At 37.3% G+C, this 57,658-nt stretch carries 46 protein-coding genes, 1 pseudogene, 1 CRISPR repeat array, 1 riboswitch and 1 other annotated feature; of the genes and pseudogenes, 44 read left to right on the top strand and 3 right to left on the bottom strand.

The features are described from left to right. The 6 genes from tnpB to TP70_RS10405 form a co-directional block, all read left to right on the top strand. A partial coding sequence (gene tnpB, locus TP70_RS10430) for an IS200/IS605 family element RNA-guided endonuclease TnpB (protein WP_044361503.1) occupies positions 1–976 on the top strand: 976 nt, incomplete at its 5' end. 265 nt (positions 977–1,241) lie between these two features. Continuing rightward, positions 1,242–2,135: a CRISPR direct-repeat array (repeat unit 36 nt; unit sequence GTTTTAGTACTCTGTAATTTTAGGTATGAATGATAC). A gap of 303 nt (positions 2,136–2,438) precedes the next feature. Next, positions 2,439–2,630 carry a hypothetical protein gene (locus TP70_RS10425; protein WP_044361502.1) on the top strand — a complete coding sequence of 64 codons (192 nt, stop codon included), beginning with the start codon at positions 2,439–2,441 and terminating at the stop codon, positions 2,628–2,630. A 198-nt stretch (positions 2,631–2,828) separates the two neighbouring features. After that, the gene (gene cas9, locus TP70_RS10420; protein ID WP_044361501.1) at positions 2,829–6,020 is read left to right on the top strand and encodes a type II CRISPR RNA-guided endonuclease Cas9; all 3,192 of its coding nucleotides are present in this window, start codon (positions 2,829–2,831) and stop codon (positions 6,018–6,020) included. Beyond that, positions 6,020–6,928, top strand: a complete 909-nt coding sequence (gene cas1, locus TP70_RS10415; protein ID WP_240626970.1) for a type II CRISPR-associated endonuclease Cas1 — start codon at positions 6,020–6,022, stop codon at positions 6,926–6,928. Before cas9 ends, cas1 begins: the two co-directional genes overlap by 1 nt. Positions 6,929–6,932: 4 nt before the next feature. Next, on the top strand, positions 6,933–7,241 hold the full coding sequence (gene cas2, locus TP70_RS10410) for a CRISPR-associated endonuclease Cas2 (protein WP_044361499.1): 309 nt from the start codon (positions 6,933–6,935) through the stop codon (positions 7,239–7,241). Positions 7,242–7,249: 8 nt separating this feature from the next. Beyond that, a complete protein-coding gene (locus TP70_RS10405; RefSeq protein WP_044361498.1) occupies positions 7,250–8,251 on the top strand; it encodes a hypothetical protein in 1,002 nt (333 codons plus the stop codon). 48 nt (positions 8,252–8,299) lie between these two features. Here TP70_RS10405 and TP70_RS10400 read toward each other — a convergent pair whose 3' ends face one another. After that, on the bottom strand, positions 8,300–8,803 hold the full coding sequence (locus tag TP70_RS10400) for a universal stress protein (protein ID WP_044361496.1): 504 nt from the start codon (positions 8,801–8,803) through the stop codon (positions 8,300–8,302). A gap of 116 nt (positions 8,804–8,919) precedes the next feature. Between TP70_RS10400 and ald the strand changes: the two genes are divergently transcribed. Beyond that, complete coding sequence (ald, locus tag TP70_RS10395) at positions 8,920–10,035, top strand: alanine dehydrogenase (protein ID WP_044361494.1); 1,116 nt, start codon at positions 8,920–8,922, stop codon at positions 10,033–10,035. 50 nt (positions 10,036–10,085) lie between these two features. On the opposite strand, the gene TP70_RS10390 is transcribed toward ald, so the two are convergent. Then, on the bottom strand, positions 10,086–11,141 hold the full coding sequence (locus tag TP70_RS10390; protein ID WP_044361492.1) for a M24 family metallopeptidase: 1,056 nt from the start codon (positions 11,139–11,141) through the stop codon (positions 10,086–10,088). 130 nt (positions 11,142–11,271) lie between these two features. On the opposite strand from TP70_RS10390, the gene TP70_RS10385 reads away from it, so the two are divergent. Next, positions 11,272–11,964, top strand: a complete 693-nt coding sequence (locus TP70_RS10385; RefSeq protein ID WP_044361491.1) for a metal-dependent hydrolase — start codon at positions 11,272–11,274, stop codon at positions 11,962–11,964. Between the two features lie 47 nt (positions 11,965–12,011). Here TP70_RS10385 and TP70_RS10380 read toward each other — a convergent pair whose 3' ends face one another. Next, complete coding sequence (locus TP70_RS10380) at positions 12,012–12,425, bottom strand: universal stress protein (protein WP_044361489.1); 414 nt, start codon at positions 12,423–12,425, stop codon at positions 12,012–12,014. A 300-nt stretch (positions 12,426–12,725) separates the two neighbouring features. Here TP70_RS10380 and TP70_RS10375 point away from each other — a divergent pair, with 300 nt between their 5' ends. From TP70_RS10375 to TP70_RS10200, 36 genes and pseudogenes are all read left to right on the top strand, one after another. After that, positions 12,726–14,021, top strand: a complete 1,296-nt coding sequence (locus TP70_RS10375; RefSeq protein WP_044361488.1) for a DRTGG domain-containing protein — start codon at positions 12,726–12,728, stop codon at positions 14,019–14,021. Positions 14,022–14,033: 12 nt separating this feature from the next. Next, positions 14,034–14,969 (top strand): DHH family phosphoesterase, encoded by a 936-nt coding sequence (locus TP70_RS10370; protein WP_044361487.1) that lies wholly within the window; start codon positions 14,034–14,036, stop codon positions 14,967–14,969. A gap of 32 nt (positions 14,970–15,001) precedes the next feature. Continuing rightward, on the top strand, positions 15,002–18,196 hold the full coding sequence (locus TP70_RS10365; RefSeq protein ID WP_044361486.1) for a DNA polymerase III subunit alpha: 3,195 nt from the start codon (positions 15,002–15,004) through the stop codon (positions 18,194–18,196). A 224-nt stretch (positions 18,197–18,420) separates the two neighbouring features. Then, on the top strand, positions 18,421–19,656 hold the full coding sequence (locus TP70_RS10360) for an NAD(P)-dependent malic enzyme (RefSeq protein ID WP_044361485.1): 1,236 nt from the start codon (positions 18,421–18,423) through the stop codon (positions 19,654–19,656). Positions 19,657–19,819: 163 nt separating this feature from the next. After that, positions 19,820–20,680, top strand: a complete 861-nt coding sequence (gene accD, locus TP70_RS10355) for an acetyl-CoA carboxylase, carboxyltransferase subunit beta (RefSeq protein WP_044361484.1) — start codon at positions 19,820–19,822, stop codon at positions 20,678–20,680. Next, a complete protein-coding gene (locus tag TP70_RS10350) occupies positions 20,680–21,624 on the top strand; it encodes an acetyl-CoA carboxylase carboxyltransferase subunit alpha (RefSeq protein ID WP_044361483.1) in 945 nt (314 codons plus the stop codon). Before accD ends, TP70_RS10350 begins: the two co-directional genes overlap by 1 nt. Positions 21,625–21,887: 263 nt before the next feature. After that, positions 21,888–22,859, top strand: a complete 972-nt coding sequence (pfkA, locus tag TP70_RS10345; RefSeq protein WP_044361482.1) for a 6-phosphofructokinase — start codon at positions 21,888–21,890, stop codon at positions 22,857–22,859. 17 nt (positions 22,860–22,876) lie between these two features. Further along, entirely contained in the window at positions 22,877–24,637 is a 1,761-nt protein-coding gene (gene pyk, locus TP70_RS10340) for a pyruvate kinase (protein ID WP_044361481.1), read from the top strand. 409 nt (positions 24,638–25,046) lie between these two features. Continuing rightward, positions 25,047–26,165: a citrate synthase gene (locus TP70_RS10335; RefSeq protein ID WP_044361479.1), complete on the top strand. Its 1,119-nt coding sequence runs from the start codon at positions 25,047–25,049 to the stop codon at positions 26,163–26,165. Positions 26,166–26,213: 48 nt separating this feature from the next. Continuing rightward, entirely contained in the window at positions 26,214–27,476 is a 1,263-nt protein-coding gene (gene icd, locus TP70_RS10330) for an NADP-dependent isocitrate dehydrogenase (protein ID WP_044361478.1), read from the top strand. A 794-nt stretch (positions 27,477–28,270) separates the two neighbouring features. After that, on the top strand, positions 28,271–28,972 hold the full coding sequence (locus TP70_RS10325; RefSeq protein WP_044361477.1) for a response regulator transcription factor: 702 nt from the start codon (positions 28,271–28,273) through the stop codon (positions 28,970–28,972). Further along, positions 28,973–30,682 (top strand): two-component system histidine kinase PnpS, encoded by a 1,710-nt coding sequence (gene pnpS, locus TP70_RS10320; RefSeq protein ID WP_044361476.1) that lies wholly within the window; start codon positions 28,973–28,975, stop codon positions 30,680–30,682. A 167-nt stretch (positions 30,683–30,849) separates the two neighbouring features. Further along, positions 30,850–33,477: a DNA polymerase I gene (gene polA, locus TP70_RS10315; protein ID WP_044361475.1), complete on the top strand. Its 2,628-nt coding sequence runs from the start codon at positions 30,850–30,852 to the stop codon at positions 33,475–33,477. 19 nt (positions 33,478–33,496) lie between these two features. Further along, positions 33,497–34,369, top strand: coding sequence for a bifunctional DNA-formamidopyrimidine glycosylase/DNA-(apurinic or apyrimidinic site) lyase (mutM, locus tag TP70_RS10310; RefSeq protein ID WP_044361474.1), 873 nt, complete (start codon positions 33,497–33,499; stop codon positions 34,367–34,369). A gap of 14 nt (positions 34,370–34,383) precedes the next feature. Further along, positions 34,384–35,007, top strand: coding sequence for a dephospho-CoA kinase (coaE, locus tag TP70_RS10305; RefSeq protein ID WP_044361473.1), 624 nt, complete (start codon positions 34,384–34,386; stop codon positions 35,005–35,007). Positions 35,008–35,250: 243 nt separating this feature from the next. Then, positions 35,251–36,252 (top strand): glyceraldehyde-3-phosphate dehydrogenase, encoded by a 1,002-nt coding sequence (locus tag TP70_RS10300; RefSeq protein ID WP_044361472.1) that lies wholly within the window; start codon positions 35,251–35,253, stop codon positions 36,250–36,252. 325 nt (positions 36,253–36,577) lie between these two features. Further along, on the top strand, positions 36,578–37,048 hold the full coding sequence (nrdR, locus tag TP70_RS10295; RefSeq protein WP_044361471.1) for a transcriptional regulator NrdR: 471 nt from the start codon (positions 36,578–36,580) through the stop codon (positions 37,046–37,048). Then, positions 37,048–38,427 (top strand): replication initiation and membrane attachment family protein, encoded by a 1,380-nt coding sequence (locus tag TP70_RS10290; RefSeq protein WP_044361470.1) that lies wholly within the window; start codon positions 37,048–37,050, stop codon positions 38,425–38,427. Before nrdR ends, TP70_RS10290 begins: the two co-directional genes overlap by 1 nt. Beyond that, positions 38,424–39,347, top strand: coding sequence for a primosomal protein DnaI (gene dnaI, locus TP70_RS10285; RefSeq protein ID WP_044361469.1), 924 nt, complete (start codon positions 38,424–38,426; stop codon positions 39,345–39,347). The genes TP70_RS10290 and dnaI overlap by 4 nt, the downstream gene beginning before the upstream one ends. A 361-nt stretch (positions 39,348–39,708) precedes the next feature. Continuing rightward, positions 39,709–41,646 (top strand): threonine--tRNA ligase, encoded by a 1,938-nt coding sequence (thrS, locus tag TP70_RS10280; protein WP_044361468.1) that lies wholly within the window; start codon positions 39,709–39,711, stop codon positions 41,644–41,646. A gap of 57 nt (positions 41,647–41,703) precedes the next feature. After that, positions 41,704–41,877: riboswitch (Lysine riboswitch) on the top strand. Positions 41,878–41,996: 119 nt separating this feature from the next. Further along, the gene (locus TP70_RS10275) at positions 41,997–43,505 is read left to right on the top strand and encodes an amino acid permease (RefSeq protein ID WP_044361467.1); all 1,509 of its coding nucleotides are present in this window, start codon (positions 41,997–41,999) and stop codon (positions 43,503–43,505) included. A gap of 41 nt (positions 43,506–43,546) precedes the next feature. Continuing rightward, positions 43,547–43,681, top strand: a sequence feature (ribosomal protein L20 leader region). 24 nt (positions 43,682–43,705) lie between these two features. Beyond that, complete coding sequence (infC, locus tag TP70_RS10270; RefSeq protein WP_044361505.1) at positions 43,706–44,233, top strand: translation initiation factor IF-3; 528 nt, start codon at positions 43,706–43,708, stop codon at positions 44,231–44,233. 26 nt (positions 44,234–44,259) lie between these two features. Continuing rightward, positions 44,260–44,460, top strand: coding sequence for a 50S ribosomal protein L35 (gene rpmI / locus TP70_RS10265; RefSeq protein ID WP_044361466.1), 201 nt, complete (start codon positions 44,260–44,262; stop codon positions 44,458–44,460). 83 nt (positions 44,461–44,543) lie between these two features. Continuing rightward, positions 44,544–44,900 carry a 50S ribosomal protein L20 gene (gene rplT / locus TP70_RS10260; protein WP_044361465.1) on the top strand — a complete coding sequence of 119 codons (357 nt, stop codon included), beginning with the start codon at positions 44,544–44,546 and terminating at the stop codon, positions 44,898–44,900. 573 nt (positions 44,901–45,473) lie between these two features. Next, positions 45,474–46,085, top strand: coding sequence for an NUDIX domain-containing protein (locus tag TP70_RS10255; RefSeq protein ID WP_044361464.1), 612 nt, complete (start codon positions 45,474–45,476; stop codon positions 46,083–46,085). A gap of 9 nt (positions 46,086–46,094) precedes the next feature. After that, positions 46,095–47,015 (top strand): hypothetical protein, encoded by a 921-nt coding sequence (locus TP70_RS10250; RefSeq protein WP_044361463.1) that lies wholly within the window; start codon positions 46,095–46,097, stop codon positions 47,013–47,015. An 85-nt stretch (positions 47,016–47,100) separates the two neighbouring features. Next, complete coding sequence (gene tig / locus TP70_RS10245) at positions 47,101–48,411, top strand: trigger factor (RefSeq protein ID WP_044361462.1); 1,311 nt, start codon at positions 47,101–47,103, stop codon at positions 48,409–48,411. Between the two features lie 237 nt (positions 48,412–48,648). Further along, the gene (clpX, locus tag TP70_RS10240) at positions 48,649–49,911 is read left to right on the top strand and encodes an ATP-dependent Clp protease ATP-binding subunit ClpX (RefSeq protein WP_044361461.1); all 1,263 of its coding nucleotides are present in this window, start codon (positions 48,649–48,651) and stop codon (positions 49,909–49,911) included. A 119-nt stretch (positions 49,912–50,030) separates the two neighbouring features. Next, complete coding sequence (gene yihA / locus TP70_RS10235; protein ID WP_044361460.1) at positions 50,031–50,636, top strand: ribosome biogenesis GTP-binding protein YihA/YsxC; 606 nt, start codon at positions 50,031–50,033, stop codon at positions 50,634–50,636. 123 nt (positions 50,637–50,759) lie between these two features. Next, on the top strand, positions 50,760–52,103 hold the full coding sequence (gene hemA / locus TP70_RS10230) for a glutamyl-tRNA reductase (RefSeq protein ID WP_044361459.1): 1,344 nt from the start codon (positions 50,760–50,762) through the stop codon (positions 52,101–52,103). Between the two features lie 15 nt (positions 52,104–52,118). Continuing rightward, positions 52,119–52,955: a cytochrome c biogenesis protein CcsA gene (gene ccsA, locus TP70_RS10225; RefSeq protein ID WP_044361458.1), complete on the top strand. Its 837-nt coding sequence runs from the start codon at positions 52,119–52,121 to the stop codon at positions 52,953–52,955. 25 nt (positions 52,956–52,980) lie between these two features. Then, the gene (gene hemC, locus TP70_RS10220) at positions 52,981–53,907 is read left to right on the top strand and encodes a hydroxymethylbilane synthase (protein WP_044361457.1); all 927 of its coding nucleotides are present in this window, start codon (positions 52,981–52,983) and stop codon (positions 53,905–53,907) included. A gap of 15 nt (positions 53,908–53,922) precedes the next feature. Further along, positions 53,923–54,597: a uroporphyrinogen-III synthase gene (locus TP70_RS10215; protein ID WP_044361456.1), complete on the top strand. Its 675-nt coding sequence runs from the start codon at positions 53,923–53,925 to the stop codon at positions 54,595–54,597. Positions 54,598–54,600: 3 nt separating this feature from the next. After that, positions 54,601–55,575: a porphobilinogen synthase gene (gene hemB / locus TP70_RS10210; protein ID WP_044361455.1), complete on the top strand. Its 975-nt coding sequence runs from the start codon at positions 54,601–54,603 to the stop codon at positions 55,573–55,575. Positions 55,576–55,594: 19 nt separating this feature from the next. Further along, positions 55,595–56,884, top strand: coding sequence for a glutamate-1-semialdehyde 2,1-aminomutase (gene hemL, locus TP70_RS10205; protein ID WP_044361454.1), 1,290 nt, complete (start codon positions 55,595–55,597; stop codon positions 56,882–56,884). Between the two features lie 194 nt (positions 56,885–57,078). Next, positions 57,079–57,549, top strand: a pseudogene (locus TP70_RS10200) (AbrB family transcriptional regulator); the annotation flags it as partial. Positions 57,550–57,658 lie beyond the last annotated feature (109 nt).

Below are 57,658 nucleotides of genomic sequence, written 5' to 3'. Positions count from 1 at the left end.
TCCAACACCTGCCAAATATAAAAAAGCATTTCCATTCTTGAAAGAAGTCGATAGTCTTGCTTTAGCTAATGCACAACTTAATTTAGATAAAGCCTACAAGAACTTTTTTCGTAATAAATCTATTGGATTTCCTCGGTTCAAAAGTAAGAAAAACCCTGTTCAGAGTTATACAACGAATAATCAAAATGGGACAGTTGCTTTGATTGATGATAAGTTTGTCAAAGTCCCTAAATTAAAATCCTTAATCAGAATTAAACTTCACAGACAACCAAAAGGGATTATTAAGTCAGCGACAATATCACGTCATGCTAGCGGTAAATATTATATTTCTTTGTTATGTAAAGAAGAGATAAATGAATTGCCTAAATCTAATTCTGCAATTGGTATTGACTTGGGTATTACAAATTTTGCGATCCTTTCTGATGGTCAAAAAATTGATAATCATAACTTCACGGCTAAAATGGAAAAGAAACTCAGACGTGCGCAACGTAAGTTGTCAAAGCGTGCTTTGTTAGCTAAAAAGAAAGGTGTCCATCTCTTTGAAGCAAAGAACTATCAAAAACAAAAACGAAAAGTAGCGCGATTATATGAAAAAGTCATGAACCAACGTACTGATTTCTTGAATAAGTTAAGTACAGAAATTATCAAAAACCACGATAGCATCTGTATTGAAGACTTAAACACAAAAGGTATGTTACGTAATCATAAACTGGCAAAAAGTATTTCTGATGTCTCTTGGTCTCGTTTTGTGACGCAATTACAATATAAGGCTGATTGGTACGGACGGAAAATCATTAAGGTAGACAAATGGTTTCCATCTAGTCAAATCTGTTCAAAATGTGGGCACAAAGACGGCAAGAAATCTCTTGAAATCCGAGAATGGACTTGTCCTGTTTGTCGTACACATCATGATCGAGATATCAATGCCAGTATAAATATATTGACGGAAGGTCTAAGAATAATGGCATTAGCTTAAGTAGCATAAAGAACCGTAGGAACTACGGGGATAGCTTGGTAAATAAGAGACACCGCTGTTAGTAAAGCAATAAACTAGCAAGTACGCTCTATTCCCAAGAAGCTCCCACTTCAAGCGTTAAAAACTTTAGGTTTAGCTAAGTGGTGAGTAGTTCACAACCAACTAAAGAAGTCGAAATGGCAAAATACTATTTAATGTTTCAATCGCAAATGTTCAATATTGTTAGATGAAAATCAAAAAAACTTAAGGTATAATGTTGCTAGAGGTTTTAGTACTCTGTAATTTTAGGTATGAATGATACCAAGTAGCGTTGATTCATGCAATGCATAGAGTTTTAGTACTCTGTAATTTTAGGTATGAATGATACTTTTTTATTGTTCCACCACGTAGCTTTTGAGTTTTAGTACTCTGTAATTTTAGGTATGAATGATACCGTCACAAAAGCGGATTGATTCATTGGCATGTTTTAGTACTCTGTAATTTTAGGTATGAATGATACCTTCATGCTCTACCTCAACTTCTTTGGCATGTTTTAGTACTCTGTAATTTTAGGTATGAATGATACTAACAGAACAGCAACAACATGATGTTTTTGGTTTTAGTACTCTGTAATTTTAGGTATGAATGATACACCAGAAGAACCAAGTAAACCAGGTAAACCGTTTTAGTACTCTGTAATTTTAGGTATGAATGATACCGAATACAGCCCTTAATGCTTCTCTCACTTGTTTTAGTACTCTGTAATTTTAGGTATGAATGATACTGGCAGCGGTAGCTACTACAGTGGATGCAAGTTTTAGTACTCTGTAATTTTAGGTATGAATGATACAATTTGTGAGAAATATGTAATCCAAAATGTGTTTTAGTACTCTGTAATTTTAGGTATGAATGATACTTATCAGTCCACACTTCACTAAATTTAACAGTTTTAGTACTCTGTAATTTTAGGTATGAATGATACAAATCGTTTATCATAGCTTTTTTAGGTTGTGTTTTAGTACTCTGTAATTTTAGGTATGAATGATACCAATAAAGAAGAAAAGGATGACCCGACAACGTTTTAGTACTCTGTAATTTTAGGTATGAATGATACAAGCAAACCTTTAACAATGTAATTTAGTTCGTTTTAGTACTCTGTAATTTTAGGTATAGATGGCACCAACTTCATTGTTGTAGATGTGTTTGAATGGCTAATGAGAGTGTATATTAAAAAATGTAATCATACGATTTGTGATGTGAAAATATAGATTAAGTCAAAATCTTACGAAGTTACAATACATAATCATAGACTCAATTGATGTAAATTTACATTTAATTTGGAGTGGTAAAGAAATTTATTGGTTGTAGTGTGAATAGGGTTTGTTCAGTAACATAAGTTATAAAGACCTAATTATAAAAGTGAAAGTTCTTTATATCAAGTGAGGAACCTATTTTACACCACCCAAAGAAAAAGTGGAATAAAATGTATGTAAAATATTTAGACAAGAAAATAAAAATTGTTGACATTGACAATCAGATATTTATTGGAGTGCTTGAAGATATTCAGAGAGATTATGATGCAGAAGAGTATACTGAAGAGCTAAGTGTCTTATTAGACAATGGTGTGCTTCTTGGTATTACATCTAATGAAATTAAATCAGTCAAAGTAATTTAATCATTACTTGCACTTAAATACAAATGATTACTTTTCCGCTTTTTAAATCACATTCTAAAACTGACGTTAAAAGATTTATGATTATTTAATTGACTATATCATAGCGATTGAGTTACATTATTGAGTAAATAAAGCGGTTACAAAAACGATAAACCACACCTATATTTAAGGGTGTATTTAATATAGGAGGTACAAATTATGGAGAAAGATTATATTCTTGGCTTAGACATTGGCATTGGCTCGGTTGGCTATGGTCTAATTGACTATGATACAAAAAGTATTATAGATGCGGGTGTTAGATTGTTCCCTGAAGCAAATGCAGATAATAATTTAGGAAGACGTGCCAAGCGCGGTGCTAGACGTTTAAAGAGAAGAAGAATTCATCGGTTAGAACGTGTTAAATCTCTATTGTCAGAATATAAAATCATTTCTGGTTTAGCACCTACAAATAATCAACCATATAATATTAGAGTCAAAGGGTTAACTGAACAACTTACGAAAGATGAGTTGGCAGTAGCCCTGCTCCATATTGCCAAAAGAAGAGGTATACATAATGTGGATGTAGCGGCGGATAAGGAAGAAACAGCAAGTGATAGTTTATCAACTAAGGATCAAATTAATAAAAATGCGAAGTTTTTAGAATCACGCTATGTCTGTGAATTACAAAAAGAAAGGTTAGAGAATGAAGGCCATGTAAGAGGCGTTGAAAATCGTTTTCTAACTAAAGATATTGTACGTGAAGCCAAGAAAATAATAGATACACAAATGCAGTATTATCCAGAAATTGACGAGACATTTAAAGAGAAATATATTTCATTAGTTGAGACTAGACGTGAGTACTATGAAGGACCGGGTAAGGGGAGTCCTTATGGCTGGGATGCTGATGTTAAAAAGTGGTATCAATTGATGATGGGTCATTGTACATATTTTCCAGTAGAATTTAGAAGTGTGAAATATGCTTATACAGCTGATTTGTATAATGCACTGAATGATTTAAATAATTTAACTATTGCACGTGATGATAATCCAAAATTAGAATACCATGAAAAATATCATATAATCGAAAATGTTTTCAAACAAAAGAGAAATCCGACTTTAAAGCAAATCGCAAAAGAAATTGGTGTTAATGATATAAATATTTCTGGATATCGTGTTACGAAGTCTGGTAAACCACAGTTTACAAGTTTTAAACTATTTCATGATTTGAAAAAAGTAGTAAAAGATCATGCGATACTAGATGATATTGATTTACTCAATCAAATTGCTGAAATTTTAACGATTTATCAAGATAAAGACTCAATTGTAGCTGAATTAGGACAGTTAGAATATCTAATGAGTGAAGCTGATAAGCAATCTATTTCTGAATTAACGGGTTATACAGGCACACATAGTTTATCGTTAAAATGTATGAATATGATTATAGATGAGTTATGGCATTCGTCAATGAATCAGATGGAAGTATTTACCTATTTAAATATGCGTCCAAAGAAATATGAATTAAAAGGATATCAACGTATTCCAACTGATATGATTGATGATGCGATTTTATCTCCAGTTGTAAAACGTTCTTTTAAACAGGCAATTGGTGTTGTGAATGCGATTATCAAAAAATATGGTTTGCCAAAAGACATAATCATCGAATTAGCTAGAGAATCCAACTCAGCTGAGAAAAGTCGATATTTAAGAGCGATACAAAAGAAAAATGAAAAAACACGTGAACGCATCGAAGCCATTATTAAAGAATATGGTAATGAAAATGCGAAAGGACTTGTACAAAAAATTAAATTGCATGATGCTCAAGAAGGAAAATGCCTTTATTCGTTAAAAGACATTCCACTTGAAGATCTATTAAGAAATCCGAACAATTATGATATCGATCATATCATTCCAAGATCTGTATCTTTTGATGATTCAATGCATAATAAAGTGCTAGTACGTAGAGAACAAAATGCAAAAAAAAATAATCAAACACCTTACCAATATTTAACGTCTGGCTATGCAGATATTAAATACTCGGTTTTCAAACAACATGTGCTTAATCTAGCCGAAAATAAAGATAGAATGACGAAGAAGAAACGTGAATATCTATTAGAAGAACGTAATATAAATAAATATGACGTGCAAAAAGAATTCATTAATCGTAACTTAGTTGATACGCGTTATACAACGAGAGAACTTACAACATTATTGAAAACGTATTTCACGATTAACAATCTTGATGTTAAGGTCAAAACAATTAATGGTAGCTTTACGGACTTTCTACGTAAAAGATGGGGGTTTAAAAAGAACCGTGATGAAGGGTATAAACACCATGCCGAAGATGCACTTATTATCGCCAATGCAGACTATTTATTTAAAGAGCATAAGTTGTTAAAAGAAATAAAAGATGTGTCAGATTTAGCAGGAGATGAAAGGAACTCGAATGTTAAAGATGAGGATCAATACGAAGAAGTATTCGGTGGGTATTTTAAAATTGAAGATATAAAAAAATACAAAATTAAAAAGTTTTCACATCGTGTAGACAAAAAACCGAACCGCCAATTGATTAATGATACAATTTATTCGACGAGAGTTAAGGATGACAAGCGTTATCTCATTAATACGTTAAAAAACCTCTATGATAAGTCAAATGGGGATTTGAAAGAACGTATGCAAAAAGATCCAGAAAGTCTGCTTATGTATCATCATGATCCACAAACATTTGAAAAATTGAAAATAGTCATGAGCCAATACGAAAATGAGAAAAACCCACTGGCCAAATATTTTGAGGAAACAGGACAATATTTAACTAAATATGCGAAACATGATAATGGACCAGCAATCCATAAGATTAAGTATTATGGAAATAAGTTAGTAGAACACTTGGATATTACTAAGAACTATCATAATCCTCAAAATAAGGTTGTACAGCTTTCTCAAAAGTCTTTCCGATTTGATGTATATCAAACAGATAAAGGATATAAATTTATTAGTATCGCATATTTAACGTTAAAAAATGAAAAAAATTATTATGCTATATCACAAGAAAAGTATGACCAATTAAAATCAGAAAAAAAGATTTCTAATAATGCAGTTTTCATTGGTAGTTTTTATACTAGTGATATTATTGAAATCAATAATGAGAAATTTAGAGTGATTGGTGTGAATTCTGATAAGAATAATCTAATCGAAGTTGATCGTATTGATATTAGGCAGAAAGAATTTATTGAACTAGAAGAAGAGAAGCAGGTCAATTATATGAATTCAGATAGCTATCTGAAGAATAATAGAATTAAAGTGACGATTGGTCGTAAAACAACTAATATCGAAAAATTTCACACTGATATTCTTGGCAATATGTACAAAAGCAAGAGACCAAAAGCACCACAACTTGTATTCAAAAAAGGGTGATGACAATGGGATGGCGTGTTGTTTATATTTCAGATGTAGATAAACTTTCATTGCACTTGGATAGTTTGAAAATTAAAAAAGGGGACGATGACTATAAAGTCCCCTTAGATGATATTTATGCTTTGGTGATCGAAGACTTAACGATTTCATTAACGTCTCGCCTTATTGTTGCATTATCTAATCACAATATTCTTGTGATTTTCTGCAATCAAAAGCATTTACCTGAGTGTATTGTGCATCCAGTCTCTGGACATTGCAGACAATATTCTCAAATGAAAATGCAGCTTATGTGGGATGAAGCGCAAAAAGAATTGCTTTGGCGTGAAATTATCAAGCAAAAAATCAGTAACCAGATTGTTTGTATGGAATATAATGCAATTTCTGATGAACGTATTGAAAAGATGATGGCATTAAAAGAACGCGTGTTATTAAAAGACCGTCAAAATATTGAAGGGCAAGCAGCAAAATATTACTTTAATAGTTTGTTTGACGATTTTACACGTGATGATGAAACATTGGTTGAAAATGCCGTTTTAGACTATGGATATACGATTTTAAATGCGGCAATCGCACGTACAATTGTAGCAAAAGGGCTTATACCAGCATTAGGTATTCATCATATTGGTGGGCAGAATCACTTTAATTTAGCATCTGACTTTTTGGAACCGTTCCGTCCGCTCGTTGATATGTATTTAACGAAGCGTCCACCTGAAGATTATTTAACACGTGACTATCGACTGAGGTTGATTAATTTAATGCATGCGAAAATATGTATAGATGGCAAAATGCAAACGACGATTCGAGCGATTGAAATCATGATTGATTCGATTATTGAATTTTTTAATAGTGGCAATGCTGATAACCTAAAATTTCCTGACTTACATAAGTTTGAATTTCATGAGTTATAGATTTATGAGAGTCCTTTTAATGTTTGATTTACCTGTCGAAACAAAAGAGCAAAGGCGCATTTATAGTAAGTTCAGAAAAAGGTTATTAGAAGAAGGATTTCTCATGATGCAATATTCCATCTATATTAAAAGTGTTGCCAATCAAGATGCTGCTAAATTTACTGTGCAAACCATCAAGCAATTTTTACCGAAAGATGGTCACGTACGTGCATTAGTCATTACTGAAAAGCAGTATGAAAAAATGCAAATACTGTTAGGTTCAGAAGATAAAAATATCGCATTACTTGGTGATAACAGAACAATTGTGTTTTGAGGTGAGCTATGGAAGGGATACAATGGCAAGTTTCATTATCTGATCAAGATACAATCACATTGAACATTGGGGACTATACATCTATTTTCAATGAATATGAGACGCTTGAAGAAGCATGGTTGAATGGTATTTTTCATTTCTTTCAAAAAAGGAAGTCGTCTACGCAAGATGTTAAAATTATTGATGTTAATAACGATGAAGTATTGAGTTCCAAAGCGTATACAGCATTTATGATTACGAATGAAACGATAGAAAATGAGCATGCGCTTTCAGCCTCATCATTGCTTTGTAAGTCTTTATCTAGGCGTTTGAAAAATGATTTTGAGGTTGCAGGTTATTACCATTCAATCAATCAGTTATTAGAAGATTTGTTAGATAGAATTAATGATGATTTACCGTTAAAGTTAAAGCCGTACGACGAAAAGCTCTTTTTAAAACAATTGATGTTTGATTATGAATTGACAGAAGATTATTCACGTCGAATTCATCGCATTCTCAAAGTTTTGCCTTTATTGATTAATGAGATGAATCAAATATCGAATAATCGAACATTGTTAATATACATGTATCCAGAGGCGAATTTGAGTGTGAAAGAACAACGATTACTTAAGGATTTTTTAAATGATCTTGATTTGCCAATCATCGTTTTAACAGGCTCTATACATTTTCTCGCTGATTCACTCAATGCGATGAATTATTTAAAAAATGACAAACAAATTTTAACCCAATCATTTATAGATACGCTTGTTTGGGACGCGCCGATTAATTTTACAGAAGATGACATCAAGCATAGCTTAACGCAGTTTCTAAACCAATATCATGAAAAATTTGAATTGAACCCAACGATTTCAAACTACGCCTTGAATGATATTATGCTATTTACAGATTGTGATATTTATACAGGTATTCAATTTTTACGATACTGCCGCCATCCTTTTGCGCTAGATCTTGACTATGATAAGCTGCCTAGCCCTTTGGCATGCTATATCAAGGATATTTATAAAGGATAAAACAAAAAAGACCAACCACTCAAAAATGAGCGAGTTGGTCTTTTTTGACTAGATGTTGAAGTCCTTTAAAAAATCTTCAGTTGCCACTTTCGGCTTAAATGTTTCTGGGATTTGTTCAGTACGTACAACTAAAACGTCGCAAGTTGCATGGCGAACGATGGCTTCAGATACAGAACCAACGATAAAACGTTCTACTGCGTTAAGACCTGATGTACCACACATAACAAGGTCTACATCAAGTTGTTCTTCACTTGCCATTCTAGGGATTAGAGACTTAGGTGAACCAAATTCTAAGCGTGTCTCAACATCCGCGACACCTTCGTCAATTGCTACTTGTTTGTATCCGTCTAACAATTTCTCAGCAAATGTTTTAGACTTTTCTGTGAAGTGAGAATCATATACTTCAAAAGATGTGTAAGTACGTGAATCGATAACATTGATGATTGTCAATTTGGCATTGTTACGTTTTGCAACGGCAACTGCTTTGTTGAATGCCCATTCTGCTTCATGAGAACCATCGACTGCGATTAATATGTTTTTGTACATTAACATAGCAAAAACCCCTTTCTTATTTCACTATTATTATATCATAAAATCATACGAACGTTAATCATTATGATTGCGCTTACAAATGTCATGCGTTATTATTGAGTTGGAGGTGTAGGAGTATGAAAATTGGAATTCCTAAGGAGATTAAAAATAACGAAAACCGTGTGAGTTTATCACCGAGTGGGGTACATGCCCTTGTAGAAGCAGGACATACTGTTGTTGTCGAAAAGAGCGCAGGTGAGGGTTCTTACTTTGAAGACAAACATTATATCGAAGTAGGTGCGCAAATTGTCGACACAGCTGCTCAAGCATGGGATGTAGATATGGTCGTTAAAGTTAAAGAACCATTAGAAGAAGAGTATGGCTACTTTAGAGAGGGCCTTATTTTATTCACATATTTACATCTTGCGAACGAGCCAGCATTGACAGAAGCATTGATTGAGAAAAAAGTAATCTCAATTGCTTATGAAACAGTGCAATTGGCAGACCGTTCATTACCACTATTAACACCTATGAGTGAAGTAGCGGGTCGTATGTCTGCACAAATCGGTGCACAATTCTTACAACGCTTTAACGGTGGTATGGGTATCTTATTAGGTGGTATTCCAGGCGTACAAAAAGGTAAAGTAACGATTATCGGTGGCGGTCAAGCGGGGACGAACGCTGCGAAAATCGCACTAGGTCTTGGTGCGGACGTTACAATTCTTGATGTTAACGCTAAACGTTTACAAGAATTAGAAGACTTATTTGATGGTCGTGTGCATACAATTATGTCTAACCCATTAAACATTGAAGAAAATGTGAAAAATAGTGATTTAGTTATTGGTGCGGTATTAATTCCAGGGGCAAAAGCACCAACACTTGTTACAGAAGACATGATTAAGCAAATGAGACCAGGTTCAGTCATTGTTGATATTGCGATTGACCAAGGTGGTATTTTTGAAACAACGGATAAGATTACAACGCATGATAATCCAACATACATTAAACATGGTGTTGTACACTATGCCGTTGCGAATATGCCAGGTGCTGTACCACGTACATCAACAATTGGTTTAAATAATGCGACATTACCATACGCATTACAACTTGCGAATAAAGGCTATAAACAAGCTTTAACAGATAATGTACCATTGTCTCATGGTTTAAATACTTTCAATGGTTATGTTACGAACAAAGCGGTAGCTGAAGCGTTTGATCGCACATATACACCAGTGACAGAAGTCTTATCATAATATAGTAAACGACCCTAGAGAGAGCGATTCTCTTTAGGGTCGTTTCGTGTTTATTTGGCGTAGTGTGATAAACTTTCGTAGCCATCTGCAGTTACGAGTATGTCATCTTCAATGCGCACACCAGCTACGTTAGGGACGTAAATACCTGGTTCGATTGTAATAACCATACCTTCTTCAAAGACATTTTCGTTTGTGTTTGAAATGTCTTGGTATTCGTGTGCTTCTAAGCCTAACCCGTGTCCTAAGCGGTGTGGGAAATATTCACCGTAACCCGCTTCTTCAATAATACCTCGTGCGATATTATCTAATGTACTGATTGTAACACCTGGTTTAATCGCATCAATCGCTGACTGTTCCGCTTCTTTTACAATATCATAAATACGTTTTGCTTCATCACTCGGTTGACCAAATGCCACCGTACGTGTGATGTCACTGCAATAGTGATTGTAGATGACACCTAAGTCAAACAACACATATTCATCGTTTTGAAGTTGTCGGTCACCCGGTGTACCGTGTGGTGCTGCCGCATGATCACCAAATAACACCATCGTATCAAAGCTCATTTCGCTGACGCCGTGTTTTTTAATTTCATTTTCAATGTGATTGACGACTTCGCGTTCTGTCACACCCGGTTTTAAATAGGCGACACCGATTTCGACGCATTTATCGGCAAGTTTCGCTGCGTGACGCATTGCTTCAATTTCTGCTTCTGTTTTCACATTTCTCAATGTTTTTAATGCGAGATCCATTGCGCCAAATGATTGCACGCCAAACGCTGTTTCCAATTCGTGTGCACGTTTAACGGTTAAATGCGTTTCTTCAATAAGCATTTTATTAAATTGTGCTGGATATTTGGCATAAGGATTTTCAGTATCAAGGTATCCGATGATTTGACCTTCATATGGGGACGCTTTGACTTCTTCAACATCCAGTTGCGGAACGAATAAAGTTTGCGTACCATCTTTTGTGACAAGTAATGCAAATAGACGTTCATGTGGTTCGCTTTTGAAGCCTGTTAAATAGAAAATGTTGATGGGATGTGATATCCAAGCTGCATCTGCATTTTCTTGTTGTAGTGTTTGTACCAGTTGTGCTATCTTTGCCATAAAAATCCTCCTCTACATCTGTCTATTTTATTGTATGTCAGTTATTTGTAAAATTCAAACTCAGGCATGTGTAGTGACGAGACGTACGTGGTATAATAGTATTATGAATCTTGTGAAGGGGGCATATCTAATGAAATTATCTTTTCATGGTCAGTCAACCGTGTATTTTGAATCAAATGGTAAAAAGGGGATTATCGATCCGTTTATTACAGGCAATGGGTTAAGTGATTTAAACGCTGAAACGCTTGAAGTGGATTATATCGTCTTAACGCATGGTCACGAAGATCATTTTGGCGATACGCTGGCATTAGCAAAATGCACGGGTGCGACAGTGATCTCAACAGCTGAAATCGCAAACTATTTATCAACGGCGAAAGGTATTGAAAATGTGCATCCGATGAACATCGGTGGCCAATGGACATTTGATTTCGGTAAGTTAAAATTTGTTCAAGCTTTTCATAGTTCGAGCTTATTAAATGATGAAGGTGTTCCTATTTATCTGGGTATGCCAATGGGTGTTATTTTAGAACTTGAAGGGACAACTGTCTATCATACAGGGGATACGGCTTTATTCAGTGATATGAAGCTGATTGCTGACCGCCATCCGGTTGATGTATGTTTTATTCCAATTGGTGACAATTTTACAATGGGCATTGACGATGCGAGTTACGCAATTAATGAATTGATTCAACCGAAAATTACAGTACCAATTCATTTCGATACGTTCCCATTGATTGAACAGAACCCAGAAGACTTTAAAGCAGCTGTGACACACGGGGAAGTACAAATTTTAAAACCGGGTGAAGCTGTCAAACTGTCATAAAAGTAGAAAAAGTGAGCCGACAACAACCGTCAGGCTCACTTTATTAATTATTTAACGATTAATACTGGAATTTTAGCGCGTTTCGCAACTTTATGACTGACACTGCCTAAAACAAACTTCTTAGCTGCTTCTGCTTTGCGGTTACTTAAGACAACAATGTCATATTGACCACTATTCGCATATGCGACAATTTTCTCTTTAGGGTTGCCACGCTCAATAATTTCTTCGTAAGGGATGCCATTTGATTCTAGCGTTTCACGTGTAGGCGCCATTTTGTCGTGACGAATGTTTTTCAACTCATCAATGTGTGTTCCCATCTTAACGGAAGCTTGTACATCTTGTTCGCCGATAACGTTTAACATTGTCACGGTTGTACCTTCTCCTGCTAGTTTTGCAACTTCTTGTAGTGCTTTGGCATTTTTCAAATCTGTGTCGACTGCGAGTAGTATATTTTTGTGCATCTCAATCAACCTCCCTAATACTAGTGTAAACAATCTCATATTAAAATGCTATGCTTACAAGTAATTTTTCAGTATTTGACCTTCTGATGACACTTTGGATTGTTGTGTAAAAAAGTAGTAAATAAAGTTATAATAGATAAGGTGTATCCGTATGCACGTTATGAGATACGTGTGCCATTGTCGAATGTGTGACAATAAGGCAATACGTCATGTGCATCGTAATAACGAAAACAATGAACGATTTGAATAAATTTTTAAAAATGTGTGTGTATGTAGTATGGAAAAGGTGTGACTGAGCAAATGACGAAACATGAACAAATTATTAAGCACATTGAGAATTTAACGGTTGGACAAAAAATCTCAGTGCGTAAAATAGCAAAATATTTGGATGTGTCAGAAGGAACGGCATATCGTGCGATTAAAGATGCGGGTCAGCGTGGGCTTGTTGCGACGATTGACCGAGTCGGGACGGTACGCATTGAGAAAAAGGCGAGACAACATCTTGATAATTTAACTTTTGGAGAGATTGCTAAAATTATCGACGGTCACTTAATTGGTGGGCGATCGGGTCGTTTCAAAACATTAACAAAGTTTGCAATTGGTGCGATGGAAGTTGATAACGTCGTCAATTTTGTGTCTAAAAATACGTTATTAATTGTCGGGAACAGACTTGATGTTCAAAAAGCAGCGTTACAAAAGGGCAGTGCGGTGCTCATTACCGGTGGTTTTGATACGACGGATGAAATTAAACGAATGGCGGATGAGAAAGGCTTACCGATTATTTCATCTAATTATGATACGTTTATGGTTGCTAATATTATTAACCGAGCGATGTACAATCAAATGATTAAAAAAGAAATTCTCGTTGTGGATGATATTGTCATACCTATTGAAGAAACAACGTATGTTAAGCAAACAATGACCGTACAAGATGTCCGTGATATATCGAATGAAACCGGGCATTCTCGTTTTCCAGTTGTGGATGATGGTATCCGTTTAACAGGCCTAATTACGAGTAAGGATATTATTAATCGAGAAGCGGATGATGTCTTGCATAAAGTGATGACGAAACCACCCATCAGTGTGCAAATGCATACGACTGTTGCGAGTTGTGCACATATCATGATTTGGGAAGGTATTGAATTGTTACCCGTAACAGGTGTGAACAAACAATTGATTGGTGTCATCACACGTGAAGATGTGCTAAAAGCGATGCAAGTCGTTGGTAGACAACCACAAGTCGGCGAAACGATTAACGACCAAGTCGCAAAACATATTGAAATACGTAATCATCAAATTTTTGTAGAAGTAACGCCACAACTGACGAATCAATTTGGAACACTCAGTAAATCCGTTTCTGTTGCAATTATTGAAGAAACAATTAAAAGTGTTATGAGAAAGCATAAAAAATTAGAAGTGATGATTGAAAGTTTAAATATTTTTTACATTAAAACAGTACAAATTGAAAATGAAATCGAAGTACTTTATCAAATTTTAGACATGGGTCGTAACTTTGCTAAAATTGAAGTGACGATGGAAAGTAACCAAGCACCAGTTGCGAAAGCATTAATTATGTGCCAATTATTAGATCATTAGGAGTGTATAGAAATGAAACACTATGAAGAAATACTTTCAAAAATAGAGGAATATAACACGATTATTATCCACCGACATGTGCGTCCAGATCCGGATGCATTTGGTTCACAATACGGTTTACAACGCTTTATACAAGCGAAATATCGAACTAAGCATGTGTATGCAGTCGGCGACTCAGAGCCTTCTTTAGCATTTATGGGAACGCCAGACAAGATAGACGATGCAACGTATGAGGGGGCGTTAGTTATTGTATGTGATACGGCGAATGCGCCACGTATTGATGACACACGCTATGCGAATGGTGATGCACTTATTAAAATTGATCATCACCCAGCTGTGGATCAGTATGGCGAGATTAATTATGTAAATACCGGTGCATCGTCGACAAGTGAAATCATCTACGACATGATTGAATCGCTGGGTGCGACTGAATATATCAACCGTGAGATTGCTTCAGCACTGTATTTAGGTATTGTTGGCGACACGGGGCGCTTTTTATTTAATAATACGACGCCGAGAACGATGGCTATTGCAAGTGCATTATTAACGTACGATATTCATCATACTGAGTTGTTAAATCAGTTAGGTGAAAAAGATCCACATCTCATGCCATTTCAAGGTTATGTTTTACAAAATTTCGAACTGGAAGATAACGGTTTTTGCCAAGTGAAGATTACGGAAGATGTATTAAAGCAATTTGATGTGGCAGCGTCAGAAGCGTCTTTATTTGTCAATACGATTGCCGATTTAAAAGGGTTAAAAGTATGGGTGTTTGCGGTTGATGAAGGTACTGAAATTCGTTGTCGCCTCAGATCAAAAGGGATAGTTATTAATGATGTTGCGGCAGACTTTGGCGGTGGCGGTCATCCGAATGCTTCGGGTGTTTCAGTAGATAGTTGGGAGACGTTTGAGCAACTTGCTGCCCAATTGAGAGCAAAAGTTCAATAAGTTGTACATTGAATGAAAGAGGTGAACGCAAAATGGTAGCACATTTAAATATTCATACCGCTTATGACTTGTTGAATTCAACACTGACTGTTAAAAGCGCCATTCAGCGAGCAAAAGAAGCGGGGTATACTGCAATTGCGATGACCGACTTGAATGTGATGTATGGCATTCCTCAATTTTATGATGCGTGTCAGGAAGCGGATATGAAAGCGTTACTCGGTATGACGATACATGTTACGGATCATCTGCAACAGCGTGAAGCGGTTGTGATTGCCAAAAATAATGCAGGGTTACAGCGCCTTTTTAAACTTTCGACGGATATTAAAGTACAACATCTAACAGCTGTTGATATTGCTGAGTTGTCATCTTATGTGGCAGATACGGTTGTCATTTTTAAAAATATGCATGACGATACGATTGGCTGGTTGCGTGATTTACCTGATTCAACGTCCGTCTATTTAGATGAAACGTCCACAGTCTATGATGCGTATCTACAAGTATGGGCGCGTGCAGCGTATTATGCGTATCCAGAAGATAAAGATGCGATTAAGACATTAGCTGCAATTCGGGATAATACGAAAGTGAATTTGATGGCGACACAAGATGACGTCGCACAACACATTTTAGATGTTACGACATTACAAAATGATAGCATTCCGTCCGAACTTTTATCGCGAACGGATGACATCGCGGCGTTATGTAATGCAGAGTTACAGTATCATCAAGCGTTGTTACCGGAGTTTACGACGCCCAATGGGGAGTCTGCGAATGAATATTTATGGCAAAAGCTTACAACAGCGCTTACGGAGCGAGGTTTAACGACAATGCCATATAAAGAACGTTTGCAATATGAGTTTGATGTTATTACACGGATGGGTTATGCAGATTACTTTTTAATTGTTAGTGACTTGATTGGCTATGCTAAAAATAACGGTATTCTTGTTGGTCCCGGACGTGGTTCATCGGCGGGGTCTCTCGTCAGTTATTTGTTAAACATTACGACGATTGATCCGCTACGTTATGATTTACTATTTGAGCGTTTTTTAAATCCTGAACGTGTCACAATGCCGGATATTGACATCGACTTTGAAGATACGCAACGTGAAAAAGTTATTCAATATGTGCAAGAAAAATACGGAGATTATCGTGTTTCTGGGATTATTACGTTTGGTCATTTACTTGCTAAAGCGGTCGCACGTGATGTCGGCAGAGTGTTAGGATTTGATGAAGCGACGATGAGTGAAGCATCCAAACTTATTTCTATGAGTGGTAAAACAACGCTTGAAGAAGCCTACACATATGAGCCGTTCCATACGTTTGTACATCGCAATCATTTGCATGAAAAATGGTACGAACTGTGTCGACAATTGGAAGGTTTACCACGTAATACGTCAACGCATGCGGCAGGTGTTATTGTCAACGACCGACCGTTGTTTGAATCGATTCCTTTAACTGAAGGGGATACTGGTTTATTAACGCAATGGACGATGACGGAAGCAGAGCGTATTGGATTGTTGAAAATCGACTTTTTAGGTTTGAAAAACTTAACCATTATTCATCAAATTTTGAAACAAGTTGCGAGAGATTTGAATGTTCATATTGATATCGAACAAATTCCATTTGATGATAAAGACGTTTTTGCGATGCTTTCGAGAGGGGAAACGACGGGGATTTTCCAACTTGAATCTCAAGGTGTGCGAGATGTATTGAAGCGATTACAACCGGAGCATTTTGAAGATATTGTCGCGGTAACCTCACTGTATCGACCGGGTCCAATGGATGAAATTCCAACGTATATTACGCGTCGTCACGATCCACAACAAGTACAATATTTACATCCTGATTTGGCACCGATTTTATCGCGTACCTATGGTGTTATTATTTATCAGGAGCAAATTATGCAGATTGCGAGTCAGTTTGCAGGGTTTAGCTATGGTGAAGCGGACATTTTAAGACGTGCCATGAGTAAAAAGAGTCGTTCTATTTTAGAAAGTGAGCGTCAGCACTTTATCGATGGTGCCGCCAAAAAGGGTTATGCTGCAGAACTGAGCGGCCAGATTTTTGATTTAATTTTGAAGTTTGCGAATTATGGTTTTCCACGTGCGCATGCGGTCAGTTATTCAAAAATCGCTTATATTATGTCATATTTGAAAGTCCATTATGCACCATATTTTTATGCCAATATTTTAACGAATGTGATTAATAATGAAGAAAAGACTGCACACTTTATACATGAAGCAAAACAACATAAGTTAAAAATTCACGCCCCGAATATTAATAAAAGTCAGTGGCGTTATGTCGCGACCTCTGAAGGTATGTATATTTCATTAGGTGCTATTAAAGGTGTCGGTTATCACAGTGTGCAAGCTATTTTAAGTGAACGTTATGAAAATGGACCGTTCAAAGACTTTTTCGACTTTTGTGATCGCTTGCCAAATCGTGTGAGAACGCGCCGTCTTCTTGAAGCGTTAATATTTGCTGGTGCGTTAGACTGTTTCGGTAAAAATCGTGCGACATTGTTGCAGTCGATTGATCATATTGCGGATACGAATTCTGAATTGGATCAATCTATCATTCAAGATTTTGCGACGGTGAAAAAAGATTATAACGAAACGGATGAAATGCCTGACGAACAATTGAGTGCCTATGAAAAAGAGTATCTCGGCTTTTATGTGTCGATGCATCCGATTGAAAAGCTATTTGTGCAAAAGCAATATTTAGGTGTGCATCGAATACATGCTAAAGCGGTGAATCAGCCGATACTTGTTACAGTTGAACGGATGCGTGTTATTCGTACAAAATCAAAAGGTCAGCAGATGGCATTTGTAACGTTTAACGACGGACAGCAAACGATTGAAGGGGTACTGTTCCCGAGCGTTTATCAACAGCTTTCATTTAAGTTAGAAACGAATCAGCCGTTTGTTATTTTTGGAAAGTTTGAATGGCGCCAACAACAGCGACAAATCATTGTGAACCATATCGTGCCACTACAAATATTTGAGCAAGATAAGATAAATGGTGTGCAAAAAATCGTTATTCGCAATGGTTTAACTAGAGACATTGCACAACGCTTTTTAAATAAGACAGCCACGCATTCAGGTGTACCAGTCCTTTTATTTAATGAACAAACAGGTCAAATGACACAAGCGGGCTGGATAGAAAACAAACAAGAAATGATTACGAATTTTATACAATTATTTGAACCAAACCACATTCGTTTATTATAATAAGTAAGCAATTGAGACCTAGTGTTAAAAAGTCTTAATTGTTACATGAGATATGGGAGGCTAATGTGAAAATAGCTTTCTGCTCTTTATCATTATGGCAACACATAAAAAGTCAGTAAATTGATATAGCCCATTATAATCGGGTTATGCTATAGTAAAATGACAATCCACGTTGATACTCAGCGTGTCGCAACAACGAGAAAAATAATGGAGATGAGAAAGAAATGTCATTAAGAGACGACGCATTACATATGCATTTAGAGAATCATGGAAAACTGGCTGTGAGTCCTAAAGTGAAAGTGACAAATAAACAAGAATTAAGTTTAGCGTACTCACCAGGTGTTGCAGAACCGTGTAAAGATATTCATGAAAGACCTAGCAAAGTTTATGATTATACGATGAAGAGTAACACAGTGGCAGTCATCTCAGACGGTACAGCTGTTTTAGGTCTTGGCAATATTGGGGCTGAAGCGAGTATTCCGGTTATGGAAGGTAAAGCAGTCCTATTTAAAAGCTTTTCAGGTGTAGATGGTATCCCATTATCGTTGGCAACGACTGATACAGAAGAGATTATTCGTACTGTGAAATTACTCGAGCCAAACTTTGGTGGCGTCAATCTTGAAGACATTTCGGCACCACGTTGTTTTGAAATTGAAGAGCGCTTGAAAAAAGAAACGAAAATTCCGGTGTTCCATGATGATCAACATGGTACAGCGATTGTAACGGTTGCCGGTTTAGTCAACGCATTAAGAATTGTGAACAAGGATCTTGCGAATATCAAAGTCGTATTGAACGGTGCAGGTGCAGCGGGTATCGCGATTGTCAAATTATTGTATTCATATGGTGTGCGTGACATGATTATGTGTGACTCTCAAGGTGCTATTTATGAAGGCCGTCCACATGGTATGAATGATACGAAAGCTACCGTTGCGAAGTGGACAAATAAAGATAAAGTAGAAGGTAAATTGGTTGATGTTGTGAAAGGTGCGGATGTATTTATCGGCGTATCTGTTGCCAATGCATTAAGCGAAGAAATGGTGCAATCAATGGCGGATGAACCGATTATTTTTGCGATGGCGAATCCAAACCCTGAAATCACACCAGATAAAGCGAAAGCGGCAGGGGCTAAAGTCATTGGTACGGGTCGTTCAGACTTTCCAAACCAAATCAATAACGTTCTAGCATTTCCGGGGATTTTCCGTGGTGCGTTAGACGTACGTGCAACACATATTAATGAAAATATGAAACGTGCGGCTGTAGAGGCGATTGCTAACTTGATTACAGATGAAGAACGCAATCCAGATTATGTTATTCCAGAGCCTTTTGATTATCGTGTGGCACCATCTGTTGCAAGAGAAGTGGCACGTGCAGCGATGGAATCAGGTGTTGCGAGAATAGAAGTTGACCCAGAAGAAGTTTATAACAGAACAATTGAACTCTCAGAATTGAAGAAAAACTAAAAGCAACGAGGTATATGACATCAACGCATATCTAGAATAAATTTTAAAGTAGCAATAGCTAGAGACATATACTAGTTGTTATGCTTGCTTGGGAGCGTGCCTAAAGGTGGGAAACTACTTGTTTTCCTGCTTAAAGGACGTGCCCATTTGTGGAGGTATTAATATGTTTAAAGACTTTTTTAATCGTAATTCGAAAAAGAAAAAGTACGTAACGGTTCAAGATTCAAAGCAAAATGATGTTCCAGATGGCATTATGACAAAATGTCCAAACTGTAAAAAGATTATGTATACGAAAGAGCTGACAGAGAATTTGAATGTCTGCTTTAACTGTGATCATCATATTCAACTCTCAGCATATGGACGAATAGAAGCCCTAGTGGATGCAGATAGTTTTGAAGAGTTTGACCGAGGAATGACCTCTGCAAACCCATTAAACTTTCCGGGTTATGAAGAGAAAGTAGAAAAAGACCAAAAGAAAACAGGTATGAACGAAGCGATTGTAACCGGTATTGCAACATTAAATGGTATGCCTTTTGGTGTTGGCGTGATGGATCCACGATTCCGCATGGGAAGTATGGGGTCTGTTGTCGGCGAGAAAATCTGTCGTATTGTAGACCATTGTACGGAACATAAACTGCCTTTCGTGTTATTTACAGCGTCAGGTGGAGCACGTATGCAAGAAGGGATTATTTCGCTTATGCAAATGGCTAAAACATCGGTATCACTTGAACGTCATTCTGAAGCGGGACTATTGTTCATTTCATATATGACACATCCAACGACGGGTGGCGTATCAGCAAGTTTTGCCTCTGTCGGTGATATTAACTTGGCTGAACCGAAAGCGCTGATTGGTTTCGCAGGTCGACGTGTTATTGAACAAACGATTAATGAGAAATTACCAGATGATTTCCAAACGGCAGAGTTTTTATTAGCGCACGGTCAGCTAGATAAAGTTGTGCATCGTAGTGATATGAAAAACACATTAGCGACTCTATTTGATATGCATCGTGAGGTGGAAAAATAATGTTAGAATTTGAAAAATCTATTGAAGCGATTAAGAAGAAAATTCAATCATTAGAAGAGACACAAGTGAAGAATGATGTCGATCTCACAGATGAAATAGAGATGTTACAAGCAGCACTTGAAAACGAAAAAGAGAAAGTGTATACATCGTTGAAATCATGGGATCGTGTACAATTGGCACGTTTACCTGAACGTCCGACTGTTCTAGATTATATTCCATACATATTTGATGATTTTATTGAATTGCATGGCGATAGAACTTTCCGTGACGATCCGTCTATGATTGGTGGTCTTGCGTATTTAAATGGCACGCCTGTTACCGTAATTGGACAACAACGTGGTAAAGATACGAAAGATAATATTTATCGAAATTTCGGTATGGCGCATCCTGAAGGGTATCGTAAAGCACTGCGCTTAATGAAACAAGCGGAGAAGTTTCAACGCCCAATCATTACGTTCATTGATACGAAAGGGGCGTATCCGGGTAAAGCGGCTGAAGAGCGTGGACAAAGTGAATCGATTGCGAGAAACCTTGTTGAAATGGCGGCGCTCACAGTACCGGTTATTGCGATTGTTATAGGTGAAGGAGGAAGCGGTGGTGCTTTAGGCTTAGGTGTCGCGAACAGACTGCTTATGCTTGAAAATAGTACGTATTCCGTTATTTCTCCAGAAGGTGCGGCAGGGATTCTTTGGAAAGATAGTTCCCTAGCTAAAATAGCAGCGGAAACGATGAAAATTACAGCGTATGACTTATTAGAACTTAATATTGCTGATGAAGTCGTTAAAGAGCCGCTCGGTGGTGCACATCATGATGTTGAGATGCAGGCCAATCGCATTAAAAAAGCATTCACTGCCCATTTACAAGATTTTGTAAATATGACACCTGAAGATATCCGTGAAGATCGTTATGAAAAATTTAGAAATATAGGGACTTATATTGAGTAAGTCAATGTGTAACCTTCCAGTTGTTACATCGTTTTGATGGAACAAGAACTGGAAGGTTTTTGTATGGTTTTGTAGCAGTTCACTGTACCCAAATAGGGTCTTTTTATACTATGCTTTTGAGCGGATAATGTGGTTTCGTGTCAAATTTATGAAATAATGATTTTAAACCGTTTTCATTTTTTTGATACTAGAATATTAATGGAATGCGCAAATGATTTGTGTTATTTTTAACATAAGAATTTAGCTAGAAAGGGTATGTCTACATGAAAAAGATTGCAGTTTTAACAAGTGGTGGAGATTCTCCTGGTATGAATGCCGCTGTGCGTGCTGTAGTGCGTAAAGCGATTTATCATAACATTGAAGTATATGGTGTATACCAAGGTTATCTTGGTTTAATTACTGATGATATTCATAAACTTGAATTAGGATCAGTTGGGGACACAATTCAACGTGGGGGTACATTTTTATACTCAGCACGTTGTCCAGAATTTAAAGATCAAGCCGTGCGTGAAAAAGGGATTAAAAATTTATTAAAACGCGGGATTGAAGGACTTGTTGTTATCGGTGGTGACGGTAGTTATCGTGGTGCACAACGCATTAGTGAAGAATGTAAAGAAATCCAAACAATTGGTATCCCTGGTACGATTGATAATGATATTAGTGGTACAGACTTCACAATCGGATTTGATACAGCACTCAATACAATTATTGAGTCAGTTGACAAAATTCGTGATACCGCATCAAGTCATGCGCGTACATTTATTATCGAAGTTATGGGGCGTGACTGTGGCGACCTAGCATTATGGTCAGGTCTTGCTGTAGGTGCTGAAACAATTATTATCCCTGAAGTAGAAGTGGATATTAAGGATATTGCTGAAAAAATTCAAAATGGTATTGATCGTGGTAAAAAGCACTCAATCATTATCGTGGCTGAAGGTTGCATGTCTGGTGAGGCATGTGCTGCAGAATTAGCGAAATACATTAACGTGGACGCACGTGTTTCTGTATTGGGTCACATTCAACGTGGCGGTAGCCCAACTGGAGAAGACCGTGTACTTGCTTCTCGTCTAGGTGGTTATGCAGTTGAACTATTAATGAACGGTGAAACTGCGAAAGGTGTCGGTATTAAAGACAACCGTCTACGTGCGACAGATTTTGATGAAATTTTCGGTAACACAAATAGTAGACCTATCAATCAACGTATGTTAGAACTAACGAAAGAATTATCGATATAATCTAGGAGGCTTTCTCAATGAAAAAGACAAAAATTGTATGTACAATTGGTCCGGCATCTGAATCAGAAGAGATGTTAGAAAAATTAATGACAGCAGGTATGAACGTTGCGCGTTTAAACTTCTCTCATGGTTCACATGAAGAACATGCAGCACGTATTGCAACAATTCGTAAAGTAGCAACAAAATTAAACAAAAACATCGGTATTTTACTAGATACGAAAGGTCCTGAAATTCGTACACATGATATGCAAAACGGTATGATCATGTTACAAAAAGGTGCTGACGTAACAGTAAGCATGCACGAAGTTGAAGGAACAGAAGAGAAGTTCTCTGTAACATATCCACAATTAATTGATGATATCGAAGTCGGTGCATATATTTTACTTGATGATGGTTTAGTAGAACTTGAAGTAAAAGAAATCGACAAAGCAGCTGGAGAAGTACATTGTACGGTGCTAAACACAGGTGAATTAAAAAATAAAAAAGGTGTTAACTTACCTGGCGTGAGCGTTAACTTACCAGGTATTACAGAAAAAGATGCGGCTGATATTCGTTTCGGTATTGAGCAAGATGTTGACTTTATCGCTGCAAGTTTCGTACGTCGTGCAAGCGATGTATTAGAAATTCGTCGTATTTTAGAAGACGAAAAAAATGACAACATCACAATCATCCCTAAAATCGAAAACCAAGAAGGTATCGACAACATTGATGAAATTTTAGAAGTATCTGATGGTTTAATGATTGCTCGTGGTGACATGGGTGTTGAAATTCCACCAGAAGCAGTACCAGTTGTTCAAAAAGACTTAATCCGTAAATGTAATAAACTTGGTAAACCAGTTATTACAGCGACACAAATGTTAGACTCTATGCAACGTAACCCACGTGCAACACGTGCGGAAGCATCAGACGTTGCCAACGCAATTTACGATGGTACAGATGCAGTTATGTTATCAGGTGAAACAGCGGCAGGGGCTTACCCAGAAGAAGCTGTTATCGCGATGAACAACATTGCACTTGCAGCTGAACAAGCACAAGATTACAAAAAATTATTATCAGATCGTACAAAACTTGTTGAAACATCATTAGTGAATGCGATTGGTGTATCAACAGCACATACAGCACTCAACTTAAATGTTAAAGCGATTGTTGCTGCGACTGAAAGTGGTAATACAGCACGTACGATTTCTAAATATCGTCCAAAATCAGACATTATTGCTGTAACGCCAAAAGCAACGACTGCACGTCAATGTTCATTAATTTGGGGTGTGTATCCTGTTATCCGTGAAGGTATTTACACAACTGATGAGTTATTAAACAATGCGGTCGCAACTGCGGTTGACACAGGTCGTGTCGTAAATGGTGACCTTATCATTATTACTGCAGGTGTGCCAACAGGTGAAACAGGTACAACAAACTTAATGAAACTTCACTTAATCGGTGAAGATGTTGCGAGCGGACAAGGTATTGGCCGTACTTCTGCAGTAGGTCGTACTGTCGTTGTTCAAGATGCGAAAGAATTAGCTGGCAAAAACCTTGAAGGTGTTGTTATCGTTACACCATCAGTAGACGATGCAATGGTGCCATACCTTGATAAAGCTGTCGCATTAGTAACTGAAGAAGGCGGCTTAACATCTCCAAGTGCCATTATCGGTCTTGAAAAAGGTATTCCAACAGTTGTTGGTGTTCAAGATGTTACATCAGCAATTCCAGACGGTATTCTCGTGACTGTTGATGCAGCACAAGGTAAAGTCTTTGAAGGCTATGCGAACGTTTTATAATGCAATAGATAATGCAGGCGAACTGCATGAATGATGAGAGTAGTTGTCACATCTTATTTGAAGGTGAGACAACTGCTCTTTTTTGTAGTTACGTCATCTTTATGTTATCGTGAATGTAACGTCGCAATGTAGCGGTATCTAAGTATCATAGTTGTTATCACATATATTTATAATGTATGATAAATAAATGAAAGGGCATACAAAAAATGCTGGATGACATTATGAAAAGTAAAAGAAAACGTGTCATTATCACATTTAAAGCTCTATGAATGTGCATTTCAACTTACATTATTTGATAATTCTGATTTTATGACGTTCTTAAAATGTTCACAAATTCGAAAAAATTAGATATAATACATGTATGAAAGCCGTTACATGAGAGCGAATATACAGTAAAGGGGAAATTACTATGGCAGAATTAATGAGAGGTTTAGAAGGGGTTATTGCAGCCGAAACAAAGATTAGTTCTATCATTGATAGTCAGTTAACATATGCGGGGTATGACATTGATGATTTAACAGAAAACGCACAATTTGAAGAAGTCGTTTTCTTATTATGGAACTATCGTTTGCCAAACGAAGAAGAGCTTAAAACGCTCAAAGAAAAATTATACAAATATATGACGCTCAGCCCACGAATGTACAGTCACTTTGAAGAATATACAACGGACAAAGTACATCCGATGACTGCATTACGTACATCAGTGTCTTACTTAGCACACTTTGATGATAATGCTGATGAAAATGACGAAGCAGCAATGCAAGAACGTGCGATTCGTATTCAAGCTAAAATCGCATCATTAGTGACATCATTTGCACGTGTGCGTCAAGGTAAGAAACCAGTGAAGCCAGACCCATCATTGAGCTATGCGGCGAACTTCCTATACATGTTACGCGGTGAAAAACCTACAGATGTGGAAGTAGAAGGCTTTAACAAAGCATTAATTTTACACGCTGACCACGAGTTGAACGCATCAGCATTCACAGCACGTTGTACAGTATCTTCATTATCAGATATGTATTCTGGTATTACAGCTGCTGTTGGTTCATTAAAAGGGCCTTTACACGGTGGTGCAAACGAACAAGTAATGCGTATGTTATTCGAAATCGGTTCAATTGATAAAGTAGATGCATATTTAGAAAATGCATTCGCAAATAAACAAAAAATTATGGGCTTCGGTCACCGTGTATATAAAAATGGTGATCCACGTGCCAAATACTTGAAAGAAATGAGCCGTAAAATTACAGAAGAAACAGGTCAAAAAGAACTTTTCGAAATGTCAGTTAAAATTGCTGATATTATCAAAGAAGAAAAAGGCCTTTTACCAAACGTTGACTTCTATAGTGCGACTGTTTACCATAGCATGGGCATTGAACATGATTTATTTACACCAATCTTTGCGGTAAGTCGTACGGCTGGTTGGACTGCACACATTTTAGAACAATTGGCAAACAACCGTATCATTCGTCCACGTGCAAACTACATTGGTGAAACAAATCGTAAATACGAGCCAATTGAAAATCGCTAAAATATTTTCAGATTACTATTTAAACTACTTTTTGGAGGTTATTTAACAATGAGTGAAAAAATCGTTAAAACGGACAATGGATTACAAGTACCGGATCAACCAATCATCCCATTTATTATTGGTGATGGTATCGGACCAGATATTTGGCAAGCAGCAAGCCGTGTCATTAACGAAGCTGTTAAAAAAGCGTACGATGGCAAAAAAGAAATTGCATGGAAAGAAGTTTTAGCAGGTCAAAAAGCATTTGATGAAACAGGCGAATGGTTACCAGCTGAAACATTAGATACAATCAAAGAGTATCTCATCGCAATTAAAGGACCATTGACAACACCAATTGGTGGCGGTATTCGTTCATTAAACGTTGCGCTACGCCAAGAATTAGATTTATTCACATGTCTACGTCCAGTGCGTTGGTTCCAAGGTGTGCCATCTCCTGTTAAACGTCCAGAAGATACGGATATGGTTATCTTCCGTGAAAATACTGAAGATATTTATGCTGGTATTGAGTTCAAAGAAGGCTCTGAAGAAGTTAAGAAAATTATTGATTTCTTACAAAATGAAATGGGTGCGAAAAACATCCGCTTCCCAGAAAGTTCAGGTATTGGTATTAAACCAGTATCAAAAGAAGGTACAGAACGCTTAGTGCGAGCGGCTATTCAATATGCTTTAGATAATAACCGTAAATCTGTAACACTTGTTCATAAAGGTAACATTATGAAGTTTACAGAAGGTGCTTTCAAGCAATGGGGTTATGACTTAGCTGAAGCAGAATTTGGCGATAAAGTATTTACATGGCAACAATATGATCGCCTTGTAGAATCAGAAGGCAAAGATGCTGCAAATGCGGCACAAGAGCAAGCTGAAAAAGATGGTAAAATCATCATCAAAGATTCTATTGCAGATATCTTCTTACAACAAATTTTAACACGTCCAGCTGAACACGATGTTGTAGCAACAATGAACTTAAACGGTGACTACATTTCAGACGCATTAGCTGCACAAGTAGGTGGTATTGGTATCGCACCGGGTGCAAACATCAACTATGAAACAGGTCACGCTATTTTTGAAGCAACACATGGTACAGCACCAAAATATGCAGGTTTAAACAAAGTTAACCCATCATCAGTGTTATTATCTGGTGTCTTAATGTTAGAACATTTAGATTGGCAAGAAGCAGCAGACTTAATTACAGCGTCTGTTGAGAAAACAATTGCATCTAAAGTGGTAACATACGACTTTGCGCGTTTAATGGACGGGGCAACAGAAGTATCTACATCAGAATTTGCAGATGAATTAATTAAAAACTTATAAGCATTACAATCGTTTCGACGAAGAAATTCTAGATAAATCAAAACAAGAGGTTAGGCACATCACACGTGTTTAACCTCTTGTTTTCTTAGGGTTGTCTATTTTCTAGGCTGGGTAGCTATTAAAAGTATCTAGTTTTATATATGAAACAGCTGAGTGTGTCCAAGCGTACAATTTTGATGATGTGCGCTTTTTCAAGTACCATCGTTTCTTTATTGCTCGCTTTCCTGCAGGCCTCGCTCGAACTAATAAACGCTTTAATTTGAAGTATTAAGAAGCGTTTCTGGATTTCTCGCTTCGGCTTATGCTGCAAGGAGTCTCGCAATAGAAACGATTACTTCGTGACGCAAAATACATACGTCAACATAATAGGCGTCCTAGCTATTACCACGTAACGTTTAAGCAACATAACGCGTTAGGCTGTCATTGACAGGGCATTGATACAAGAAAATCAACAGTATTCATACTTTGAAATTATTATAATTTTGATTGACACGCCAGACAACACGAGATACCTTTTTCTTCCCAACACTTGTACAAACATATAGTAGAGTTGTTCGTAAGTTTTAAGAAAATACGCGAAGCTATTCCTATCTCCCGAATACTTTGTAAAAACTTCTAGTGCTTTTTTCAGATTTGTGTCATACATAGAATATTGATAACGGCAAACATTCATAACAGAAATACATTGCTTGTTTTAAAAATTGTTAAGTTCATATTAAATTGTTGTAAAATCGCTGATTGCTATGTAAGGTGTACGTTATAATAATGTTAAATTAACTGGGAGGTACACATAAATGGTTCAAAAAGTGCTGGTTGTTGATGATGAACATTCAATTGTAACATTATTAAAATATAATCTTGAACAAGCGGGCTATTCAATAGAAGTGGCACAAGATGGCGAAGAGGCATTGGAAAAAGTGGATGCGGTTAAGCCCGACATTGTGGTGCTTGACTTAATGCTTCCGAAAAAAGACGGGATTGAAGTGTGTAAAACGATCCGTGCCAATAAAAATGCAGTACCTATTTTGATGTTGACTGCTAAAGATGATGCCTTCGATCGTGTATTAGGCTTAGAACTCGGTGCAGATGACTATATGACAAAGCCTTTTTCACCGAGGGAAGTTGTTGCCCGAGTTAAAGCGATTTTACGTCGTGTGACATCTGCAGAATGGCAACAAGATGATGAAGATGAAGAAATCCATATCGGTTCATTGCGTATCCGACCGGACTTTTTTGAAGTATATCGTGATGATGAACTTGTTGAATTGACGCCGAAAGAGTTTGAACTGTTATTGTATTTGATTGAACGTCAAGGGCGTGTCATCACACGTGAGCATATGTTGAACTCCGTATGGAATTATGAGTTTGCAGGTGATTCAAGAATTGTCGATGTACATATTAGTCATTTGAGAGAGAAACTTGAAGACAATCCTAAGCAACCACAACTGATTAAAACTGTGCGTGGTTTGGGTTATAAATTGGAGCGACCTAAATAAATGATTAAATTTTACCATAAGCTTTTATTGATACTTACAACTATTATCGTTGTAAGTTTTCTTGTACTTGGCTTTTTTGTACATAACAGTATTTATACGACAGCAGTCACACATCAAAAAAAAGAAACGAATCAAGAAGCGAAACAATTAATCGCTGCCTATCAAACGGGTGATAATGCCCAATTGAAAACACTCGCACAACAATTTGAGACAGATGTTTTGATTATAGATCAAGATCGAGAACATGCGATTGATGTACGAGATCAACCATCATTAAAAGCACATAAAGCGCAATTGTTGAATGATTTAAAGAATCACACGAGTGTGTATCATCTAGACAATAAAAAAAGTGTGTATACGTATGGCTATCAGCAAGATAACATGACCATTTTAATGAGTGGTCATTTCGTGATGGTCTATGATTTACAACTGCAATTTTGGAAGTATCTGATTTTGATTAGCATGATTACGCTCGGTTTTGTTTATTTTACAGTGCGCTATATTAATCGAACATATATTCAACCAATTAATGAAGCGTCTTATGCGGCTGCATTGTTGTCTAAAGGCCATTACAATGTCCGTATTCCAGAAAGCAGCGTGAAAGAGACGAAAGACCTTTATATGTCTATCAACGTATTAGCACGTCGCTTGGAAAAGCTAAATCATGCACAAAAGATGCAACGGAATCGTTTATTAACAACATTAGAAAATATTCCAAGTGCGATTTTGATGATTGATAAACAAGGAGAGGTTGTTGTCGCGAATAAAACATATAGCGATATGTTTCATAATGGTGAAAATGTGGAGCTTCAAAACTATGAAGTGGTGTTACATCCAACATTAAAAGCACTTATTGTAGAAGGCTTCAAAGTCGAAAAAGGTATTTATCAGCAAATTGAAATACATCTTAATGATATTCACCAGAAGTTTTTCGACGCCGCTTGTGTACCGATATTGACACGCAAGAAAAAGCGCCTACAAGGGATGGTTATTGTGTTGCATGATATTACGGCGTTGAAAAAGCTTGAAAATTTACGCCGTGACTTTGTGGCGAATGTATCACACGAGTTGCGAACACCGATTACGTCTATTAAAGGTTTTGCGGAAACTTTAATAGACGGTGCAAAAGATGATGCCGCGTCATTAGATATGTTTTTAGACATTATTTTAAAAGAATCTAATCGCATTCAGTCGCTCGTTGAAGATTTGCTTGATTTATCCAAAATTGAACAAAATGCCGCGTTAGAAAAGCATCGGATTGATTTGTCGCACGTGGCACGCAACGCCTTATCAAGCATTCAACCTATTGCACAATTAAAAGATATTACATTAGTTGATGATATTGCTTCAGATGTTTATGCAATGGCGGACGAAGATAAAATAACACAAGTCATTGTGAACTTAATGACGAACGCTGTGAATTATTCTGCTGAATCAAAAACAGTTACTTTGCGCGTCTATACAGAAGCAAATTATCAAGTGATTGAAGTGATTGATGAAGGTATCGGAATTGCGCCTGATGAAAAATATCATATTTTTGAACGTTTTTATCGAGTGGACAAAGCGCGTAGCCGTGACTCAGGTGGCACAGGCCTTGGATTATCGATTACAAAACATATTGTTGAAGCGTATCAAGGCAAAATAGAAGTGCAATCTGAAGAAGGAAAAGGCTCGACGTTTAAAGTAACGTTACCCGGACAGATAAAATAAACATTGGAAAGTGGAATGGCTAATGCTGTTCCGCTTTTTTTGGCCATTGAAAAGGGGACGATGTTTAACTATCTAGCACGCGTTACTTTTTCAATTTGGCGTGACAGATGAGCTTTCAACACGTTCTGTGATAAAATATAACTACTAATACTGTTGGAGGGAATACTGTGGACAAACTGATACTAATAGATGGTAATAGTTTAAGCTTTCGTGCTTTTTACGCGTTGCCATTGTTACAAAATAAAGCGGGTATCCATACGAATGCGATTTATGGATTTGCACGCTTATTAGAAAAAGTTTTAAAAGAAGAACAACCGACGCATTTTCTTGTCGCATTTGATGCAGGGAAGACGACGTTTCGTCACGCGCAATATGCCGATTATAAAGGGGGACGTCAAAAAACACCATCTGAATTAAGTGAACAGTTTCCATATATTCGCCAATTGTTGGCAGCGTATGCGATTCAGACGTATGAATTAGATAATTATGAAGCAGACGATATCATCGGAACGTTAAGCCGTGAAGCCGATGAAGCGGGCATGCAGACGATCATTATTACAGGAGACCGTGACTTAACACAATTAGCATCTGACAACGTGACCATCTATTACACGAAAAAAGGTGTGACAGATGTTGATCACTACACACCTGCATTTATTGCTGAGAAATATCAAGGTTTAGTGCCAAAGCAAATCATTGATATGAAAGGTTTAATGGGAGATGCATCGGATAATATTCCGGGTGTTGCAGGCGTTGGCGAGAAAACGGCATTGAAGCTATTAAATCAATTCGGTTCGGTAGAAGGCGTCTACGAAGATATTGACGCAGTATCGGGTAAAAAACTGAAAGAAAAGTTACTTGCAAGTAAAGATGATGCATTGATGAGTAAGACACTAGCGACGATTAATCGAGAAAGTCCGATTAGTGTAACAGTTGCTGATACACGTTTACCTGACAACTATGATGAGACCGAGAAAATTGCACTGTTTAAAGAATTGGAATTCCGTCAATTGTTGGAAGAGGTTGATCAGACACCGAGTGAAGAAACGCCAACGAAAACGTTTGAAGTGTCGACGGATTTATCACGTATTGACTTTGATGCGCTAGAGGAAGCTGTCGTACATATTGAAGTTTCAGGTGCCAACTATTTAAAAGATCCATTATTAAAATTTGGTATTTATGATGGCTCACATTATATTGTAACGTCAGTGGAGGCACTATGTGATCATCAAGCTGCCGTTGATTGGTTACAAAATCCAAAAACTGCGAAAGTAACATATGATGCGAAAAAATTATTTATTGCGATGAAGCGACTCAATATTGAATTGAAAAATGTTACATTTGACGCGATGCTCGCAAGCTATTTAATTGATCCTTCACAAACAATTGATGATGTAAGCTCTGTGATGTCACGCTTTGCAAATACACATGTACAAGATGATGTTGCCATCTATGGTAAAGGTAAGTCCTATCATGTGCCGGAAGATGATGTGCTTAATACACATATTGCGTCTATTTTAGATGCGCTTCAAACATCACAATCGGAAATGACGGAGATACTTGAGTCACACCAGCAACTTGATTTGTTAACAGAATTGGAACTTCCATTAGCACAAATTTTAAGTGAAATGGAATATACAGGTATTTATACAGATAAAGCGACATTACAAGTGATGGAAAAAGATTTACAACAGCGTTTAGATGAATTGATTGAAACGATACACGAACAAGCGGGTGAGGATTTTAATTTGAATTCATCCAAACAGCTCGGTGTTATTCTTTTTGAAAAACTGGGTTTACCAGTGATTAAAAAGACGAAAACGGGTTATTCAACGGCCGTAGATGTTTTAGAAAAATTGGAAGGACAACACCCAATTATTGAAAATATTTTAACGTACCGTACGTTATCGAAATTGCAATCAACTTATGTAGAAGGGCTTCAAAAAGTGATTTGGGATGATAATCGTATTCATACACGTTTTAATCAAACGTTAGCACAAACTGGTCGCTTATCTTCTGTCGATCCGAACTTGCAAAACATTCCAATTCGTCTAGAAGAAGGGCGTCAAATTCGTAAAGCATTCAAGTCATCACATGAAGACTATGTTATTTTAGCGGCAGACTATTCACAAATTGAGTTGCGTGTATTGGCGCATATAACGGGTGATCCGACGTTACAAAAAGCATTTATTGACAATGAAGACGTGCATACGACAATAGCGATGAAAGTGTTTAACGTTGAGGCAAAAGACGTCACGTCGTTAATGCGTCGACAAGCGAAAGCTGTAAACTTTGGGATTGTATATGGTATTAGTGATTATGGTTTAAGCCAAAGTTTAGGTATCACACGTAAAGAGGCACAACAATTTATCGACGATTATTTAGCGCATTTCCCTGGTGTGAAAACGTATATGGAAACAATTGTTCAAGATGCGAAACAGCAAGGTTATGTTGAAACATTGTTACATCGTCGTCGTTACATTCCGGATATAACGAGTCGCAACTTTAACAAGCGTGGTTTTGCGGAACGAACAGCGATGAACTCGCCAATACAAGGAAGTGCTGCAGATATTATTAAAAAGGCGATGGTTGATTTTTATCATGCAGTTCAAGAAACAGATTTCAAAGCAGAGTTGTTACTACAAGTACACGATGAATTGATATTTGAAGTACCAAAAGAGGAAGTCGCTGCTTTTAGTAAATTTGTTGAAGAGATTATGGTGAATGCCTTACAATTAGACGTTCCATTAAGCGTTGAGTCAGAATACGGCCCAACATGGTACGATGCGAAATAGAAAGAGAGTTGGGTAAATAGTGCCGGAATTACCAGAAGTTGAACACGTTAAACGCGGAATTGTGCCACACATCGTGGGACAACAAATTATAGATGTGACATTTTCAAGTAAAGTAAAAGACGGAAAAGAATCAGGGAAAGAAACGATTATTAAAGGCATCACTTTAGATGACTTTAAAAAGTACAGCATAGGTTACACGATTGAAGACGTGACACGTCGCAGTAAATATTTATTGTTTACACTTAAGCATGGATCGAGCCGACGAAATCTCATTTCACATCTTGGTATGGCGGGTGGTTTTTTCGTTGCACGTGAAGTGGACGACATCGTTATACCGAATTACCGCAAACACTGGCATGTTGTGTTTCAGTTAAATAATGGATTGAAGTTGATTTATTCAGATATTCGACGTTTTGGTGAAATTCGAAATGTTGCTCAACTTGCAGATTACGCATCTATTTTAGAAATAGCACCTGAGCCTTTTTCTGAAGAAGCAGAAGCACATTATTTGAGTCAGTTCACACATAAAAAATATCAAAAAATGCCAATTAAACAAATGATATTAGAACATCGTGTGATTGCGGGATGTGGTAATATTTATGCGTGTGAAGCACTTTTTGATGCGGGTATCAATCCACATACGCCTTCGAATGAATTGACAATGGCACAACGCCAAAAAGTGTTTCAAAGTGTTGTGAAAGTGTTAGAAATGGGTATACAAAGTGGTGGAACAAGTATTTCAGATTACGTTCATGCTGATGGTCAGCGTGGTACGATGCAAAATAATTTAAAAGTATATAAACAAAAGACATGTTCAGTCTGTGGTAGCGATATTACAACAGCTATTATCGGTGGAAGAAATACACATTATTGTGAGCATTGTCAGCAATAAGAAAGAGGGAAATTATGCCAAAAGTAATAGGATTAACAGGTGGAATTGCGACAGGTAAATCAACTGTTGCGCAATTATTGTCAGCACATGGTTTTAAAATTGTTGATGCGGATATTGCCGCACGTAAAGCCGTTGAAAAGGATTCTGAAGGATTACAACAAGTAAGAGAAGTGTTTGGTGAAGCGGCAATTACTGAAACAGGCGAAATGGATCGTGCTTATGTCGGCGAACAAATATTTTATGACAGTGCATTGCGTGAAAAGTTAAATGCCATTGTACACCCAAAAGTACGCGAGATTATGGATGCTGAAAAAGAACAGTATTTAGCAGAAGGGCACAATGTCATTATGGATATTCCGTTGTTATATGAAAACAAGTTGGAAGATACGGTCGATGAAGTATGGCTTGTGTATGCCTCAGAATCGATTCAAGTGGATCGTTTGATGGCACGTAATGACTTATCAATTGAAGATGCGAAAGCACGTGTTTATAGCCAAATCTCAATCGACAAGAAGAGTAGAATGGCGGATGTCGTCATTGATAATTTAGGCACGACACTAGAACTTAAGCAAAATGTGGAGCAACTTTTGATTCACAAAGGCTTTTTAGCACCATACTCGGCAACAGAAGAAGCATAGAATAGACAAACGTACGTCAATTTATTAATCGAATTGGCGTGCGTTTTTTTATATCAGTATGGCACAATGAAACAATTTACAAATTTTAAGATTTAGCTTACTTTTAAACGCAAATAATTATACATTCAACAATCGAATTATATGCTATAAGTAAAAATTATAAGGAAAACGGTTTCATTTATTTAATAATATGTTATACTCATGAATATAAGTATAACACATTTTTAAGGAGTGCTTTTTAACATGACGACAAAGATTGCAATTAATGGATTAGGTCGTATCGGCCGTATGGTTTTACGTATTGCATTAAATAATGAGGACATTGAGGTAGTAGCAATTAACGCAAGTTACCCACCTGAAACAATTGCCCACCTTATTAAGTATGATACAACACACGGATTGTTCAACAAACCAGTTGAAGCAACTGAAAATGGTATTAAAGTGGATGGTAAAGAAATTCAACTTACGTCAGACCGAAATCCAGAAAATTTACCATGGAAAGACTTAGGCATTGATATTGTTGTAGAAGCAACAGGTAAGTTTAATCATGGAGATAAAGCAATTGCGCATATTAAAGCAGGCGCGAAAAAAGTCATCTTAACAGGACCATCAAAAGGTGGCGACGTTCAAACAATCGTTAAAGGTGTTAACGACAAAGACATCGACGTTGATAAATATGAAGTTTTCAGTAATGCATCTTGTACGACAAACTGTTTAGCACCAGTTGCGAAATTATTAAATGACAAGTTTGGTATTGTCAATGGTTTAATGACAACTGTTCATGCGGTCACAAACGACCAAAACAACTTAGACAACCCACATAAAGATTTACGTCGTGCACGTGCAGCTTTTGAAAGCATTATTCCAACTTCAACAGGCGCTGCAAAAGCACTCGCACTCGTATTGCCTGAATTAGAAGGTAAATTACATGGTATGGCATTACGCGTTCCAACTAAAAATGTGTCACTTGTTGACTTAGTTGTTGATTTAAAACAATCTGTCACAAAAGAACAAGTGAATGAACTATTCCGAAAAAATGATCTTGATGGTGTCGTTGAAACTGTTGACGTACCACTTGTATCAGACGACTTTATGACAAACCCACACTCTGCAATTATTGATGCACCATCAACAATTGTGATGGGAGATAATAAAGTAAAAGTATTAGCTTGGTACGACAATGAATGGGGTTACTCAAACCGCGTTGTTGACGTATTACAATTAATCGCTGAAAAAATTAAATAATTAATGATCTTATAAATAACGCAATTAAAGGCTGAAACTTGAACACTGATTCAGGTATTCAGCCTTTTTCTATTGTTATTTTGGATGTGTATGTATACAGTTTATGCGTGCTGTTTGTCATCATATATGTACGGTCATTTACATAACACCTCGTAGTTTTTGTATTCTCGACAGAAATTCATAATACTACATATCTGAAATGCTATTTTTTCGATGTTCAAACTCTAAACGATTGGCTCGTACCCTCTAACATTCCTCTAGCTTTTGCTATCTCAATGTTTATAGTATAATGAAACAAAATTCTTGTTAAGAAGGTGACAAAGTCGTGAAATGTCCAAAATGTAATCATACTCAGTCTCGTGTTGTCGATTCGAGACATGCGGAAGATACAAATGCCATCAGAAGAAGACGTGAGTGCGACCAATGTGGTACACGTTTCACTACTTTTGAGCATATAGAGATGAGCCCGTTAATTGTCGTTAAAAAGGACGGGACACGCGAACAATTTAATCGAGAAAAAATTATCAACGGTCTGGTGCGTTCATGTGAAAAACGTCCAGTTCGTTTTCAACAGTTAGAAGAAATTACAAACAAAGTAGAATGGCAATTGCGTGAAGCGGGTATTGCGGAAGTATCATCACGTGATGTAGGAGAATATGTCATGGATTTATTAATGCAAGTGGATCAAGTATCGTATGTGCGATTTGCATCGGTTTATAGAGAGTTTAAAGATGTTGATCAATTATTAGAGTCCATGCAAGGAATTTTGAAAGAAAATAAGCGGAGTGAATCTTGATGTCGTTATCTATGCATCATAACCAATTACGGCCACATGATGGCTTTTGTGTTGTTCGACAATTTCATCATCAAGCGATACATGATGATATATTAGGGCGTTTATTTATCCCATTAATTGGTGCAGAACCGATTGGGATTTATCAATTTTTAAATCAATTTAGTCATAGTACGTTTGAAGATGGTTTGACGCATTATACATTAATGTCTGAACTGAAAATCAATTTGATTAAGTTTCGAGAGCATATGGATTTATTAGAAGGTATTGGTCTTGTGAAGACACGTGTTCGCCATGCTGATGACACGACGCAGTTTGTGTACCAACTGTTACCACCACCAAGTGCACATGACTTTTTTAATGATCCGATGCTATCGATTTACTTTTATCAAGTGGTCGGTCAACAACGTTATCATCAGCTGAAATCTCATTTTGTGATACCACAACCTGATTTAACAGGCTTTATGGATGTAACGAAAAAGTTTACTGATGTTTTTAAAGTGCCAAAACAAACGCTTCATACACGTGAAGAAGGGCTTGCAGAAACCACATATAATGGTGTGGATCTGACAGACATCTCGTTTGATTTTGACTTGTTAGCAGATATGTTGCAAACACATTATATTAGTAAAGATATTTTAACTGGACCGACACGTACTTTAATTGTGCAACTAGCGACACTTTATCGTATTCCACCTGACGAAATGAAAACGTTAATTTTAAAATCGCTTAATAGTGATCAAAGCTTGTCATTGCTTGATTTACGGAAACAAGCGCAGTCACACTTTTTAGTTAAAAACCAGCAAACATTACCAACGCTTCAACAAACAAAATCAAGTACAGCGGAACATTCACTTGATGAAGCAGATAATGACGGAGTGGTCGTTGAAAATTGGGATGACTGGTACAACTTAATGGACAATACGAGTCCGGTTGTGATGTTAACGTCTTATGGCGGATCTGAACCTCCACTTTATCAAAAGCGTATGATTGAGGAACTGATGGAACGTGAAGGCTTTAGCTTTGGCGTAATTAATGTTTTGTTGCAGTATGTTATGCAAAAAATTGATAATAGTTTGCCTGAAAAATATGTCTATGCCGTTGCATCTACGTGGAAAAAGAGCGGTGTTGTCGATGCGAAAACAGCATATGAAAAAGCGATGGACACGCAACGTAATGAAACACGTGCGCAAGAAAAAAGACATCAGCCACAACGCCAACAACATTATTCTAATGGCCCGGTTTATGAAGAAAAACCACGTTGGATGACGCATCCAGAAGAATTTGAATCGAAAGAAGAAGATCCAGAGGCGTTAGAACGTGACGTCAATGCTTTCTTGAATGAATTGAAAAAAAGTCGAAAGGCGGGTGACGAGTCATGAAATCATTTAATCAAATAATGGGATCTAATGATGCGATCCAAAAGCGTATCGAGAAGATTAAGCAGGATGTGATTAAAGATCCGGATGTTAAAGCGTTTTTAGAAGCGCATCAAGCAGAAGTGACGAATGCGATGATTGAGAATGATTTGAATATTTTGCAGGAGTACAGGGATCAACAAAAGCACTATACAGATAATCACACCTATGAAAACTGCCCCAACTTTGTGAAAGGGCATATTCCAGAGCTATATATTGAACACAATCGCATTAAAATTCGTTACAATCCATGTCCGTGTAAGATTCGCCATGATGAAGCACGTATTGCGAATAGTATGATCACATCGTTTCATATGCATCCAGATACATTAAATGCGAAGTTAGAAGATGTGCATATGGATAGACGTAATCGACTGGAGCTTGCAATGCAGTTCAAAGCATTAATAGATGACATTGTTGCAGAAAAAAGTGTAAAAGGGTTCTACTTGTATGGTGCACTCGGTACGGGTAAGTCTTTTATTCTCGGTGCGATTGCAAATGAATTAAAGGATCATCATGTGCCGACGACGATTATTTACGTCCCAGAGTTTATTCGCTTGTTGAAAAATGGATTTAAAGATGGTTCGACAGCAAAACGTATTGAACAAATTCGTAATGCAAAAGTGCTGATACTTGATGACATTGGTGCAGAAGATATGACGCCGTGGGTGCGTGATGAAGTACTCGGCCCGATATTGCATTATCGTATGATTCAAGAAATGCCGACATTTTTTAGCTCCAACTTAGATTTTGATCAATTGGAAGAACATTTAGCACGTACGAAAAATGGTGTAGAGTGGACGAAAGCACAGCGAATTATGGCGCGTGTCAAAACGTTATCTAAGCCTTATAAATTAGAAGGCGAAAATTATAGAAACCATTGAAAAAATGAAAAATAGCGTTATAATAGAGATAAATTCATATTGTTAACCAATTCGAGGATATGACATGATGTTTAAATTATACAGAAAGCTGCCGGTGATGAGAGTGCAGTTAATGCGGCATGATGTTACTCCCTCTGATAGATAGTGTTTGTAATGAACACTCGGCTCAAGACCGTTATCTTACGTAGAGATGTTGCACATTTTGTTGTGTAACGAATTTAGGGTGGTATCGCGATGACCTCGTCCCTTTGTTGGGATGGGGTCTTTTTATTTTGTTTGAACGCACCATATGCCGCTTTTTCAACAAAGAGATGCAGTTCGATTTGCCGGGTTAACTGAGATAATGATTAGGAGGAGAACTATGACACAAATTAATGTACGCTTTCCAGATGGTAACAGCAAGGCGTTTGACAAAGGGATTACAACTGAAGAAATTGCACAATCAATCAGTCCGGGACTACGCAAAAAAGCAGTAGCTGGTAAATATAATGGTGAGATGGTTGATTTAACACGTCCACTTGAAGTAGATGGAGAAATTGAAATTATTACACCGGGTAGTGACGAAGCGCTAGAAGTATTGCGTCACTCAACAGCGCATTTAATGGCACAAGCGTTAAAACGTTTATATGGCGATGTGAAGTTTGGTGTTGGCCCAGTCATTGAAGGCGGCTTCTACTATGACTTTGACATGCCTGAAAAAGTTTCAAGCGATGACTTTGAAAAAATTGAAAAAACGATGAAACAAATCGAGGATGAAAATCATAAAATCGAGCGTAAAGTTGTTTCTCGCGATGAAGCAAAAGCATTCTTCAAAGACGATGAATACAAGCTTGAATTAATCGATGCAATTCCAGAAGATGAAAATGTGACGCTCTACACACAAGGCGAATTTACAGACTTATGTCGTGGTGTACACGTGCCATCAACTGCGAAAATTAAAGAATTTAAATTATTATCAACAGCAGGTGCGTATTGGCGTGGCGACAGTAACAACAAAATGTTACAACGTATTTACGGTACAGCATTTTTCGATAAAAAAGATTTAAAAGCACACTTAAAAATGTTAGAAGAGCGTAAAGAACGTGACCACCGTCGTATCGGTAAAGATATGGAACTTTTCACAAACAACCAATTAGTCGGTGCGGGTTTACCTTTATGGTTGCCAAATGGTGCCACAATCCGTCGTGAAATTGAGCGTTACATCGTGGATAAAGAAGTGGCGTTAGGCTATGACCACGTGTATACACCAGTATTAGCGAACGTGGAACTTTATAAAACGTCTGGCCACTGGGATCACTACCAAGATGATATGTTCCCAGCAATGCAACTGGATGCAGATGAAGCAATGGTATTACGTCCAATGAACTGTCCGCACCATATGATGGTTTATGCAAACAAACCACACTCATACCGTGAGTTACCAATTCGTATCGCTGAATTAGGTACAATGCACCGTTATGAAGCAAGTGGTGCGGTATCAGGGTTACAACGTGTCCGCGGTATGACGTTAAACGATGCACATATCTTTGTTCGTCCAGATCAAATCAAAGAAGAATTCAAACGCGTTGTTGAAATGATTCTCAATGTATACGAAGACTTTGGTTTCAAAGACTACAAATTCCGTTTGAGCTATCGTGATCCAGAAGATAAAGAAAAATACTTCGATGATGATGATATGTGGAATAAAGCTGAATCAATGTTAAAAGAAGCGGTTGATGAGTTTGGACTTGAATACGAAGAAGCCATCGGTGAAGCGGCATTCTACGGTCCAAAACTTGACGTCCAAGTGAAAACAGCAATGGGTAAAGAAGAAACATTGTCTACAGCACAACTTGACTTCTTATTACCGAAAAAATTCGAACTCACATATATCGGACAAGATGGCGAACACCATCAACCAGTTGTCATTCACCGTGGTGTTGTATCAACAATGGAACGTTTCGTCGCATTCTTAACTGAAGAAACAAAAGGTGCCTTCCCAACATGGTTAGCACCACAACAAGTTGAGATTATTCCGGTTAATGTGGACTTACACTATGATTATGCACGTGAAATTCACGACACATTAAAATCACAAGGTGTTCGAGTAAACATTGACGACCGTAATGAAAAAATGGGTTACAAAATCCGTGAAGCACAAATGAAAAAAATTCCTTATCAACTCGTTGTAGGGGATAAAGAAGTTGAAAATCATGAAGTTAACGTGCGTCAATACGGTTCAAAAGATCAAGAAACAATGGAAGCAGAAGATTTCGTATGGCGTCTTGTCGACGAAATTCGTCTAAAAAAACAAAGATAACATTGCAGAGTACAGTTTGATGCTGTATACTGTTATGTAATTCAAATATTAATATTCAATTTAGTTAGAGGTTGCATTTTTAATGAGTCGCTTGTCAGAAGCAGAGATGATGCGTATGTTGAACAAGTTAAAGGTAAAAATGCCGAAGCGAGTTATCGTCATCCAGATAACTTGTTGGGCTAGTGATCGAAAGGTGCTAGACTGTCACAAACGTGATGTGCTACTTATTTGTTGTAGATAAAGTAAAGGTTACATCCACGTTGATGTAGCCTTTATTTCGTTTATTTAGAAGTAAAGTCATTAATGTGTTATTTGAAGATTGACCTCTAGGTGAAGGAAAGGAAGGGACAATGAGTAACGAAAAAGTGCGAACAGATAATGGTGTGCAACGCCACCTGAAAGATCGTCATATTTCGATGATCGCCATTGGTGGTGCAATTGGAACAGGCTTGTTTATGACATCGGGAGGTGCAATCCACGATGCGGGGCCGTTAGGGGCGTTGCTTGGCTATGCTATTATCGGTATTATGGTGTTTTTCTTAATGACATCTTTAGGTGAAATGGCGACATATTTACCAGTTACTGGTTCATTTAGTACATATGCGACACGCTTCGTGGATCCATCACTCGGCTTTGCGCTAGGTTGGAACTATTGGTTTAACTGGGTTATTACAGTTGCTGCCGATGTAACCATTGCTGCACATGTCATTGAATATTGGGAGCCATTGCAATTTTTACCAGCATGGGTATGGAGCTGCGTGTTCATGGCAATTATTTTCAGTCTGAATGCACTCTCTGTTCAAGTATATGGTGAAAGTGAATATTGGTTCGCGTTTATTAAAGTGGCAACGGTTATCGTGTTTATTATTGTAGGTTTATTGACAATCGTTGGAATTATGGGCGGACCTGCAGTCGGATTTGATGTATTTACACAAGGGGACGCACCGATTTTAGGAGAAGGTACAGGTGGTAGTTTACTCGTTATTTTCGGTGTATTCTTAATCGCAGGTTTCTCATTCCAAGGAACAGAACTTGTCGGGATTACGGCGGGTGAGTCAGAGAACCCTGAACGTGCTGTGCCAAAAGCGATTAAACAAGTATTCTGGCGTATTTTACTATTTTACATTTTTGCTATCTTTATTATCGGTATGTTAATTCCTTATAACCATCCTGCATTGATGGGTGGGGGCGAAGATATTGCGACATCACCATTTACGTTAGTATTTAAAAATGCAGGTTTAGCATTCGCAGCGTCATTTATGAATGCCGTTATTTTGACATCTGTATTGTCAGCCGGTAACTCTGGTATGTATGCAAGTACGCGTATGCTTTACTCAATGAGTCGTGATGGCTTAGCGGCAAAACCATTTAGTAGAACAAATCGTAATGGTACACCGTGGATTGCGATGTTATCAACTGCCGCTGTTGTTGTATTTATCTTTATCGTGCAACAAGTGAGCGGTAATGCATATGAATATATCGTTGCAGCAAGTGGTTTGACAGGCTTTATTGCATGGCTCGGTATTGCGATTAGTCACTATCGCTTCCGTAAAGCATTTGCAGCACAAAATTACGATGTATCAAAATTGAAATATCAAGCAAAATGGTTCCCGTTCGGACCGATACTTGCTTTGATTTTATGTATTATCGTTATTATCGGACAAGATGTTGAGTTTATCCAAGGTGGCGGTTTTGATCCGAAACGATTCTTTATCACTTATATGGGTATTCCAGTATTCTTATTCTTCTTCCTATATCATAAATTAAGATATAAAACGAAAATGATTCCATTGGACAAAGTGAACTTGAGTCAAGATGTAACAATGGACGAAAAAAACTTTCATAAATATGTTGACTAATAGATAACAACTTGGTATGATTATATCTGTTGAATACGAAACGGACCAAGTAGAAGCAACCCGCTTCTCACCTGTAGCGACGCATCAAGCAGTTGGCAGGTTAACGATATAAACATGTGAGTTTGTTCATGTTAACGTTAGAAGCGGGGAGTACATCCCCGCTTTTTTTCGTGCTTGGACCATTCGTAAAATTTTTGGAGGTGTCAACCATAGCTAAGGATCAAACGCAAGTTAACGAAAAGATTCGCGCTAGAGAGCTACGTGTTATCGGTCAAAACGGTGACCAGCTTGGTATCAAATCGAAGCAAGAAGCATTAGAAATGGCAGAGCGACTCAACTTAGACGTTGTAATCGTTGCCCCTAATGCAAAACCACCTGTTGCTCGTATCATGGATTACGGTAAATACAAGTTCGAGCAACAGAAAAAAGAAAAAGAAATGAAGAAGAAACAAAAAGTCATCAATGTTAAAGAAATCCGTTTAAGTCCTACAATTGAAGAACATGACTTCAATACAAAACTTAAAAACGGTAGAAAATTCTTAACAAAAGGTGACAAAGTGAAAGTTTCTATTCGTTTCAGAGGGCGCGCAATCACGCATAAAGAAATTGGTCAACGCGTTTTAGAGAATTTTGCTGACGAATGCAAAGATATTGCAACAGTTGAGCAAAAACCTAAAATGGAAGGTCGCCAAATGTTTCTTATGTTGGCCCCAATTAACGAAAAATAAACAATGACAATAGGAGGAAATTAATCATGCCTAAAATGAAAACTCACCGCGGAGCAGCGAAACGTGTTAAAAGAACTGGAAGTGGGAAATTAAAACGTTCTAGAGCTTATACTTCACACTTATTCGCTAACAAGTCTACTAAACAAAAACGTAAACTTCGTAAAGCGGCACTTGTTTCTAAGAGTGATGCAAAACGCGTAAGACAATTATTAACATACGTTAAATAATCATAAAAATTAATCGAACGAATATATAAACGTCTAAGTATGCCAAAAGTGCATATGAAAGAGATTATGAGGAGGAATTTATTATGCCACGTGTAAAAGGTGGAACAGTAACAAGAGCGCGTCGTAAAAAGACAATCAAATTAGCTAAAGGTTACTTCGGTGCAAAAAGCACTTTATATAAAGTAGCAAAACAACAAGTTATGAAATCAGGTCAATATTCATTCCGTGACCGTCGTCAAAGAAAACGTGACTTCCGTAAATTATGGATCACACGTATCAATGCAGCTGCACGTCAACATGACATGAGCTACTCACGTTTAATGAACGGCTTAAAATTAGCTGGTATCGACATTAACCGTAAAATGCTTTCTGAAATCGCAATCGCTGACGAAAATGCATTTGCTGAATTAGTAAACAAAGCGAAAGACGCTTTAAAATAATAATCTATGCAGAGTTGGTTTGTTTATTCAATAGACAACCAGCTCTTTTCTTTTGGCAAGAATTCTTTCTAGGTTAGGATAGTTATAATGGTCTCAACTAAGATGCGTAGAAGTTTGTAGATTGTAGTAGCTGTTTGGAAAATGTGTTTCAATAAACTGGTAAATTTCTATTGTCAGTGTTCGCAAAGCAGGATTCTCGGCAAAACTTCGCACTTCGGGGGCTGAGAGATAGTGGTGACTTTCCTTAAATAAGAGAGTAAATCGTAGTAGGCGTCCAAAGGAAATGCGTTTTACAAAGGGCGTATTGGTTTTATCGTAGTGTTGTCGTACGTGATGATTAGACAGCTATGAAGTAGTAGGAATATATCAATCAGTATCGATGGTAGTCTTTGAAATATAGAATGTTCAGTAGGCTCTCCAATAGAACGATGAAGAGTTAGGGGCGTGACGGATTATATTCTAAGCGCTTTTATTCCAACATTTATTTTATATGGGAAGCGTTTTATATTTTACTTGGCTTGTACCCACATCGTTTGGTACGATATGGATAATCGAGTCATAAAGGAGTTTATTATGTCTAAATTTGATGAACAAATCACTGTAGTTGCTAGAAATATTTTATTTGATAACGAAAGTAATGCATTTAATGGGTTTTTATCGCATGATGATGTGAAAAGTGAAGCCATCTTAAAAACGCTCAGTCAATATGAAGTGAAACGTCGCGGGGATATGGAAGAAGATCCTTCATTTAAACAATTGATTTCATATTGTATCTTGGAAAATGAAGATGGCGACATTCTTGTATATCAGCGCTTATCAGGTGGTGGAGAGGCACGCCTACACGGTCTTGCATCAATCGGTGTTGGTGGTCATATGAATGATGTACCGGGTCAAGAAGATATTATGGTGGTTATACAAGAAAATGCAAGTCGTGAGTTGTTAGAAGAAGTCGGCTTAACTGTTGACGAAACAGACGGACTTACACATATCGGCTTTATTAATGACGATAACAATGAAGTAGGCCGCGTCCACATTGGTGTCGTATTTAAAATCAAAGTACGTAAAGCACAGGTTGAAGTTCGTGAAACGGATACGTTATCCATTCATTGGCAACCTGTCGACACAATTGATGATTTATCAAAATTTGAATCATGGAGTGCGCTCATACTTGAAAAATGGAACTAGGTGATATGAATGTCAGAAATAATCCCGTTTCCGAAACTACAAGAAAAGCTATGTGCGGATATTAAGCAAGCCATTGACAGCGACCGTTATGAAGTAGCATATGATGCGTTTATGGTGTATGAAAAGCACTTTGAATTAACAGATGCGCTCGCGCTGCTTAAATGTCAAGTATTATGGGAACTTGAAGCATATTTGGAGTTAAGAGAAGAAACGCATATTATGATCAAACAAGAATATAGCTTTCAAGATGAATTGATGATATACCACGTGAAAAGTCTCTATGCGTTGGAACAATATCAATCAGTCGTTTCTATCGTTGAAGCAGTGCTGGATCAAACGCAAAGCCATGAGACACGAATGATCTTGCTTCCAATAAAAGATCAAGCGAAGCGTCAATTACAGGAACGTCAAGAAGTGATGCAACAACAAATACAACAATTTGAACAGCTATCTGCACCGCAACAAACAGAACTGATCTTATCTCTGATTGACGACAGTGCTTATCATTTTGCTGATTCGATTGCTTATTTGATGACAAATGCGCATATCCGTACCAAGTTACAAAGTTTAATGCTTGAATATTTGCGATTTGCTCGTTACAATCAAAGCATTCAGTGTGAAATGTATGGCAAGCAGTTTGACATTGTACCTTCAGAGTTAGTAGGCTTTGAAGAGACACACTTTGTAACGGTCATTGTGCCACAAGTCATTGAACTGCTTGAAACTGAATATCCTTCGCTCGTACGAGAAGCACATGTTCATCTTAATAGTCATAACGTTGCAATGTATCCCATTGATACGACACAAATTGCAGATGATCAGACATGGATTGAAACGTACTTCGTGTACTTTGAAGAAATGATGGGGTTACCGCCAACATATTCAGCAGAGGCGACGGTTATGGATTTTATTAAATTATTAAATACATAGCAAGCCCACTTGAAACAGGACTTAGCTATGTTATAATAAAGAAGTTGAAAAATTTTAAAAATGGATTTCATGGAGGTTTTTATACATGACAGCAACATGGGAAAAAAAAGAAGGTAACGAAGGGTTACTTGAAGTAACTGTACCTGCTAAAAAAGTAGATGAAGCATTAAACCAAGCTTTCAAAAAAGTAGTAAAAAATATTAATGTACCTGGTTTCCGTAAAGGTAAAGTACCACGTCCAATTTTCGAACAACGTTTCGGTGTGGAAAGCTTATACCAAGATGCGCTTGATATTTTATTACAACCAGCATATAGCGATGCAATTGATGAAACGGGTATTAACCCAGTTGCACAACCTGAAATTGACATCAAACAATTAGAAAAAGGTAAAGACTTTATCTTTGAAGCAACTGTAACAGTAGAACCTGAAGTGAAACTTGGCGACTACAAAGGTCTTGAAATTGAAAAACAAGACACAACAGTAACTGACGAAATGGTTGAAGATGCAATCAACCAACGTCTTGAAGCAATGGCTGATATGGTCGTTAAAGAAGACGGTGAAGTTGTAGAAGGCGACACAGTTAACTTAGACTTCGATGGTTATGTTGACGGTGAACAATTCGAAGGTGGTCAAGCTGAAGGTTACGACTTAGAAGTTGGTTCAGGTTCATTCATTCCAGGATTTGAAGAACAATTAGTAGGATTAACAGTAGGCGGCGAAAAAGACGTTGAAGTGACTTTCCCTGAAGAATACCACGCAAATGAATTAGCAGGTAAACCTGCAACATTCAAAGTTAAAATTAACGAAATCAAATCTAAAGAAGTACCAACTTTAGATGACGAATTAGCAAGTGAATTAGATGCAGACGCTGAAAACGTAGATGCATACAAAGCGAATGTTCGCAAACAATTAGAAGAAGCGAAACAAAACGACGCTGAAAACTTACAAAAAGAAGAAGCTGTCATCAAAGCTGCAGACAATGCAACAATTGATATTCCAGAAGCAATGATTAAGTCTGAACAAGACCGCATGCTTCAAGAATTTGCACAAAACATGCAACAACAAGGTTTAGACTTGAAAACATACTTTGAAATTTCAGGTCAAGATGAAGACCAAGTGCGTGAGCAAATGAAAGATGACGCTGAGCAACGTGTGAAAACAAACTTAACATTAGATGCCATTGCAAAAGCTGAAAATATCGAAGCAACTGATGAAGATGTTGACAACGAATTACAAAAAATGAGCGAACAATTTAATATCTCAGTTGAAGATATTAAAAAGACATTAGGTAACTCTGACCTAATTAAAAACGACGTTCGTGTTCGTAAAGTAATCGACTTGTTAGTATCTGAAGCTAAATTAGTTGATGCACCAAAAGATAGCGAAGAAGCATAAGTCTAATTGGATAAAGTCAAACTTTCCAGATGATAAGACAATGCTGGCAGTAGCTGATTGCACCAATTGTGCTTTCTAGCAATAATCATACTGACCAGAGCGGGATTAAGAAATCTAATGACTTTCATAGATTTCTATCCCGCTTTCATTGTTTTATGCAAAAAACTTGAAAGTATGAACAATTGCATAATAAAATGCTTTCTAGTATAGTCGTAGAGGATAGGGGTGTAATACAGTATGTTTAAATTCAATGAAGACGAAGAAAACTTAAAATGTTCTTTCTGTGGCAAAGACCAAGACCAAGTCAAAAAATTAGTGGCAGGTAGTGGTGTTTATATTTGTAATGAATGTATTGAATTATGTTCAGAGATTGTAGAAGAAGAACTTAATCAAGCAGAAACAGAAGAATTAACTGAGTTACCAACACCGAAAGAAATTATGGACGAATTGAACAATTATGTCATCGGTCAAGAAAAGGCTAAAAAGTCTTTAGCCGTGGCGGTTTACAATCACTATAAACGTATTAACCAACTCGGACCTAAAGATGATGACGTTGAACTTCAAAAAAGTAATGTTGCCTTAATTGGTCCAACAGGTAGCGGTAAAACATTATTAGCGCAAACACTTGCACGTACATTAAATGTGCCATTTGCCATTGCAGATGCGACAAGCTTAACAGAAGCTGGTTATGTAGGTGAAGATGTTGAGAATATTTTATTACGTTTAATTCAAGCAGCTGATTTCGATATTGATAAAGCCGAAAAGGGTATTATTTATGTCGATGAGATTGATAAGATTGCACGTAAATCAGAAAATACATCTATTACACGTGATGTATCTGGTGAAGGTGTCCAACAAGCGTTATTAAAAATTCTTGAAGGGACAACAGCAAGCGTACCGCCACAAGGTGGACGTAAGCATCCAAACCAAGAATTCATTCAAATTGATACAACCAATATTTTATTCATCTTAGGTGGTGCGTTTGATGGTATTGAAGAAGTTATCAAGCGTCGTTTAGGTGAAAAAGTTATTGGTTTTGCGAGCAATGAATTATCAAAATATGATGAAACAAGCTTGTTAGAGCATATTCGTCCAGAAGATTTACAAACGTATGGTTTAATTCCAGAGTTTATCGGACGTGTACCAATCGTTGCAAACTTAGAAACATTAGATATTGCTGCGCTTAAAAACATTTTGACACAACCGAAAAATGCGTTAGTGAAGCAATATACAAAAATGTTAGAGTTAGATGATGTGGCGTTGGAATTTACAGATGACGCATTATCAGCGATTAGTGAAAAAGCGATTGAGCGTAAAACAGGTGCACGTGGTTTACGTTCAATTATAGAAGAAGCGTTGATTGATATTATGTTCGACATTCCTTCAACTGAGGATGTGACTAAGGTTGTTATCACGAGAGAAACAATCATTAATGAAACAGCGCCAGAACTTTATGATCAAGATGGTCAATTGTTGAACAATAGTAAAACATCTGCATAATAGACGAAAGCTTAAGATGCTGTAATTTGCACGTCTTAAGCTTTTTTTGCTGTTCATACAAAAAAACAAACGATAAAATATATATGTATCAGCGATATTTAAGAAAAAGGAGAACTGTCATGAAGATTAACCCGAATCATGTTGAGCTTATCATTAGTGCGGTCAAGAAGGAACAATATCCAGAGATGGGGTTGCCAGAAGTCGCACTGAGTGGTCGCTCAAATGTTGGTAAGTCAACGTTTATCAATAGTATGATTGGCCGTAAAAATATGGCGCGTACGTCTCAACAACCTGGTAAAACACAAACGCTTAATTTTTATAACATTGATGAACAACTTATTTTTGTTGATGTACCGGGCTATGGTTATGCAAAGGTAAGCAAAAAGCAACGTGAAGCGTTTGGTAAAATGATTGAGATGTATTTGACGACAAGAGAAGAATTAAAGTTAGTGATTCAACTTGTCGATTTAAGACATCCACCAACGGAAGACGATATTTTAATGTATGATTACTTAAAACACTTTGAGATTCCTACATTGATCGTTGCAACAAAAGAAGACAAAGTGCCAAAAGGAAAAGTCCAAAAACATATTAAACGTATTAAACAAGATTTAGATATGGATCCTACTGATAAAATCATCAGTTATTCGTCACTTTCTAAAAATAAGCAACCAGAAATTTGGTCAACAATTGACGCTTTTATTGGGGCAGAGGAAACAGAATAAACGAAATTTGACTAAAATGTAGACAATAATAACTATTATCAACGGAATCAAGTTTTAATTAAAATTGTGTATGTTCTTTATATGTTATAATGATTTTATTGTAGTTTATGGGGGGACATGATCATGTATTTTATTGCAGTGAGTGTAAATCATCGAACAGCTGATGTGACATTACGCGAAAAGCTCACATTTCAAGATACAGATATGATGCGTGTACATGAGACATTATTTGAAACAAAGTCGATTTTAGAAAATGTCATTTTATCAACATGTAATAGAACAGAAGTTTATGCAGTTGTTGATCAAATACACACGGGTCGTTATTATATTCAACGCTTTTTAGCTAGACAGTTTAATTTTGATGTAGAAGACATTAAAACAATGACTGAAGTAAAGGTGGGGGACGAAGCAATCGAACACTTATTTAAAGTGACAACGGGCTTAGATTCTATCGTCCTTGGTGAAACACAAATTTTAGGGCAAATGCGCGATGCATTCTTAACTGCACAAGCAGCGCAAACAACCGGTACAATTTTTAATGAGTTGTTTAAACAAGCGATTACGTTTAGTAAAAAAGCACATCATGAAACAGACATTGCAGATAACGCAATTAGTGTGTCATATGCGGCGGTTGAACTCGCTAAAAAAATGTTTGGCAAGTTGAACAAAAAACGTGCGCTTGTCATTGGTGCCGGCGAGATGGGAGAACTCTCTGTATTGAATTTGAAAGGTGCGAACGTCACAGATATTACAGTATTAAATCGCACGGAATCTCGTGCACAAGCATTGGCAGACAAACATCAAATTCAAGCAGCGCCAATGTCAGCGTTGCCTGAACTATTAACACAAGTCGATATTGTAATTAGTTCAACGAGTGCTGATCAGTTTGTTATTACGAAAGATATGCTTGAAATGCGCCAAGCAGTTACTAAAAAAACATCGCAAATTGTTTTAGTTGATATAGCAGTACCGCGTGATATTGAACCTTTTGAGTCACATGATATGGAGATATTCATTTACGATGTGGATGATTTGAAAGGGTTAGTAGATGCCAATATTAGAGAACGTCGTTTAGCTGCAGAAGCGATTGCTGAACGCATTCCTGCCGAGATTGATAAGCATAATGAATGGGTACGCATGCTCGGTGTTGTGCCAGTCATCCGTGCTTTAAGAGAACAAGCGATGGCGATTCAACAAGAAACGATGGCGAGCATTGATCGCAAGTTGCCACACTTGTCAGAGCGTGAGCGTAAAGTCGTTTCTAAGCATACGAAAAGCATTATTAATCAAATGCTCAAACAACCTATCAAACAAGCGAAAGAAATTAGTGACGATCACCAAGCAGCCGCTAAATTACAGTTATTTCAAGAGATTTTTGATCTTGATGTCAATATGAACTATCAACAAGAAGCTGTAGAAAACAAAAAGCGTATTTTAAAGCAACGTCTTCTAAGTTTTGATTCTTAAAGATAGGTGATGCCGATGGTAGAAGCTTTTTTTGTAAGATTTCATGAAGCGATCGTTTTGTTATATTTTATATGCGTCTTATGTTTGACCATTGACTTATTTCAAAAGAATTATCGCCTTCAAAATATCGGTTTTTATGTATTAGGGATTGTTTGGGTTATGCAAACAATCTCTTTAACTATGTATGTCATCTGGCGTGGGCAATTGCCGTTGACATCGATTATTGAAAGTTTTTATGTATTAACATGGCTTATTTTAACGTTGACCTTTGTATGTGCCGTTTTCCGCATGTCTGATATGATGATTGTCTTGTTAACGATGCTAGGCTTTATCTTTATGCTCATTCACACATTTCATCCGTATCAGTTTAGTTTAAAAGGCGCGCGGCTATCGGTAATGAACGAGTTACTCGTCGTGCATATTTCACTCGCCTTGTTAAGCTACGTCATCTTTGCGATTGCGTTCGTGAATGCCATTTTATATCTCGTACAATATCGCAATTTAAAATTAAAGCGCTTTAACCAAAATTATTTTAGAATCAGTAGTGTCGCAACGCTCGAAAAAACGGTTTTTTATTGTACGTTAGTCGGTGTAATTACCTTATTTGTAAGCCTTGTTTTAGGTGTGCAATGGGGTATTTTCTCAATAGGGACACAAATCTTTGTCGACGCAAAAGTTATTTCATCCTTTTTTATTATTTTGAGTTACATTGCGTATTTAACGATGCGAGTGACACAAAGGTTTAAGCAACAATTTTTAATCTATGTTAATATCATGTTGTTTTTATGTTGTATGATCAATTTAATCGTGGTCACACAACTCTCTTCATTCCACCAATGGACGGGAGTATAACACACTATCAATGGAGGTTCGTTATATGCGTAAACTAGTAGTAGGCTCGAGAAGAAGTCAACTTGCTTTGACACAGAGTCGCCAATTTATTGAACGTCTCAAAGCGGTTCAACCTGATTTGGACATTGAAATTAAAGAAATTGTCACGAAAGGCGATCAAATCGTCGATCGTCAACTGTCTAAAGTAGGCGGCAAAGGCTTATTTGTGAAAGAGATTCAAAACGAACTCTTCAGTAAAGAGATTGATATGGCGATTCATTCGTTAAAAGATGTTCCAAGCGTATTACCAGACGGTTTAACACTTGGTTGCATTCCAGATCGTGAAAATCCATACGATGCGTATATCGCTAAAAATCATGTCGCACTAAAAGATTTGCCAGACGGCAGCATTATCGGGACAAGTTCTTTGAGACGTGGTGCACAAATTCTCGCACATTACCCGAATTTAGAAATCAAATGGATTCGAGGTAATATTGATACACGTCTTAAAAAGTTACAAGAAGAAGATTACGATGCAATTATTTTAGCGGCTGCTGGTCTGAAACGTATGGGCTGGTCTGAAGATATTGTGACGCAATATTTGGATGATGATTTATTAATCCCTGCGATAGGTCAAGGTGCGTTAGGGATTGAATGTCGTGCCGATGATACAGAGTTACTAGATTTATTAGCGAAAGTACACAACAAGGAAGTGGCGAGTTGTGTGACAGCAGAACGTACATTTTTAAAAGAAATGGACGGTAGCTGCCAAGTACCAATTGGCGGTCATGCAGTCATTGGCGAAGACCAACGAATTCACTTTACTGGCTTGATTATGTCGCCAGATGGACAACAGCGTTTTCAACATACTGCAACAGGTACAAATCCTGTGGAAGTTGGACAACGTGTAAGTGATGAATTGAAACGACAAGGTGCATATGAGATTATTGAAGCATTGAGTGATACGCATTAGTTAGGAGTGGTCGTAATGAAACCGACTGTAATTATGACGCAAACACAACCGTATCAAAATAGCCAAGTCAATATTTATCATATACCATTGCTTGAAACGGTAAAATGTCCGTTTGATCAGCAATTATTAGAGCGTACATATGATTGGCTCGTTTTTTCATCTAAAAATGCGGTTAAATATTTTATACCGTATTTACAAGACGTACAGGTGGGTAAAATTGCAGCGATTGGTATAAAAACGCGTGAATTTTGTGAAGAACAGGGGATTGATGTTGATTTTGTTCCTGATGATTTTTCACAAGAAGGGTTTTTAGCACAATTTGTTATAGAACCGCATGCGTCCATTTTATTGCCATCTAGTGCACAAGCAAGACCGAAACTTGCGAAAGAACTCGGCAATCGAGGGTATCAGGTCGAAAAAATAGATTTGTATGATGTGGTAGTAAATGAAGCATCTGTCAAAGCTGTTTATGATATGACCTTATCGCATAAAATAGATGCAATAACATTTGCGAGTTCGTCGGCTGTACGTGCTTTGTTTGACCGCTACCAGAACATTCAATGTCAAACACTGCATGTCATTGGTGTACCCACACAAAAAATATTGGCTGAATACGGTTATGAAGGTATCGTAGCAGACACACAAACACTTGATGCGATGATTGACAAAATATTGGAAAAGGGGTTCTAATTTATGAATTTTGATAGACATAGACGTTTACGTTCATCTAATACGATGAGAAGTATGGTTCGAGAAACGCACGTTAGAAAAGAAGATTTAATCTATCCGATCTTTGTTGTAGAGCGTGACGGCGTGAAAGAAGAAATTAAATCACTCCCTGGTATTTACCAAATCAGTTTGAATTTATTACATGAAGAAATTCAAGCAGCATATGATTTAGGGATTCGTGCGATGATGTTTTTCGGTATCCCAAATGAAAAAGATGCGTGTGGCACAGGGGCGTTTGTTGACGACGGTGTGATTCAACGTGCAACTAAAATCGCTAAATCGATGTATGACGACTTGCTAATTTTAGCGGATACATGTCTATGTGAGTATACAGATCACGGACATTGTGGTTTGATTGATGAACATACACATGATGTTGATAATGATGAGACATTACCATTATTAGTGAAAACAGCTGTATCTCAAGCGAAAGCAGGTGCAGATATTATTGCACCAAGTAATATGATGGATGGCTTTGTAGCAGCAATTCGTCAAGGATTAGATGAAGCTGGATTCCAAAATATTCCAATTATGAGTTACGGTATTAAATACGCATCGAGCTTTTATGGCCCATTCCGTGATGCGGCAGAATCTGCACCATCATTCGGTGATCGCAAAACGTATCAAATGGATCCAGCCAATCGCTTAGAAGCGTTACGTGAGCTGGAAAGTGATTTAGCTGAAGGTGCTGATATGATGATCGTAAAACCGGCATTGAGCTATCTTGATATTATTCGCGATGTGCGTAACAACAGTAATATTCCAATCGTTGCATACAATGTCAGTGGCGAATACAGTATGACAAAAGCAGCTGCACAGAACGGCTGGATTGATGAAGAACGTATTGTTATGGAACAAATGATTTCAATGAAGCGTGCAGGCGCCGATATGATCATCACTTACTTTGCGAAAGATATTTGTCGTTATTTAGATCAATAAAACATAGGAGTTGATGGAGTTGCGTTATAACAAATCAATTAAAGCATTTGAAAAAGCAGAGCAGTTAATGCCTGGTGGGGTGAATAGCCCTGTTCGTGCGTTCAAAGCGGTAGATACACCGGCTATTTTTATGGAAAGTGGTAATGGTAGTCGCATTTATGATATTGACGGTAATGAATACATTGATTACGTCCTAAGTTGGGGACCACTTATTTTAGGGCATCGCAATGAAAAAGTTATCAGTGAGCTTCATGATGTTTTAGGCCGTGGTACAAGCTTTGGCGCATCCACACTTGAAGAAAATCGATTGGCAGAACTTGTTATTGAACGTGTGCCGTCTATTGAAAAAGTGAGAATGGTATCATCAGGTACAGAAGCAACACTTGATACTTTAAGATTAGCACGTGGTTATACGGGCAAAAATAAAATTATTAAGTTTGAAGGGAACTACCACGGTCACAGTGATTCGCTGTTAATTAAAGCGGGTTCAGGCGTCGCAACATTAGGCTTACCTGATTCACCGGGTGTACCAGAAGGCATTGCTAAAAATACGATTACAGTCCCTTACAACAATTTAGAAGCTGTACGCTATGCTTTTGAACAATTCGGCGATGATATTGCAGCGATTATTGTTGAACCAGTAGCTGGTAATATGGGTGTCGTACCACCGATTAATAACTTTTTACAGGGCTTAAGAGACATCACAAATGAGTACGGCGCATTATTAATATTCGATGAAGTCATGACAGGCTTCCGTGTTGGTTACAATTGTGCACAAGGCTACTTTGATGTTACACCAGACTTAACGTGTCTTGGTAAAGTCATCGGTGGCGGACTGCCTGTTGGGGCATTTGGCGGTAAGAAAGAAATTATGGACCGCATTGCACCTAGTGGCGATATTTATCAAGCGGGTACATTATCAGGAAATCCACTTGCGATGACGAGTGGCTATTGGACATTAAGCCAATTAACACCTGAAAGTTACACGTACTTTAATGAATTAGGCGATATGCTTGAAGCGGGATTAAAAGAAGTTTTTGCAAAACACAACGTCCCACTAACAGTTAACCGTGCTGGTTCAATGATTGGTTTCTTTATTAATGAAGGACCTGTAACAAACTTTGAAGAAGCAAACCGTTCAGACTTGAAGTTGTTCGGTGAAATGTATCGAGAACTAACAGAGCAAGGTATCTTTTTACCACCATCTCAATTTGAAGGGATGTTCTTATCAACGTCACATACAAAAGCGGATATTGAAAAAACGATTGACGCTTTCGATGTTGCATTAAGCAGAGTAGCAACTAAATAAAAATATTGATACACCACGTAAATCAAAGCTATATTGAGTCGTAAATAACGCTCAATCGTGCTGGTGATTTGCGTGGCTTTTTTGTGATACCATTGATAGTAATGAATCGTATTTCAATTTTTTATACTATTGTTGAATCTTTGATATGATAAATATAAATACAACAGCAACAGTCGTTAGGGAGGTGGAATGGTGTGCAAAAAAATAATACGCTTAATAATTTGTTAGTGTTAGGCGTGTCACTGCTTTGTGGATGGCTACTATGGCGCTGTCATATCATTTTACCGTGGATGTTCGGGCCAATATTGGGAAGTTTAATCGTTGTTAAAGGGTTAAAAAGAGAAGTTCAGTGGCCGTCATGGTTAAGTGAATTAGGACTCATCATGTTAGGTGTACAAATCGGTTCCAGTTTCACACGACAAGTGATTGCAGATATTCAAAGTCATTGGCTTTCTATTGTCATTGTAAATGTCCTGACACTCGCCTTAGCGTTGATTGTGTCGTATGGCTTTCGTAAAATTGCGGCAGTTAATGAAGAAACAGCGGTACTCAGTGTTATACCAGGGGCGTTAAGTCAAATGCTGGTGATGGCTGAAGAGAATAAGCGTGCAGATTTACTGGTCGTCAGTTTAACACAAACATCACGCATTATATTTGTCGTTATAAAGTGGACCCCATGTCAAGGACACTTAAAAAAAAGACCATTAACTAAATAATTAACTCCCACTATGATGGTGTCATAGGAGGAGTTAAGGCAATGTGAGCCTGTACTCA

It is taken from the genome of Staphylococcus microti, from assembly GCF_000934465.1.
Lineage (GTDB): Bacteria > Bacillota > Bacilli > Staphylococcales > Staphylococcaceae > Staphylococcus > Staphylococcus microti.
Note: the sequence above shows the minus strand (reverse complement) of the source record. Positions and strands in the feature narration are given on the sequence as shown.

Excerpts from the sequence above, each read along its gene's own strand:
- TP70_RS10425 (WP_044361502.1), top strand. The coding sequence starts at position 2,439 with ATGTATGTAAAATATTTAGACAAGAAAATAAAAATTGTTGACATTGAC.
- cas9 (WP_044361501.1), top strand. The coding sequence starts at position 2,829 with ATGGAGAAAGATTATATTCTTGGCTTAGACATTGGCATTGGCTCGGTT.
- cas1 (WP_240626970.1), top strand. The coding sequence starts at position 6,020 with ATGACAATGGGATGGCGTGTTGTTTATATTTCAGATGTAGATAAACTT.
- cas2 (WP_044361499.1), top strand. The coding sequence starts at position 6,933 with ATGAGAGTCCTTTTAATGTTTGATTTACCTGTCGAAACAAAAGAGCAA.
- TP70_RS10405 (WP_044361498.1), top strand. The coding sequence starts at position 7,250 with ATGGAAGGGATACAATGGCAAGTTTCATTATCTGATCAAGATACAATC.
- TP70_RS10400 (WP_044361496.1), bottom strand. The coding sequence starts at position 8,803 with ATGTTAATGTACAAAAACATATTAATCGCAGTCGATGGTTCTCATGAA.
- ald (WP_044361494.1), top strand. The coding sequence starts at position 8,920 with ATGAAAATTGGAATTCCTAAGGAGATTAAAAATAACGAAAACCGTGTG.
- TP70_RS10390 (WP_044361492.1), bottom strand. The coding sequence starts at position 11,141 with ATGGCAAAGATAGCACAACTGGTACAAACACTACAACAAGAAAATGCA.
- TP70_RS10385 (WP_044361491.1), top strand. The coding sequence starts at position 11,272 with ATGAAATTATCTTTTCATGGTCAGTCAACCGTGTATTTTGAATCAAAT.
- TP70_RS10380 (WP_044361489.1), bottom strand. The coding sequence starts at position 12,425 with ATGCACAAAAATATACTACTCGCAGTCGACACAGATTTGAAAAATGCC.
- TP70_RS10375 (WP_044361488.1), top strand. The coding sequence starts at position 12,726 with ATGACGAAACATGAACAAATTATTAAGCACATTGAGAATTTAACGGTT.
- TP70_RS10370 (WP_044361487.1), top strand. The coding sequence starts at position 14,034 with ATGAAACACTATGAAGAAATACTTTCAAAAATAGAGGAATATAACACG.
- TP70_RS10365 (WP_044361486.1), top strand. The coding sequence starts at position 15,002 with ATGGTAGCACATTTAAATATTCATACCGCTTATGACTTGTTGAATTCA.
- TP70_RS10360 (WP_044361485.1), top strand. The coding sequence starts at position 18,421 with ATGTCATTAAGAGACGACGCATTACATATGCATTTAGAGAATCATGGA.
- accD (WP_044361484.1), top strand. The coding sequence starts at position 19,820 with ATGTTTAAAGACTTTTTTAATCGTAATTCGAAAAAGAAAAAGTACGTA.
- TP70_RS10350 (WP_044361483.1), top strand. The coding sequence starts at position 20,680 with ATGTTAGAATTTGAAAAATCTATTGAAGCGATTAAGAAGAAAATTCAA.
- pfkA (WP_044361482.1), top strand. The coding sequence starts at position 21,888 with ATGAAAAAGATTGCAGTTTTAACAAGTGGTGGAGATTCTCCTGGTATG.
- pyk (WP_044361481.1), top strand. The coding sequence starts at position 22,877 with ATGAAAAAGACAAAAATTGTATGTACAATTGGTCCGGCATCTGAATCA.
- TP70_RS10335 (WP_044361479.1), top strand. The coding sequence starts at position 25,047 with ATGGCAGAATTAATGAGAGGTTTAGAAGGGGTTATTGCAGCCGAAACA.
- icd (WP_044361478.1), top strand. The coding sequence starts at position 26,214 with ATGAGTGAAAAAATCGTTAAAACGGACAATGGATTACAAGTACCGGAT.
- TP70_RS10325 (WP_044361477.1), top strand. The coding sequence starts at position 28,271 with ATGGTTCAAAAAGTGCTGGTTGTTGATGATGAACATTCAATTGTAACA.
- pnpS (WP_044361476.1), top strand. The coding sequence starts at position 28,973 with ATGATTAAATTTTACCATAAGCTTTTATTGATACTTACAACTATTATC.
- coaE (WP_044361473.1), top strand. The coding sequence starts at position 34,384 with ATGCCAAAAGTAATAGGATTAACAGGTGGAATTGCGACAGGTAAATCA.
- TP70_RS10300 (WP_044361472.1), top strand. The coding sequence starts at position 35,251 with ATGACGACAAAGATTGCAATTAATGGATTAGGTCGTATCGGCCGTATG.
- TP70_RS10290 (WP_044361470.1), top strand. The coding sequence starts at position 37,048 with ATGTCGTTATCTATGCATCATAACCAATTACGGCCACATGATGGCTTT.
- dnaI (WP_044361469.1), top strand. The coding sequence starts at position 38,424 with ATGAAATCATTTAATCAAATAATGGGATCTAATGATGCGATCCAAAAG.
- thrS (WP_044361468.1), top strand. The coding sequence starts at position 39,709 with ATGACACAAATTAATGTACGCTTTCCAGATGGTAACAGCAAGGCGTTT.
- TP70_RS10275 (WP_044361467.1), top strand. The coding sequence starts at position 41,997 with ATGAGTAACGAAAAAGTGCGAACAGATAATGGTGTGCAACGCCACCTG.
- rpmI (WP_044361466.1), top strand. The coding sequence starts at position 44,260 with ATGCCTAAAATGAAAACTCACCGCGGAGCAGCGAAACGTGTTAAAAGA.
- rplT (WP_044361465.1), top strand. The coding sequence starts at position 44,544 with ATGCCACGTGTAAAAGGTGGAACAGTAACAAGAGCGCGTCGTAAAAAG.
- TP70_RS10255 (WP_044361464.1), top strand. The coding sequence starts at position 45,474 with ATGTCTAAATTTGATGAACAAATCACTGTAGTTGCTAGAAATATTTTA.
- TP70_RS10250 (WP_044361463.1), top strand. The coding sequence starts at position 46,095 with ATGTCAGAAATAATCCCGTTTCCGAAACTACAAGAAAAGCTATGTGCG.
- tig (WP_044361462.1), top strand. The coding sequence starts at position 47,101 with ATGACAGCAACATGGGAAAAAAAAGAAGGTAACGAAGGGTTACTTGAA.
- clpX (WP_044361461.1), top strand. The coding sequence starts at position 48,649 with ATGTTTAAATTCAATGAAGACGAAGAAAACTTAAAATGTTCTTTCTGT.
- yihA (WP_044361460.1), top strand. The coding sequence starts at position 50,031 with ATGAAGATTAACCCGAATCATGTTGAGCTTATCATTAGTGCGGTCAAG.
- hemA (WP_044361459.1), top strand. The coding sequence starts at position 50,760 with ATGTATTTTATTGCAGTGAGTGTAAATCATCGAACAGCTGATGTGACA.
- ccsA (WP_044361458.1), top strand. The coding sequence starts at position 52,119 with ATGGTAGAAGCTTTTTTTGTAAGATTTCATGAAGCGATCGTTTTGTTA.
- hemC (WP_044361457.1), top strand. The coding sequence starts at position 52,981 with ATGCGTAAACTAGTAGTAGGCTCGAGAAGAAGTCAACTTGCTTTGACA.
- TP70_RS10215 (WP_044361456.1), top strand. The coding sequence starts at position 53,923 with ATGAAACCGACTGTAATTATGACGCAAACACAACCGTATCAAAATAGC.
- hemB (WP_044361455.1), top strand. The coding sequence starts at position 54,601 with ATGAATTTTGATAGACATAGACGTTTACGTTCATCTAATACGATGAGA.